The sequence below is a fragment of the Cobetia sp. 3AK genome (assembly GCF_029846335.1).
Lineage (GTDB): Bacteria > Pseudomonadota > Gammaproteobacteria > Pseudomonadales > Halomonadaceae > Cobetia > Cobetia marina.
On the sequence record NZ_JARWKR010000004.1, the window covers coordinates 114887 to 172557 of the forward strand.

Consider the following 57671-nt stretch of genomic DNA (forward strand, 5'->3'; position numbering starts at 1 on the left):
CCGGTCTGTTCAACAGTACCAGTGAGCTGGGCGGGGTCATCAATCTGGTGCGCAAGCGCCCGACCGATACCTTCCAGGGCTCCATCAGCGGCAGTGTCGGTACGCTGGAAGACCGAAGCGTCAGTGTCGATCTCTCCGGGCCCATCGATGAGCAGGGCCGCATCCGTGGACGCCTGGTGACCCGCTCCACCGAGCAGGCGCAGTGGGTGGATGACAATGACAACACGCTGAATGATTTCTATGGCGCGCTGGATATCGATCTCGACGAGAATACCGAGCTGTCGCTGGGGGTGATCCACAACACCAAGGACATCAGCGTCAATCAGGGTCAGCCGGTCGATGGTGACAACAACTTCACCTATGGCCGCCGTTCGGCATTCTACGGCGCGGACTGGAACAGCTTCGAGAGCGATGCCACCGATGTGATCGCCGAGCTGACCCACCGCTTCAGCTCACGCGGCTATGGCCGACTGGCGGCGCGCTACAGTGATCGCAATGCCGATTACGAATACGCCTACAGTGGCTCGGCACTGAGCGATACCGGCGACTTGAGCAGTGTCGCGGGCTATGCCGGTGTCACCGATGAGACCTCGGTGAGCGTGGATGCCAGCTACACCCAGGGCTTCGATGCCTTCGGCAACCAGAGCGAATTCGTGGTCGGGGTCGATTACAAGACATCGGACTCGGATACCACCGCGGCGCGCACCGGCAACTTGACCGGCTCCAGCGCCAGCATCAGCGAGCTGAACTCCCTGGCCTATGTCGACATTCTCGGCAACGCCCGGGATGGCGTGAGCGGTTACAGCCTGTCGCGCACCGAGACCACCCTGGAGGAGCAGGGCCTGTACGGCAAGGTGACACTGCGTCCCGTGGCACCGCTGGCGGTGATACTGGGTGCGCGCGTCAGCCAGTTCTCGGCCGAGACCGAAGACAAGCTCAACGGCGGCAGCAGTGACATGCAGGACACCGCCGTCACGCCCTATGGCGGACTCGTCTATGACCTGGACGCCGACCACTCCCTCTATGCCAGCTACTCCAGAGTCTTCGAGCCACAGACCCGCGAAGGCGAGGATGGGGACCTGATCGACCCGCGCGAAGGCGAGCAATACGAGATCGGGATCAAGGGCAGCTATCTGGATGGCGCACTGAATGCGCGTATCAGTGGCTTCCAGCTGACCGACAGCCACCGTGCTGCCTCCTCGACCGACGGTAGCGTCAGTTATTCGGTGGATTCCGGCAAGATGCGTATCACCGGTGCGGAGCTTGAGCTGGCCGGCAACATCACGCCGCAGTGGGATGTCATCTTCGGCTACACCTACATGGATTCCGAGGTGCTGGAGGCCGGCAGCTCCGATGCACTGCTGATGCTGATGCCCAACAACATGGTCAATCTGTGGACCCAGTATCGCTTCGAGGGCAACCTGCTGGATGGCGTGTCCGTCGGTGCCGGGATGACGGCACTGAGCGATTTCGACAGCACCCAGGGCACCATCCAGGCACCGGGCTATGCCGTGTTCGATGCCATGCTCGGCTATCAGTTCACGCCCAAACTCAGTGGCCAGCTCAACGTCTACAACCTGTTCGATCGTGAATATTACGTGCGCGCCGGTTCCGCCAGTGTCTTCAATTTCGTAGGGCGCCCGGCCAGTGCCGTCGCCACCATGAAGTATGAGTTCTGAGCATGAGGATCGGATTGCGAGCGCGCATGAGGCTATTCGCACGACTGCAGGCATGGGGACTCATCATGCTGACATCCGGCGCTGTCAGCTTGCCGGCCATGGCCATGGCCATGACCATGACTCAGGCCGCTGACAATGCAGTGTTGCCTGGCATGACGACCTCCTTCACTCAGCACTCATCCACCACGGGACATGACTACCTGATCCAGGTCGCGCTGCCGCAGGTCGCACTGCCAAAAGAGGGCTATCCCGTGCTGCTGGTACTGGATGGCAATCGCCATCTGGATCTGTTCACGGCAGCGCGCGACATATTGGGACGCCGTGGCTATGACAAGGCGCCGTCTGATCTCGCCATCGTCGCGGTCGGTTATGCGGGCGAGACGGACGGGCAGGCAAAGGCGGTGCGTGACATCGTCACGAAGCTACGCTTAAAAGACTTCACGCCACCGCTCACCACCGGCACGGCGCCAGAGGGTACCGGCGGTGGCGAGGATTTCCTCGACTATCTGACCCAGGCTCTGCCGCCTGAACTGGCCTCACGCTATCCGCTCGATCTCGCGCGGCCTGCGCTGGTCGGCCACTCACTCGGCGGCCTGTTCGCGCTCCATGCCCAGCAGAAGGCGCCCGAGGCCTTCGGGGCGATCTTCGCGATCAGTCCGTCGCTGTGGTGGCGGCAGGAGAATGACCCGGCCAACTGGCCGCTGCGTCTTGCCTGCTCCGAGATGGCGGGCCCGGTGTACATCGCCGCTGGCGGACGCGAGCAATCGCCGCAGCCCAGGCGGCAGGACCCTGAGCGTGACAGGCTGCGTGTCCAGCGCGCGATGATCGACAACGCCCATGAGCATGCACGTCAGCTGCGCGAGCACTGTCCACAGGCAGCCGTCCAGTGGCGACTGTTCGAGGGCGAAGACCACGGCAGCGTGATGTGGCCCGCCGCGCGGGCAGTGATGGAACGATTGGTGAGACCGCGTTGATCCGACCGGCCGCCACGGTGTGGCCTGGGCAGTAAAGTGGAAAGTCGCATGGGCAGTAAACGACACGACGGCGGCATCAGCGTGGGACATGTATTGTCCTGACTGATGCCGCCGTCGTCTTGTTTAAGCGTTGCTTGTTCAGAGCGGTTTGTGTCATTGCCTCTCGTGTCAGCGCGATGCTTACATCACCGCACGTACCGCGAGGAACAGCACGGTCGGGGCGAGCAGGATGCCCAGGCCAGTGTAGAAGGTGGCGGTCATGGCACCGTAGGGCACCAGACGGGCATCGGTGGCGGCAAGGCCCGCCGCCACACCGCTGGTGGTGCCGATCAGGCCACCGAAGATCATCGCGGAGCGCGGATTGTCGAGCCCGATCAGACGCGCCGTCATCGGCGTGGCCACCATGGTCAGGATCGATTTCACCAGCCCGGCGGCGATCGACAGCGCGACCACTTCGGAGCTTGCGCCCAGCGTGGCACCGGTGACCGGGCCGACGATGTAGGTGACCGCGCCCGCACCGATGGTGGTGATATCGACAGGATCGGTATAGCCGAAGGCGATGGCGACGCCACCACCGGCGACGAAGGAGATCAGCACGCCGACGAACAGCGCGATGACACCCCGAAAGCCGGTCTGACGGATTTCCTTGAGATTGACCCCGTAGGCGGTGGCGATGATCGCGAGATCACGCAGCATGCCGCCCCCCATCAGGCCGAGTCCCGAGAACAGCGTGACATCCGAGAGCCCCTTGCTGCCGCCGGTGGTCGCGCCACCCACGTAGGCCAGCACCAGGCCGAGGATGATGGCGATGGCGGAGCCGTGCAGCTTGCCGCGTGTCAGGTTGTTGCTGATCCAGTAGGCGACATACATCGCCAGTCCGATCACGGCGAAGGCAGCGACCAGATGATACTTGTCGAACAGGTGGACGAGTGACTCGATCATGGGTCAGCCCTCAGTGTTTGTGAGCAGGAGTGGGGGAGGCATGGCGACTGCGATCCAGCACCGGGGCGCCTGTCGTCACTGAGGTTCTGGGGCGGTTCTCGTCGGGCAGGGGAGCCTCTTCCAGTGCGGTTTCCGGCCGCTTGCCGGTCAGCAGAGGAACGAGTGCAAGCCCCAGCACCACCGCCAGCACGCCCGCGACCAGCGCGACCATGCCGCCGCTGAAGGCCGCGACCACGTTCTGGCTGGCGGCCATCGCGACCACGATGGGGATGTACATCGCGTTCCAGAAATTGATGCCGCTGGAGGTGCTGTCGGCCATCTTGCCGCGGTCCTTCAGCACACCGGTGATGAAGATGAGCAGCAGCATGGCGATGCCGACACCGCCGAGATTGGAATCGATATTGAGCATTTCTCCGAGCAGATCACCGATCACGAGACCGGCCATCATGCACCCTGCCAGCAGGGCAACTCCGTAGATCACCATGGCGTATTACCTTTTTGTTGTTGTCTGTCGCGTTTTTTTGGCGTTGCTTGTGTTGTGGCGTTTCAGGTACCGCGAGAATTCAAGCGTGTTGCAGGCGTGAATCCTTGTCGGCAGATGGGCGAACAGCGAGTGTCCATCCCCTGCCGACATGTCAGGGTCTTGCGGGTCAATATCACTCGTCAGTTCAAGGGTGAGAGGGGCTACCGGCAGCGACGATTGGCGTGATCGGCTGCCGGCAGGTTCATGTTGCTTGATACCTCAAGCCGGTTGTCTCGATGAGCGTCTTGATGAATGACGAGATAGAGGCTCCGGTGGCTGTCGCTCAGCCGTGTGAGCGGGCCGGCTCAGGGGCGAACAGCTGTGCATATTCCTCGCGCAGCTGTTTCTTCTGCACCTTGCCCATCACGTTGCGCGGCAGGCCATCGATGAAGAACACGCGCTTGGGCTGCTTGTAGCGGGCGAGCTTGTCGCTGAGGGCGGCAAGCACCGCCGCTTCATCGAGACTGTCCTGGTGGCCGGCCTGCATGACCACCACCGCGCAGACACCTTCGCCGAAGTCCGGGTGGGGCACGCCGAACACCGCCGATTCGTTGACGCCGGGCATGTCATCGATCAGCAGCTCCACCTCCTTCGGGTAGATGTTGTAGCCGCCGGAGATGATCAGGTCCTTGTCACGGCCGCTGATGCACAGGTAGCCATCGGCATCGATATGACCGAGATCCCCGGTAATGAAGAAGCCATCCTCGCGGAACTCGCTGGCGGTCTTCTCCGGCATCTTCCAGTAGCCCTTGAAGACGTTGGCACCGCGCACCTCGATCAGCCCTGTCTCGCCACGCGGCAAGGTGGCACCTGTCTCGCGGTCGGTGATGCGGACTTCGCTGCCGGGCAGCGCCATGCCCACCGTGCCGGGACGCCGCTCGCCGTCGTAGGGGTTGGAGGTGTTCATGTTGGTCTCGGTCATGCCGTAGCGTTCGAGAATCGCGTGGCCGGTGCGTGCGCTGAATTCGCTGTGGGTCTCGCTGAGCAGCGGCGCGGAGCCGGAGACGAACAGCCGCATGCCGGCGGTCGTCTCGCGATTGAGGCGCTCGGATTCCAGCAGGCGGGTGTAGAAGGTCGGCACGCCCATCAGCACGCTGGAGCGTGGCATCAGATCCAGAATCTGCTCGGCATCGAACCTTGGCAGGAAGGTCATCGAGGCGCCCACCGTCAGCACGATATTGCAGGCCACGAACAGGCCGTGGGTGTGGAAGATGGGCAGGGCGTGGATCAGATGGTCATCACGGGTGAAGCGCCAGGTCTCGGCCAGCGCCTGACAGTTGGAGGCCAGATTGGCGTGGGTCAGCATCGCGCCCTTGCTGCGCCCGGTGGTGCCGGAGGTATAGAGGATGGCGGCGAGATCATCGGCGGCGCGTGGCTCGACTTCACTGCTTGCGCTGCACTGGCGGGCCTGCTCCATCAGGGTGCCGTCCTGCTCGGTGCCCAGACTCTCGACACGCGGCACATCACATTCCTTGCCCAGTGCGCGTGCCGTCTCCAGCACCTTGGGCTGGCAGACGTACAGGTGCGGCCCGGCGTCGCCCAGGAAGTAGCGGATCTCCTCGCCGGTGTAGGCGGTATTCAGCGGCAGATAGACCGCGCCGACCTGCAGGCAGGCCAGATACAGGATGACGGTCTCGCAGCTCTTGTCGATCTGCACCGCGACGCGGTCGCCCGGTGCCACGCCCAGCTCGCGTAGTGCGGTGGCCATCTGGCCGGCGGCGCTGCGTGCCTCGGCGAAGGTGTAGCCGTGGCCTTCGACGGTGTCGAGGAAGGTGGCATCCGGGCGCTCATCGAAGTTGCGCGCGAATTGCAGATAGAGGTTGTCGTGGTTGGCGTGAGGCATCGTTGGCTCCAATGGCGTTGTTCTTGTAATGAGGCGTTGTCTTGTCATGAGTCTTGTCTTGTCATGAGTCTTGTCTTGTCATGAGGCGTTGACGCAAGGCGACGTTCTGATCCGGCGTGCACCGGCAGGTGGCGTGCCTGCCGAGTGGCTCATTCTTCGAGTAGCTTATTCCTCGAGTGGCTTATTCCTCGAGTGATGGCGTTGGCTTGCTGTCGCTGGCATCCGTGGTCGATCTGGTCTCGGGGGGCTGCTCGGACGCTTTTGATGACAGAAGCTCGCTTTCCTTCCTGGCCTCGCGCTTCGGCGCCTTGGCCAGCTCCTTGTTGGCTTTCGATTCCTTCTTGACCTCACTGCTGCATACCACGCTGTCGTTGCGGCTGAAGGCCTCGTGGTTCTGCTCGATGCGGTGCGGCTCATAGAGGTAGTTGACCATCAGGCCGTGGGCCTGCTGGCGGCCATTGGGTGAGGTGTCACCCGGCCAGTTGAGGCGATGCAGGCTGGCACCGTTGCCGAGGTGGAAGCGAGCGACCGGGTCCATCGGCTGGCCGCTGCGGTGCTTGACGTTGACCAGGTAGTGGGCGGCGAGGGCACGCAGTTCCGGCGCCATCTTCTGCTGGGCCTCCTCGTCATTCATCCAGTCGTCGTGCTGCAGGTGATGGGCCAGCAGATCGGAGACTTCCAGGCCTTCCTCATCACGCGCGCGTGTCAGCCACTGACTGAAGCCGGGCACCGGCGAGAGGGTGACGAAGCGGCTGAGGTTGGGCAGTTCGCGTTGCAGCTCTTGCACCACCTGCTTGATCAAGAAGTTGCCGAACGAGATGCCTTTCAGGCCCTTCTGGCAATTGCTGATGCTGTAGAAGACGGCGGTGTCCGCCTCGCGTTCGGTGGTCTGGCCGCTGTTGGCGAGCAGATGCTGGATGTTGTTGGGCACGCCCTTGCACAGCGCCACCTCGACGAAGATCAGCGGCTCATCGCCGATGGCCGGGTGGAAGAAGGCGTAGCAGCGGCGGTCCTCGGGGTCGAGACGGCCGCGCAGGTCGCTCCAGTCCTGGATGGCGTGCACCGCCTCGTAGCGGATGATCTTCTCCAGCACCGCGGCGGGGGTGTTCCAGTCGATGGCCTCCAGCATCAGGAAGCCGCGATTGAACCAGGAGGCGAACAGATGCGCGAAGTCGGCATCCAGCGGTTTCAATTCCGGATGCTGCTTGATGAGCTTGAGCAGGTCGGCACGCATGCGCACGATTTCATAGGTGCCGCCGGGGCACAGGTTCAGGCGGCGCAGCAACGATTGGCGCCTGGGTTCACTGGCGGCGAACAGCGCACTGAGATTGGCGTTGTCCGGGGCGTCGCGATAGGCCGCGTAGGCAGCGTGAATGGCCGCTTCGTCGGCGGCGTAGTGCTCGGCCAGCAGCTGAAAGAAGGCGAGGCGCTGCTCGTGATCCAGCTGCTGATAATCCTCCAGCGCCCGCTGGGCCATCATGATGCGCGAGGCTTCACCGCTGCTCTCGGTGAGGTTGTGACAGCTCTCGGTCAGGCGGGCGAGGGCGGTGTCTTCATTGCCGGCGCCGGGCGAGAGGCCAACCTGCTGGCGGGCACGCTGGCCGACATGGGTCAGCAGATCCTGCAGAAAACTCAGATTGATGTTCATGGCGGCTCCTCAAGGCGCGGGACGAAGCGACGTGTTCACTGCTCAAGCTCTCAGTATGGCGTCTGAGGCTTAAATATTTGCGTCGTCTTGTTGTATACAACAGATAGGCGCATCGTGTGGTAGCGTCAAGGAATCCCATGCATGACTAGACTAAAGTCAGTTTCCTGCACGGCCACTTCCCTGTTCAATGAAGGCAGGAGAGCGAGGGCAGAATGCTGCGAGAACGGCGTGGTGCTGGGCGGGGTTGCGGTGAATCAATGACGGCTCATCAAGCATCATCGCAATGACGAGGCCATCGCGCTCGAGCTTGCAGGCTCTCGAGCTCTCAGGCTCTTCAGTGTTCCAGCGCTCAGGCTCACAGGGATTCAAGGGCCGCTTTCGAGAGAAGCGCCGTCAGGCCACAGTACAAGGACGACGATGATGATCAAGATGTCTCATGCGCAACGCCTGCGAGACCTGCTGGAAGATGCCATCGTCGAAGGGCGCTTCCCGCCGGGTACCAAGCTCGACCCCGAAGCGCTGGGCCGCGAGTATCAGTGTTCCCGCACCCCGATCCGCGAGGCGCTGCAGCAGTTGGCTGCCTCCGGCATGGTGAAGGTGGTGCCCAAGCGTGGCACCTTCGTGACGCAGCTGGGCGTCTCGGAGCTGGTGGAACGCTTTGAAGTCATGGCGGAACTGGAAGCCATGTGCGGCCGACTCGCCGCGCGGCGCATCACCACGCAGGAGCTTTCGGAACTCAAGGACGCCCACGCCGCCTGCCGAGAACGCCTGGAAGCCGACGACGCCAATGGCTACTACTACGAGAACGGCCTCTTTCATCACTGTCTCTATCGCGCCAGCCACAACGCCTTCCTCACCGAAGAAGCCACGCGTCTGCACGCTATCCTCAAGCCCTATCGCCGCCTGCAACTCCACGTCCGCCACCGCATGCACAGCTCCTATGCTGAACACGAAGCCATCGTCGCCGCCATCGAAGCCGGCGACGCCGCTGCTGCCGAGCAGGTACTGAAGGATCACGTGCATATCCAGGGGGAGAGGTTTACCGATCTAGTGGCGAATATTGAGCGGTTGCATGAACCTAACTAACCCCTGTTTACAATAATTCGAAATGATTAAGTATTATACAAAATTACAAATTGTTTTTAATGAATTAACTCTAAATCACGGCTGTTTTATTTTTGGGTGCATTGTGAATTTTCTATATTGTATGCTTATTTAATGCATCTGGTAAAGGTCACACTAATGATTTTGTAACATCTTGTCTCTGAACTGGAGTGTAAATACTACATCCTTTTATCAACTGATTAATCAATAGCGACTCTATTATTATTTGGTAATTATGTGTAGGGTCAAAGTATATCGTAATAGAGGATTATTGGCTTAAATCTATAGCTAGTATTATTACACAGATAAACCAGCACTCTTTTGTTTTTTGTTAAATGCTGGTTTACGCATGTGTTTCTTTTACTTTACTATTCTTTTGTTACATAACCCCCAAGACGCCACTAGTCTACCAATATCTAACCATTCTTTATCCTCATCAGGCTTTGTCATCTCGAGCATTTTATGAGGAGTATTTTTTTTCATATAATCTAATGCTTTTTTTGCTATGCCTGCTGGTAGCGGCTCACATATCCAAGTTTTTTTTATAGCTTTTGGCAGTCTTCCCCAGTAAATGCTATTGTAATCTTCATCATACTTAAGAGCTTGTTCAGTATATAAACCATTTTTATGGTCAAAGTAAGTCCTAAAGCCTGATCTTGTGAGTACATAAAACTTATCTGGTATATTTAAATGATGTTTAAAGGCAATCTCGTTAATAATGGATATCGGTATGATGTTTTCTATTTCACGACTTTCTAACACTTTTATAAGGTATTTTGTGTTGTCACTGTTAAAATGATCACTAAACCTATCTGCTGTACCTCCAAGTTTATCGTCAGGATGGTTTTTGTCGTTATCGAGGATACATAAAGTTAATTTTTCTTTTGATATAAGGCGGGTGAATAAGTCGAATGTAGTAGTTCCGCCACCATTTTGGTGGTCGAGATTTATATTATATATATTGCTGGATTTTATATGTACTAATATTGATTTTGCACTAATTTCATAAAGTTCAGCATCGTCAATATTCTCTACGAGGAGAGGTAACGGCTGCCATAAATATGATTCTAGCATCAATTGATAGCTTAGCTTAAGATGGTTCTCTGCGAATACACATACATCTTCATCATCAAAGGTTATGTGGATGTAATATTTAAGTTCTTCGCTTAAGTTTCTAGCCTCTCTTGAATATTGTTGCAGTTGAAATAGGGCGCGTTGCTGGTATGAATTAAAGCAATCTAGTTCAATCAACCTTTTTATTAAAGGCAAAGGCATCCAAACTAAATGGCTACCTTCAGCATAAGCTGTTATAGCGTTGCTAAGAACTCTTATTGTATTGACGCTGCAGTTATTAGTTTTGTCATTAGGATTTAGCTCTCCTGGATCATCAAACTTAATTAGCATTGTCTTCTCCTTAAGCAGATAAGAAGCCGGCAGGCCAGTTTGTGAGATAACCCTCAGAATCAAATCCAGATGACTCAGTAATAGTCGTACCTTGTAAGTCCTTGCTAAACAAGGTTATTGTTATGTTGTCGCTAGATATTTTTCCTTCACTTATTGAGTCACCTAAGCCATCAATTATATGATTGCTATGTGTTTCGAATATAAATCTGATGCTTTTATCACCTAGCATAGAGGATAAGTTAGCTATAGCTCGCGCGAATTTGTATTGTAACATCGGATGAAGGTGTAGCTCTGGTTGCTCAATCACAATTAAACTATTTTTGTTACTGTTCCGACGAACCTTTCTTGATGTGCTATTTTGATTCTCTCTTTCGAGCCATACTGAAACTACTATAGGCAATATTTGTGAATATCCAAATCCCATATCACTAATGTTGAAGTAGTCTTGGCTATCCTCCTCTTTGATTTTTATGGCATAGTGAGAGCCTGATTCTGATATATCAAGAGAAAATCCAAAATTATCCTTCGTCCATTTAGTTAGCTTGTTTTTCTGGTTTTTGCTAAGTGAGCTTAAAATCATAGGTAAATTTGAACCAAGATGATCAATTTCATCAATCTGGAGGTCTTGGTAGCGATAATACCTTTCTGCAGCTGCTCTTATAGGCCCCATGTACCTTACGCCTGAGAAAAAATCTGCGAGTACATTATTTGACATTTTAACTATATGTTGTACATGGCAGGCTATATTATGTAGGTGTACTGTTTCAGTAAATTCTTCTTCCTTGCCTTTAATGTTTTTAATGAACTGTTTATTGCTGGAGAATTCTTTTTTAAAAAACTCGTAACACGACTTTCTGCTCATAAGAGACATGCGATTTATGATATCCATAACTGAATCGCTTTGCTTATTCTTATGATGAAATTGCATTATATACTTGCATAGTGAAGCTTTCACCTCTTCAGGCATATAAGTGTTCGAAAACCTTGAAGCTAAGTCGTTAGTGTTATGATAGAGGTTAGGTAAAATGCTCCCTGGGTATAAGCCATACTCACACGAGAATTCTTCAACTAAGTTGAGATTAGCGTTACTAGCTATTAAACGAGTTATTTTGTCACCTTGTAGATTTATATTTAACTTTGAGTTCTCTATTGAAATAAATACTGAGCTTGCGGAAGATTTGTTCTGTTCATTTTTAACGCCGATACTAATCATTGCATCGGAATGAAATTTGCTCTGCTTAAATACTATCAGTCCACTGCTAGTGGTGAATTCTCGATAACTTTCGTGCTGATTATGGATTTCTATATTGAAATCGAAGTAAATTTCTTCTGCTTTGTTGTTTATGTTTACAGCTGACTTAAAGTCACCAAAGTCTACATAATTCCCATACCACAATATTGGGCCCTTGGTTTTTTCTTCTATTGATTGTCTAAGTAATGGAAAAAGTCGGGCGAATGTACTTTTTCCTGAACTGTTTTTACCGACATAAACATTAATGTCGTTAATTGGTATGAATTTTGAGTTATTGCCAAAACTACGTAAGTTACGTATTCTTATTGAATTAATCGTGCTCATTAAAATTTCTCTGTATACGGTGTAAAATGTGAGATGGGTTTGAAAATCGATCTCGTTATAAATTATAGTTTGTTATTATTGTTGTATGTAATATCAAGTCATTTTGCTATGGTATTAATTAGGCGTTTACTGAGGCCTGATATAGGTTACGAGCATTAGGTGTTTTGGCTGGCTATTATTAATTAGTGGCTGTCATTTGTCTAGATGTTTTCACTATATGGCCAATAAAGACTCTATCCCACTGCTTAGAATGCCTCACTCAACCCTTATACAGCTGATTGAATCCTTTGACGCTGAACCCCTTCAAGAACTGATCACCAATCTTCAGGACCGGCACGCTGCGAAAGCCGGTCTTGGCGAATTCCTTCTGTCCCGTGGGGGATCGGACATCCACCAGGCGGAAGCCGATCTTCTGCTGCTCGAGATACTGCTTGGCTGTCTGGCAGTGCGGGCAGTTCGCCATGCTGAAGAGTGACACCCGTTTCATTGCTGTTGCTCCCGTGTTGATCGATCCCGCGCGTTGTAGGCACCTGGCCTGAGACGCTGGCGGGCAATGATACCAGCCGTCGCTTTCTCTCTACACCAGCGCTTCGTGCGCCAGCACCTGCTTGCACCAGTACTTCCTGCACCAGTACTTCCCACACCGGGCGTTGTGAAGATCAGTCCTTGCGCGGGATATGGCTCATCGCATGTTCCGCCAGGGCGGTGATGGTCAGGCTGGGATTGACGCCCAGGTTGGCGGCGAGCATCGAGCTGTCACAGATCAGCATGTTGCGGTAATGGAAGACGCGATTCTGGCCATCGCAGACGCCGTCCTCGGGGGAGGCCGCCATGGCCGCGCCGCCCATGCAGTGCGCTGTGGTGGGGATGTTGAAGAGTATCTCGGGGATGCTGCTGCCGGGGATGGCGCCGATGGCCTTGGCGCCACGCGTGACGAAGTCATTCGCCTCGGGGATGAAGGTGGGAATGCGCTTGCCCTCGGTGACCAGCGCCTTGCGAAATGGCCAGTACCACAGGCGTTTGAGTGTCATGTCGAGGTGGCCCTCCGCCGTCTGCATGCACAGGAAGATGATGGTCTCCTTCGCGAAGCCCCACGGCAGCTGGAATCTCAGCGCGCGCAGTGGATTGGCGAGGAAGAGCTTCGCCATCGCGCTCAGCCAGGAAAAAGGGCGTGTCCAGCTGGGCTTGCCCCTGGCCATCGCGGTGAACAGCAGCCCCATGAAATCGGAGCCCGCCGGATAGCGCGTGGCTTCGATATGGGTGTGCTCATCGATATGGATGCCGGAGCCGATAGCGATGCCCCGGGACATGTCATCGGGACTGTCCGGCATGCGACAGCTGATCAAGGACTCCGCATTGGTGCGCACCCGCTTGCCCAGCGCATCCGAGAGGTTCGGCAATGAGCCCTTGTCCTTGAGGCGGAACAGCAACTCCTGGGTACCGAGCGACGAGCCAGCGAAGACGATGGACTGACAGGTGACACGGCGCTTGCCCAGGCCAAGATAGAGCCCGGCGAAGGTGGAGGGCACCGTCGTCACCGCATAGCCATCGGCCCCGTCCGTCTTGCCATTGAGCGGCACGACATCGATCACCTTGGTCTCGGCTTGCACCTTGGCGCCGTGCTTCTCGGCCAGATACAGGTAGTTCCTGTCGAGTGTGTTCTTGGCGCCATGACGGCAACCCATCATGCAGCCGCCACAGCCGATGCAGCTTTTTCGTTCAGGCCCTTCACCAGCAAAGTAGGGGTCTGGATGGGGGCTGCCGGCGGCGGGCGTGCCGCTTTCGCCCTCGGGGCCGAAGAAGATGCCGACCTCGGTGGGGTACCAGGTGTCCTCACAGCCGGCGACCGCCGCCATGCGTTTCAGGGCGTCATCCGCCGGTGCGATGATCCGATTGGTCGTCACGCCGAGCATCTTCTGCGCCGTGGCGTAATGCTCTGGCATCACCGCATGCCAGTCATTGAGCCCCGCCCACTGGCCGTTGTCCCAGATCTTGGCAGGCGGCACCAGCAGTGTCTGCGCATAGGTGATGGAGCCGCCGCCCACCGCGTTGCCATGCAGCACGATGACGTGACGGAAGAAGCTCATGGTGAAGAAGCCGCGCAGTCCCAGCATCGGCCGCCACAGCCAGCGGCTCAGACGCCAGTTGGAGCGGGGCATGTTGTCCGGCGTCCAGCGCTTGCCCTGTTCCATGACAGCCACGCGATAGCCTTTCTCGGTCAGGCGATGCGCGCACACCGAGCCGCCAAAGCCCGAGCCCACGATCAGGTAGTCGTAGTCGTGGTCGTGGTCGTGGTCGTGCTCTTGTGGAGCAGTGGCACTGGCGTGGCGATCAGCGGTAGTCATCGATAGTCATCGGTAGTCATTGATAGTGCTTGAGCTGTTGCGCGATCAGGTCAACGAAACCCTGGCGGTCGATATCGAACAGCACCCTGGCGTTGTGTGGCTTGCCGGTGAGCTGGTAACGGTCGACCACCGTCATGCCCTGGGTATGCTCGCCCTGTGTCTCGACCCCGACCCAGCACTCGACAGCGGTGAACAGCTCAGGCTTCAGCAGCCAGGCGATGGTGCAGGGGTCATGCAATGGCGCACCGCTGAAGCCCCACTTGGGGTCACGGTGGTAGATCATGAAGAAGTCGAGCAGCTCGGCGACACACTGGGCGACGGGATTGTCGATGGCGCGAATACGCTCGATGTCCTCATCCATGATCTGCGCCTGATGGGTGACATCCAGCCCGCACATCACGATGGGCAGGCCGGACTTGAACACCATGTCGGCGGCTTCGGGGTCGACGAAGATGTTGAACTCGGCGGCGGGGGTCCAGTTGCCGACACCTGCCGCACCCCCCATCAGCACGATGCTGTCGATCTTGTGGTGTAGCTCCGGATGGGCTGAGAGAAACAGCGCGATATTGGTCAGCGGGCCGGAGGGCACCAGCGTGACCTTCTGCTCACAGGCATGGACCTTCTCGGCCATCAGCTCGATGGCGCTCTGGGTGACGGGAGCGAAGGCGGGGTCCGGCAGTTTGGGGCCATCCAGGCCACTTTCGCCATGCACGTTGTCGGCGATGATCAGCTCACGCGCCAGCGGTTTCGGCGCGCCACCGGCGACCGGAATGTCATGCCGCCGCAGCAGGGTGAGCACGCGCAGCGCATTGTTGAGGGTCTTGTCAGGCGTCTGATTGCCGGCGCTGGTGGTGACGGCCAGTACGTCGAGCGCGTCTGAACTCAGGGCCAGAATCAGCGAGATGGCATCGTCGTGGCCGGGATCACAATCGAGAATGATGGGGCGCGGCATGCAGCAGTCCTTGTCGTGAGTCGTATTGTTGTCGTGACTTGCCTCAATCAGCCTTTCCTTTATGCCTGAACGCAAAACGACACGCCATCCTTGCGAAGGGCGTGTCGTCTGTCCGTTCATGGCATTCGCGCTTGGTGCCAGCGCTTGGCATCAGTGCGTGGCAGATCAATCCTTCTGCTGGGCACGCGCCTCATTGAGCATCTGCACCAGCACTTCCACCGGCTGCGCGCCGGGCACGTAGTACTGACCGACGATGGTGCTGGGCACCGACTGGATACCGGCATTGCGCAGCGCTTCCTGCTGGGCCGCGACTTCCTGCTCGCCCGCGTCGGATTCGAGGAAGGTCAGCGCCTGTTCGATGCTCAGATTCTCATCGTGGTGGCTTGCGATCTCGGCCAGCACCTGACGGTCTCCCACGTCCTTGCCATCGTGGAAGTAGGCGGTGAACAGTGCTTCCAGCAACGGGCGCTCCGCCAGACCCTCGGACTGCTGGCGCCAGACGATGCGCTGGGCATCGGTGGAGTTGGGCGTGCGCTCCATCAGGGCGTGGCGGAAGGTGACGCCGCTCTGCGCGCCTGACTGGGCCACCTGGGCATCCAGTTCCGCGCCACGCTCGACACTGCCGAACTTCTGCGCGCGGTAGTCGGCGCGCGCCATGCCTTCACGTGGCACCCACGGATTGAGCTGGAAGGGCAGGTAGCTGACGCGCACGTCATCCTTGAAGTCGAGTTGCGCGATGGCGTCATCAAGATGACGCTTGCCGATCCAGCACCAGGGGCAGACCACGTCGTAGGCGACCTGGATATCGAGCTGTGACATGGGGATTCTCCTGCTGATCTCTCACGCGCTCTTCAATGGGAGCCTAGGGCCATCTTGAGAGCACGTTGGAATGATTTTGAGCAATCGCTCATCAGTGTCCTGCCATCCTAGAGATTTTGGGCCTGGGACGCTACCGAAAACGCCCTGGCCGATCATGTGTCATGACCGGACAGGGCGTTCGTGTTCAGCGCTAATAATTCAGTACTTGGAGTTCAGCGCTTGGAGTTCAGTGCTGCGTATTCACTGCTTCGTATTCACTGCTTCGTATTCACTGCACTGGACTCAGCAACTCAATCAACCCAGCGCCTTGCGTAGATCCGCCAGCGCGCGGATATCATCCGGGCCGGTGCGGCAGCAGCCACCGATGGCCGTGGCACCTGCGGCCAGCCAGCGCGGTGTCCAGCCGGCGAGGTCATGATCGTGTTCAGAGCCGTCGCCATCAGAATCTACCAAGACGGCGCAGGCGGCAGACCAGGTCTTGGTGACAGGGTCATAGACCTCGCCGGAGTTCGGGTAGATGACGATGTCCTTGTCCGTCTCGCCGCGAATCTCGCGCACCAGCGATTCGATGTGCTCAAGCGCGGTGCAGTTGACGCCGATGGCGACCACCTGCTCGCAGTCGGCGATGGCGCGCACGGCCTCTCGGATCGGCGTGCCGTCGCTCAATTCGCTGGCGTTGCGCGCGCTGAAGGCGATCCAGGCACGCGCCGTGGGGAAGTCATCGCGCAGCAGGTCACACACGGCCTGGGCTTCCTCGGCACACGGCAGCGTCTCGACGGCGAGCACGTCCGGTTTGGCATCGAGCAGCGTGGCGAGGCGGGCACGGTGGAAGTCGCGCAGGCCGGCGCGGTCCAGCGCGTAGCCGCCACGGTATTCGCTGCCATCGGCGAGATATGCGCCATAGGGGCCGACGGAGGCCGCGACCAGCGGCGGGCAGTCCAGGCGCTCCGGGTGCGCGGCCAGGTACTCGCTGCGGGCCTGGGCGGCCAGGGTGACAGAGCGCTGGATCAGCGCGCTGGCCTGGGTCTCGCTCAGGCTGCGCGCCATCAGGCCCTCGAGCGTGGCCTGATAGCTGGCGGTGGTGGCGACATCGGCACCGGCCTCGAAGTAGGCGCGGTGCACATCGACGATCGCCTGCGGCTCATCGGCCAGCACCCTGGCCGACCACAGCGAGTCGTTGAGATCGAATCCGGCACGCTCAAGCTCGGTGGCCAGGGCGCCATCGACGATCAGGAAGGGCTGCTGGGCGGTGATGGCGCTCAGCGGATTGCGGATGGCATCAGCGGGCATCGAGGGCCTCCTGCGGGGTCGGAGTCGGGGAATTGGCGTCGTCGGTAGACGAGCGATGGGTCAGAAAGTGGACCAGATAGCACAGCGCCACGAAGGGCACGCCGAAGTAGAGCGCGATGCGCTGGTTGGGGTCAAAGGCGATGCCGATGCAGGCCAGCGCGCAGAACAGGAAGGCGGCAATCGGCACGACGGGATACAGCGGCGCGCGGTAGGTCAGCTCGCTGGCGCTGTGGCCGGCCTTCAGCCACTGGCGGCGGAAGCTGAACTGACTGGCGGCGATCGCCATCCACACCAGCACCACGGCAAGCCCGGAAATCGACACCAGCGCCAGATACAGGGTGTCCTCGGCATAGACGCTCGAGAGCAGCGACAGCAGACCGCCGAGCATGGTGATCAGCAGCGCGGGCACCGGAATGCCGCGTTGATTGACGCGACTGAACACGCGGGGCAGCGTCTTCTGGTCCGCCAGGGTCCACAGCATGCGCGAGGCGGCGTAGAGACCGGAATTGGCCGCCGACAGCAGCGCGGTGATGATCACGAAGTTCATGATGTCCGCCGCGTAGGGGATGCCGGTGAGCTGGAAGACCGCCACGAAGGGGCTTTCCTTGAGACCGGCGCTGTCCTGCGGCAGCAGGGCGGCGATGACGATGATGGTGCCGATGAAGAAGATGATCAGCCGCCACAGGGTGGCGCGGATCGCCAGGGGCACGTTCTTATCGGGGTTCTCGCTTTCGCCGGCGGCGATGCCGATCAGCTCGGTGCCGGAGAAGGCGAAGCTGACGGCCAGCAGTGTCATCAGGATCGGCATCACGCCGTGATCGAACACCCCCTCCTGCAGGATGCGCGTGACGCCCGGCGCCTCGGTGTTGCCCGAGAGTGACGTGAAGCCGAACATGGCGGCGGCGCCCACGGCGATGAACACGATCACCGCGGCGACCTTGATCAACGACAGCCAGAATTCGGATTCGGCGAAGAAGCGTGCCGAGACGATGTTCATGCCGAACACGATCAGCGAGAAGAGCCCGCACCAGATCCAGGGTTCGACATCGGGGAACCAGCGCCCCATGAACACGGCAGAGGCGGTGAATTCCGAGCCCAGTGCCACGGCCCAGGTCAGCCAGTAGAGCCAGGCGACGGTGTAGCCGGTGGCCGGGCCAAGATAGCGGGTGGCGTGGGCGCTGAAGGCGCCGGGTTCCGGGTGGTGCACGGCCAGCTCGCCGAGACACATCATCACCAGATAGACCACCAGTCCGCCGATCAGATAGGCGAGCACCGCCCCCGCCGGACCGGCCTGTTGAATGGTATAGCCGGAGCTGAGAAACAGGCCGGTGCCGATGACACCGCCGAGGGACAACATCACCAGATGGCGCTGCTGCATGCTGCGTTTGAAGTCGTGGGCGTTGCTGTCAGTCATGGTAGGGGTCACTCGAGGTGCTGCCGATGAGAAAGGTCTCTCTCTGGCAGCCGTCGTTCACGATGGCGTGTGGCATGGCGAGAATCGGTCGGGAATACGCAGAAATGCAGCGAATATCATAATTTAATCAATTACTTGCTACAAAAGGCTGCTTGGGTTGATTGGCTATATGGTTAGATGGGTAATGAGCTTGCGATTCATTTCTCGGCCCAGGGTTTCCCTCCAGCGCAGCGAGTGGCATTGGAAACGACAACGGCCACCCGAAGGTGGCCGTTGGTTGGCTTGCCTGTCTCATGACAGGCCGTGGATCAGGCGAGGCTTTCCAGCGCCTTCTCGACGATGTCGAGACCTTCTTCCAGCACTTCCGGCTCGACCGTCAACGGCACCAGCACGCGAATGGAGTTGGAGTAGAAACCACAGGACAGCAGGATCAGCCCCAGCTCCTTGGCCTTGGCACATACGGCCGCCGTCGCGGCAGGGTCCGGCTTGCCATCGGCGTCCACCAGCTCGAAGGCCGCCATGGAGCCCTGGTTGCGTGAGTGTGCGACATGCGCGAAGCGTTCTTCCCACTGGGCGAAACGCGCGGCCAGTTGCTCGCCCATCTGGGTGCTGCGCTCCAGGATGTTCTCTTCGCGGATGACGTCGATGACGGCCAGGGCCGCGGCGCAGGACAGCGGGTTGCCGCTGTAGGTGCCGCCCAGCGACCCCGGGCCGGAGGAATCCATCACCTCGGCGGTACCGACGACGGCTGACAGCGGCATGCCGTTGGCCAGACTCTTGGCCATGGTCATGATGTCGGCTTCGACGCCGCTGTGCTCCATCGCGAACAGCTTGCCGGTACGCGCGAAGCCGGACTGCACTTCATCGGCGATCAGCAGGATGCCGTGCTCGTCACACAGTTCACGCAGCGCGGTGAGGAAGCTCGGCGAGGCGATGTAGAAGCCGCCTTCGCCCTGCACCGGCTCGATGACGATGGCGGCGGTGCGGTGCGGTGCGATGTCAGTCTTGAACAGGGTGCGGATGGCGTTCAGGGACTGCTCTTCGCTGATGCCGTGAATCGGGTTCGGGTAGGGCGCACGGAAGATGTCACCCGGCATCGGGCCGAAGTCGTTCTTGTACGGCAGCACCTTGCCGGTCATCGCCAGGGTCATCATGGTGCGGCCGTGGAAGGCGCCGTCGAAGGTGATGACACCGCTGCGGCCGGTGGCGGCACGTGCGATCTTGATGGCGTTCTCGACCGCTTCCGCGCCGGAGTTGACCAGCAGGGTCTTGCGTTCCGGGCCACGCACCGGCGTCAGCTCGGCCAGCTTCTGGCTCAGTTGCACGTACGGGGCGTAGGAGATGACGCCCGCGGCAGTGTGCATGACCTTGTCGAGCTGTGCCTTGACGGCGGCGACGACCTTCGGGTGACGGTGACCCAGGTTGAGCACGCCGATGCCGCCGGCGAAGTCGATCCAGCGGTTGCCGTCCGCATCCCAGATCTCGGCGTTCAGCGCGGTGTCGGCGAACTGCGGCGTGGCGGTGACGGCACCCTTGGCGACGAACTTGTGCTTGAGGACGTCGAGTTGTTCGTTGCTCAGCTGAGAGTGGCTCATGTCAGGTTCCTTTTCTTGTTGCCGGTGGCATGGCGCGAGCCATGCCACCGTTGTCTAGTAAACGTGGTGGGATAACGTCGTGAGACGTCCTCTCGAGGCATCGTCGCGAGGCGTCGTCGCGAGGCGTCCTCACAAAATCAGAGACCGCCGATGCAGACGTACTTCAGCTCGGTGAACTCTTCCAGACCGTGGTGAGACCCTTCACGACCCAGACCGGACTCCTTGATGCCGCCGAAGGGCGCCAGCTCGGTGGAGATCATGCCCTCATTGACCCCGACCATGCCGTATTCCAGCGCTTCCAGCGTGTGCCAGATGCGACGGTAGTCGGTGGCGTAGAAGTAGGCGGCCAGGCCGAAGGGCGTGTCATTGGCCATCGCGATGGCGTCTTCATCCTTGTGGAAGCGGAACACCGGTGCCAGCGGCCCGAAGGTCTCCTCATCCGCCACCACCATCTCGGTGGTGACATCGGCCAGCACGGTGGGCTCGAAGAAGCTGTGGCCCAGAGCGTGCGGCTTGCCACCGGTGACCAGGCGCGCGCCCTTGCCGATGGCGTCATCGATGTGGCTCTGCACCTTGGTGACGGCAGCGCCGTTGATCAGCGGACCGATGGTGTTGCCATCGACCAGCCCATCGCCGACCTGCATGGCGGCGACCCGCGCCGCGAGCTTCTCGACGAAGGCATCGTAGACGCCGTCCTGGACGAGGAAGCGGTTGGTGCATACGCAGGTCTGGCCCGCATTGCGGAACTTGGAGGCGATGGCACCGTCGACGGCGGCATCGACATCGGCATCATCGAAGACGATGAACGGCGCGTTGCCGCCCAGCTCCATCGCGGTCTTCTTGACGGTGGAGGCACACTGCGCCATCAGCGTCTTGCCCACCGGGGTGGAGCCGGTGAAGGAGACCTTGCGGATGCGCGGGTCGGTGGTCAGCACCTCGCCGATGGCGATCGGCTTCATGGCGGTGACGACACTGATCAGACCTGCCGGCAGGCCGGCTTCCAGTGCGAGATCCGCCAGTGCCAGCGCGGTCAGCGGGGTGGCTTCGGCCGGCTTGATGACCACGGCACAGCCTGCGGCGATCGCCGGCGCGCACTTGCGGGTGATCATCGCCAGCGGGAAGTTCCACGGCGTGATGGCTGCCACCACACCGATGGGCTCGCGCAGTACCATCAGGCGCTTGTCGGCACCGTGGGACGGCAGGGTCTCACCGGCCATGCGCTTGGCTTCTTCGGCGAAGAATTCGATGAAGGAGGCGCCATAGGTCACCTCGCCACGCGATTCCGCCAGCGGCTTGCCCTGTTCCAGGGTCATCAGCTGGGCGAGGTCTTCCCGGTGCTCAAGCACCAGGTCGAGCCAGCGGCGCAAGAGGGCGGAGCGCTCCTTCACCGGCACCTTCTTCCAGGCGTTGCCGGCGATCTCGGCGGCGGCGACGGCGTCACGGGTATCCTCGGCGCTGACTTCCGCGACACGGGCCAGTTGCTCGCCAGTCGCCGGATTGGTCACGTTGAAGGTGGTACCGGTCTCGCGGCGCTCGCTGCCGATCAAGGCAGGGACGAAGACGTCGCGGCTGTTCTCCGAGTTGACGTAGCGCTTCAGGAAGTCGCTGGTCGGGAGTGCAATACGGGACATGTGGAGCTCCTCTGGCGGTCTGGCGTGCAGTGCATTCATTGAGTGGACAGCGCTGGCGAATCGCGCGGACTGTCCTGATATCGGCTCGCGGTAGTCGAGTCCGATGGGGCCGGGCAGGCGGACGGACCTGCCCGGCGGTCACATGACGAGGCCTTTGCTCAGTGAGCGGTGAAGGCCGGTGCCATGATGCGGTCGCTGTATTCACGGCCGAATTGCTTGAGGGCGATGGCGTACATCACCAGGCCCAGTGCCATCCAGGCGCCGAAGATCATCCACTCGGTGCCGGTCAGTGCGGAAGGGCTGCCCGGCAGGTACAGACAGGCCATGGCGAAGGACAGCAGGATGGCCAGCACACCGCACAGCTTGCCGTGACGCACGCGGAACGGACGCGGCATGTCCGGCTCACGGATGCGCAGGATCAGGAACGAGATCGCGACGAACAGATAGGCGATGACGATACCCAGCCCGCCGGCATCGACGATCCACACCAGTGCCGGACGACCGAAGAAGGGCGCGATGCAGGACAGCAGGCCGATCAGCAGTACGGCGTTGGTCGGTGTCTTGTGTTTCGGGTGCAGCTTGCCGAGGGCGGCCGGCAGCATGCCGGCATGCGCCAGGGCGTAGATGGCGCGTGAGCCACCGATGTAGAAGGCGTTCCAGCTGGTGATGATGCCGGCGATACCCGCCAGGATCATCAGCTTGCTGGCCCAGGGCGTGTTGAACAGTGCCTGCATGGCATCCGGCACGCTCAGTGAACTTGCCAGCAGGGAGTCGTGATCCAGTGCCAGGCTGGTGGCCAGGATGATCAGCGCATACCACACCACTGCCAGTACCACGGACATCATCAGCACCTTGCCGATGGCGTTGTAGGGCAGATTGATCTCCTCGGCGGCCTGGGGGATGACATCGAAGCCCACGAACAGGAAGGGCACCAGCACCAGTACCGCGATGATTCCAGCCGTCACGCCACCCTCAGACTGGGTGAACAGCGGTGTCATGTTGGCGACGTCCCCCTCGAACAGGGCGCCGGTCACGAACAGGACACCGGCGATCAGGATCACGCCGGTCACGACCTTCTGCAGCAGCGCTGCCGTGGTGATGCCGACATAGTTGATCGCCATCATCGCCAGAGACCCGCCGACACCGACGGCGACCCAGGTGGCCTTGACGTCCCAGCCGGCGATGGTCCACATGTGACCGATGGCATAACCGGGTGCGAGGTTCTCGATGACGGTCGGCAGGGCCACCGCCTCGAAAGACACCACGCTCAGGTAGCCGAGAATGATGGTCCAGGTGCACAGGAAGGACGAGAAATGTCCCATGGCACGGTAGCTGTAGACGTGTTCGCCACCCACCTTGGGCATGGCGGCGGCCAGTTCGGCATAGGTCAGGCCGATCAGCACGACGGCGATGCCGCCGATGATGAAGGCGATGATGGCACCGATGCTGCCGGCATTCTGGATCATGCCGCCGGTCAGGACGATCCAGCCCCAGCCGACCATGGCACCGAAGGCGAGGGCCAGAACGTCGCCGCGGGCGAGGACTCTGACAAGTTGTTCTGCAGGGGGAGTTGTTTGGGTCATGGGGGATGCGTCCGAGTCGATCTTGGAATTTGTTATATGGCGGTGCCGGACCTGCTGATGTCTTTCGTGTGCGTCTGCTGTCCTCTGCCGAACGTTCTGGCGGGTAAGCAGGTGCAAGGTCAGTCCTGTCGCTGGCTGAGGCTTGTGGGAAAAATTCGCTCCTGTCGACATCGCAGGAGCGATCCAGCCATCGTGGGCTGTGAGCATCAGTCAGTAGGCAGCGCCTGAGGGACACGCTATCAGCGGCCACTGTTCAGGCGAATAGACCAATTGAGCGTTTGACTGGACCAATCTTGGTGGACTGCGGATAATCAGGGATGAATGGGCGCTGTACCCCGCCAGCCAGGCTGGTTGCTCACGTGATCTATGCAGCGTATGGACGTTACGTGCTACATGAACGATATCGGGAGACCTGCATGGAACTGGCCACGCTTGAGCCATTGATCGAGTGCTATCGCCGCCAGTCGCAGGCCCTGGGCAAGCAGGTGCGGCTGGAGCAGGCATTGCTCGAGATGATTCGTGAGCAATGGCCGGTGGGGGTACGGCTGCCTGCGCATCGCAAGCTGTGCGAGGCGCTGGGCGTGGCACGCAACACCCTGTCATTGGCCATCAAGTCGCTGATCGAGGAAGGCTATCTGCACACCGGGCAGGGGCAGGGCACCTGGACGCGCCGCCCGCATGCCGCGAGACCCGGCAGCGCCTCGCCCGAGGCACCTGCGCCACTGCCGCTCTCCACTCGCGCACGCCGGGTGCTGGGCGGGCAAGGGGCGAGTCTGATCCAGAGTGGCGCCTTCGTGCCGGGCATTCCGGATATCGCGCGCTTTCCGATGCGCAAGTGGCGTCAGCTGTATGCCAGCGTCACGGTGCCCCACAACGCGTTGCTGCTGTCGTATTCCAGCGGTGGCTATGGCCCGCTCAAGCGGGAGATTCGGGATTTTCTGCGCCGCTGGCGCAACATCGATTGCGATACCCAGCAGATCATCATCACCGAGGGCACCCACCACGGCATCGAGCTGTGCGCGCTGGCGCTGGCGGACGCCGGCCAGCAGGTGGTGATGGAGTCGCCCTGCTACTGGGGGGCACGCAATGTCTTTCTGGCCGCCGGGCTCGAGACCCAGCTGATTCCCTGGCGGCCCCGGGATGACACCGCCGATGCCCCGGGCCACGAGATCGCCCTGCTGGCGCGTCGTCCGGTGCAGATCGCCTATTTCACCGGCTCGCATCACTATCCCTTGAGTGTTCCTACCTCACGGCGTGACAAGCTGGCGCTCTGCGAGGCCTGTCAGCCCACCTATATCCTCGAGGATGACTACGAGTTCAGTGGCGATGACCATGATCAGCTGCTGTTTGATCCGGACGCCGACAATCGCCTGCTGGTCGGCTCGTTCTCCAAGCTGATGTTTCCTGGCCTGCGGCTGGGCTATCTGGTGGTGCCGCGCGCGCTGGCCGGGCCGATGAATCGGCTGCGCAGCGAGGTGTTTCGCGAGGGGCGCATGCTGGATCAGGCGGTACTGGCGCAGTTCATCGCCGATGGGGATCTCGATGCCTGGTATCAGCGCATCCAGCGCGATTATCTCGGCCGACAGCAGGTGGTGCATGACCAGCTGTGTCAGGTGAAGGGCGTGATCAGCGTCTCGCCGCCCTCGCGCGGCATCAGCCTGTGCGTGCAGTTCGCCCCCGAGATCGATGACAAGCGTGTCGCGCAACTGATGGTCAAGGAGCATCTGATCGTGCGGCCACTGAGCATGGTCTGCAGCAGCGAGGACTCGCGGCGCGGGCTGGTGTTGGGGGTCGGCATGCTGGCAGGCGAGAGTCTGGTCAGTGAGGTGGCCCGGCTCAGACGCACGCTGGAGAGCATATTGACCATGCGCGACATCCGGTAGGGCGGCACTGAGCAGCGCCAGAACTGAAAACGCCTCCGCCCGGCAGGGCGAAGGCGTGGTATCGACACTGAACGCGAGTGCTACTTTGCCTGCTGCATGCGCTCGGTCAGCTTGCGGAATTCCTCACGCATGGCGCTGTTCTCGAAGCTGGTGGCGACCGGTACCTGCAGGCCGGCGAGGGTGTCGAAGGTATTGACGCCCTGGCGGATCAGGTCGGCGACATGCGCGCTGAGCTTGACGGTGCGATAGGTATTGGTCGCCACCGCAAGTTCGCGTTGGCTCTTGGTGAGCGATGTCTTGACGCGGTCGCGCTGCTCGCTCACCAGCGAGCGATACAGGTTGATCGTCTTGAGCGTCAGCGCATTGGCGCGGATGTTGCTCTCCAGACTCTCACGTGAGCCGCCTTGCTTGATCAGCGTACGCGCATCCCGCGTGGTGGCTTCGGCTTCGTCGGCGAACCCTTGCAGCTGCGGCAATACCTCGTCATCCACGCGGGCGATGAAGTCCTGCTGCATGGTGACGATCATGCGGTGGAGCATGACGACCATGCCGTAGTAGCGACGCGCGTAGTCCAGATTCTCGCCACTGTCGCGGGTCAGCTCGGCGAGCTGCTGGGCCACCGACTTGATGCTGGCGAACACGACACTCATGGTCAGCACGTCGTCGCCGACCACCGAGGACAGCCACACCTGGACCTGGTCCGGCGTCAGGGTGATGCCGATCTCATCGAGCCGCGCGGCCAGCTTGCCTTCCAGCGTGGTCAGCTCGCCTTGATAGGCGGTGATGTTCTTCTCATGTGCGGCGATCAGCAGGTCATAATCGCCGCGTGTGCTGGCGGTGAATTCGCGCAGGGTATCGGTAGGCGTGAAGCGCGTCAGCGTCGAGACCTCGGTGTCGGGCGCCAGGATACGCTTCTCTTTCAACTCGGAAATCTCACGGCGCGATTCGCGAATCTTGTCCTCGACCTGTCGATAGGTGCTGCGCAGGGTCGAGAGTTGTGGCACGTCGAGGGCCTGCATGGCTTCCTCGATCATCTCGTCCATATCACTGCGCGCGGAGGCCTGATCGCGGCTGATCCAGGCCTCTTCCGGCAAGGTGTCCATCTCATCGAAATAGCCGACCGCCTTCTTCAAGGTGGCGAAGGTTTCCGGCTGGTCGAAGTGCATATCGTCGGCTGCCAGGGCGAGACCCGGCGTCAAGGTGGGCGCGAGGGTCGCCAATGACAGACTGAGCGCTGCCAGGAGGCGGGTGACGGGGCGGCGAGACACTTGCGAACTACCTTGGGGCATCGGAGACACTCGGGTCGGCGTGGAGCATGGCAGCGCAGAGTAGCAAAATCGCTGACAGGCGTCTCCGAGTTCGCGTCGCGCCAGGCGTGCTCAGTGTGGCTCATAGGCCTCGGGCTTGCCGGTGGCGGGGTCGATGCGGTCCAGCGACGGGCCACGATAGTGGTCCATGATCAGCGCCACCGCTGCCTCGCCGTACTGCGCGAACCAGAAGTCGCCCATGCCCTTGAGGCGCTGGATATTGGTGACGCTGATGTCGTCCATCGCATCGTCAGGCGCCTTGGGCAATCCGGGTTGCGGGCGCATCTCGGCGTTGACGCGGATGTAGCTGCCCGGCGGCGAGATGGTGATGGCCTGATAGCCGACGACCTTCTCGTCGGAGAGCACGTCGATCAGACTGCCTTCCAGCATCCACTGCACCGCGCCCCAATGCTGGGAATCCGGGCCGTTGATCTTGCGCGTGCGGGTCCCGGTACCGATCGACAGCACGCGCCGGGTGTCATGCGGCCACAGTCGACAGGCCTCGGCGATGGCGCACATGGTCGGGTTGTTGGCGATCACGCCACCATCGATCAGCCAGGTCTGCTCATTGTCCGTCCCGAGTTTCATGTCGCGGGTCGGGAAGTAGGTGGGCGCGGCGCTCGAGGCATCCGCCGCCTGCCAGGCCAGCAGCTTGTGATGCTCGCGCTTGCTGGACTTCAGCACATGCGGGCGGCGTCTCTCGATCCCGTAGGTGACGACGAGGACCTGCTTGCCGTCAGGGACATCCCGGAGCTTGGCCTGGCCGAGATGCTTCTTGAGCATCGCGCTCTTGCCCTTGGCCTCGTACCTGGGCGCATTGATGCCATCGAGTTCGAACCAGCCGCGGTTGTCGACGAAGATCTTCCTGGCATTGGTTGCGCTGTAGAGCCCGTTGATGTCCTCGAGGCTCATGTCGGTGGTAGCCAGCGCCAGCGCGATCAGGCTGCCGGTAGAGGTGCCTGCGTAGAAATCGACGCAGTCGCGCAGTGTGGTCTGGTGGTCGCGCTTGAGTGTCGCATCGACATGCATCAGAAACCGGGCGGTGGCCGCCCCACGTATGCCGCCACCATCCAGCGAGAGAATCAGCTTGGACATGCAGGCCTCCTGCAGCGCGAGTGACGTTCCTTTCCTGCCCATGGAATTCCCTGGGCTGCTACCAGAATAGAGAGGCCAACGCTTTACAGCCGTGTGAAATGCCTGATACGGACCGACAGGAGGGCCTGATACTGGCCGGGAGAAGAGGTGATTCGAACGCGGCACAAGCGCTGAGACGCGGTACGCATTCCTTGAGCAGACCCCTATGGGAATGTGAAAAAGGCCACCCGGATCGGGTGGCCTTTGGTGTTGCTGCCTGGTGATCGTCTCGTCGCTGGCCGGACAGTGATCACCAGTCGCTGGCGCAGTGAAGCGTTCGAGGACGCATCGTGATCAGGTGTTGAGCACGACGCCACCATTGAGGTGGATCGTCTGTCCCGACATGTAGCTTGAATCGTCGCTGGCCAGATAGACGTAGGCCGGACCCATCTCGCTGGGTTGCCCGGGGCGCTCCATCGGTACCTGCTTGCCGAATTCGGCGACCTTGTCATCCTCGAAGCTGGCGGGGATCAACGGTGTCCAGACCGGGCCGGGGGCTACGGCATTGACGCGGATGCCGCGGTCCATCAGCGTGCCGGACAACGAGCGTACCAGCCCCTGGATGGCCCCCTTGGTGGCGCTGTAATCGATCAGGCTGTCATTGCCCTTGAAGGCGTTGACCGAGGAGGTGGCGATGATGGAGTCGCCCTTGGAAAGATGCGGGACGGCGGCCTTGATCAGATAGAAGTGACTGAAGAGATTGGTCTTGAAGGTACGTTCGAGCTGCTCGTCATCTATCTCGGTCACGTCATTCCAGTCGTACTGCTCGGCGGCGTTGTTGACCAGGATGTTGAGCTTGCCGAATTCCTCCAGCGTGCCTTCTATCACCTTGCGGCAGAAGGCCGGGTCACCGATGTCACCGGCGATGCGGCTGGCCTTCTGACCTTCGGCCTCGATCAGTCGGATGGTTTCCTCGGCGTCCTTTTCCTCGCTGCCGACGTGGGTGATCATGCAGTCGGCCCCTTCGCGCGCGAAGTGGACGGCGGCGGCGCGCCCGATGCCGCTGTCGCCTCCGGTGATGACGGCGACCTTGCCCTTGAGCTTTCCGCTGCCCTGATAGCCTTCCCGGATATATTCGGGGCGAGGCTGCATGCGATGTTCATCACCCGGTTGATGATCCTGATGCTGCGGGGGTTGTAGTTGACTCATGCTGTCACTCCTTGTCCGTGAATCATGATGACGACGCAATCGCCTTCAGACGCGAACGCCTACCTGAATGACATGTGGATCTTCGTGCGGATTCAAACCCCTACATTCAAAAAACTTGATGTTCATGTGGGGCGGGGTCATGCCACCAATGAAAACGCCCGTTGCTCAGGGGAAAGCAACGGGCGGGGGTGTCATCTTCGGCTCAGGCCAGGTGTCAGCGGTTCAGGAAACGACGCCCTGTGGCTTGTCGTGAACGGTCGCCGGGGTGGGGGCCCCCTGGGGCGAGACGGAGGCCACGGCGGGGGCAAGCGCCTGCTCTCGTTGCAGGGGTGAGGCCTGGACATTGAGCTCTGGCAGGTTCTCGGGGTCATGCCCCGGACCGGCTTCCAGCGTGGGCAGGGCCTCTCGGATGATGCAGGCACACAGGCGGCGGTGTGCCTGCAGCATCAGGCCCTCACGCTCCAGGTATTGCATCAGTCGCGTGGCTGACACCAGCGCGACGATGGGATGCAGACCGCGAAAGCGTTCCTCTACCTTTTCGGCACTGATGGTCGCCAGTTGCTCTGGGTTGGTGTGTGGCATCGGTGGTTCCCCTAGATGGCACTCGGTGTCCCGAGTGCGGATGATGCGTGTCATTCGCTGGTCATGGCGGCGTATGCCGCCACGTGAGAGTGTCTTTCTGTCAGGCGTCGCTGTTATAGGTGTCGTTGTTTGCGTGCGCGAATCGTCGTGCGAAATCACCATCTCGCCTGTCCCGCAGACCGCCTTTCCCCATAGTGTGTCGCCTCAAGGCGGGGTCAGGCAATGACCCGAGAGACGTGCTTGGCGGGCACGATCTCCCGAGCAGGTCGTGGTCTGGCTGGCGCTCAAGCCAGAGAGCATCGCTGCCGCGTGTCTGGCACCTTCGCGCCAGCGTTTTGCATTATGCAACTTCCATTGATTAACGATTGTGGATTTTCGTAACCACCTAGCCAGTATTAGAGATACCACGAGAATGTGCCAGTTCTGTTGCAGGGGCTCTGTTGTCTCTCAACCGTTGCCACTGCTGTTGTCCTTTCTGGCAGCTATCCCTGTGGAGTGACTGGCTCATTATCGCCATGACGCGCATGGCTGGTAGGATAACGCTCCTCTGGATCATGCAGATGCCTGCCAGCGGGATATTGCGTCAATGCGCGTCGCCCCGGCTGGAGTTGCCTGCAGGTATCGATTGTCGCGTGATCTCTTCTAGCCTGGATATGCCATGAAACGTTTTGTGCTGCTCGATACCGCCCCGATCCCCGGTACCACGGATTCGCTCTGTCTGTTCGAGTATGGCGAGGACTTCGTCATCAAGATCGAGAGCGGCAAGGGGGGGCAGCTGATGAATACCCGCATGCATGGCTCGGAAGACGCGCTGGCAGAGATTCCTGCTGGCCTGCTGAAGAGTCGCGGAACGCCGTCGGCGCCGCAGCGTGTTCTGATCGGCGGTCTGGGCATGGGCTTCACGCTGGCCTCGGCGCTTGCGCACTTCAAGGCAGATGCCGAGGTGGTGGTCGCCGAGCTGGTGCCGGGCGTGATCACCTGGAATGACGGCCCGCTGGGGGCCAAGGCGGGGTATCCGATCCGCAATCCGCGCACGACCGTCGAGAATCGCGATGTGGCCGAGGTGCTGCGCGAAGCACCTGGCGGTTTCGATGCCATCATGCTGGATGTGGACAATGGCCCGGAGGGGCTGACCGCTGACGACAATGATTGGCTCTACAGCGCGGAAGGGCTGGCGGTATGCGCCAGGGCACTGCGACCTGCCGGCATTCTGGCAGTGTGGTCGGCCACGGCCGATGCGCGCTTCTCGCAGCGTCTGTCGCGGGCCGGTTTCAAGGCCGAGGCACGTCAGGTGTATGCCCATGGCACGTCCGGAGCCAGGCATACGATCTGGATCGCCCGCTATGTCGGACGTTCCGCGACCTCCGAGACCGGGCCAGGGGCGGGCAAGGGAGAGAAGAAGGGCAAGCGTGCTGGTGGCTCATTCAAGGGGGCCGGGGCGAAAGGCAGCCGCCGCCGGTAATGTCGTGCGGCCGGGCGTCAGCCTCTTTCGCCAACTTCTCGACCGCCATCAACGACAACGGGCTGGCCACGTCATGTGGCCAGCCCGTGTCATGTCCTGCCTGGCTATTGTCGAGCGTCAGGCGTCAGGCATCAGGCGACGTATCAGGCCGCTTCGCGCGCCTTCATGTCCTTCAGGTACTCATCGGCGAGTCGCTGCTTGGTGGCGTCGTCGAAGACGCGACCGGCCAGCTGGAAGACTTCCTGCTCTTCCTCGTCCAAGTGGTGAGTCACCAGATGCTCAAGCTGCTTGGCGGCGGCCAGCCAGCCCGGCGAGCTGTAGTCCGTCGTCTCGAGTTTCTCGACCAGCTCATCGATTTCATGGTGCTCGGCCACGCTGTGACGCGCCTTTTCCTGCGTCATGTCGTGTTCCATCATCGGGATGTAGAGCGCGCGCTCCTCAGCTCCCGCATGGTTGGTGAGCGATTCCTTGAGGCGCTTGAACAGGTCATCGCGCGATTCGCTGTCACCTTCGGTCTTGAGCAGCATGTCCAGCAGGCGGCGTTGTTCGTCGTGGGTCTCGCGCAGGGCTTCAAAGATGGTCATGTTCGGGCTCCTCATCAGCGTCAGCTTGTCGAGTGGCTGGGCGAGACGCGTGGCCTGTCTCTCTTCTTGCCGGACTCTCAGCTTCTCCCTTCAAGCTTTTGGAGTTCCAGCATTCCAGAAGACGGCTCACGTCTGTCAGGGTCTCGCCGTGTCAGCGCATTTTCTCGAGCTCATTGTGTCAGGTATGTACAACTCTGGTGGCGGATCGAAAGAACTTCAAGGGCGCAACGCCGGCTGCCCTTGAAAATCCCCCGCGCGAGAGCAAGAGATGAGGTATCGCTCATATCTCGCCTGCTACTTTCTCTTTCTTGATCGAGCACGCACCGCGCAGGAGTTCTGACATGTCACACGACGCGCCCACGTCCCGGCCCGCTTCTTCCAGCACCTTCGGCCACAAGGGGTCCCATGCGCCTGACCTTTCCCGCGAGCTTTCCGGCAGCCAGCTTGATCGTCCGCCGGGCGGCGGCTGGCCATCGCTCAAGGCAGTGGAGACGTTCCTCTGGCAGGAGCGCCTGCCGATCGCCGGGCATGTCAGCCTGATGAAGATGAACCAGCCGGATGGCTTCATCTGTCCGAGCTGCGCCTGGCCGAATGGTGACAAGCCCAAGGGGGCCAATTTCTGCGAGAACGGTGCCAAGGCGCTGGCGTGGGAGGCGACGCGTGAACGCGTCAGCGATGAACTCTTCGCTCAGAACACCGTGAGCCAGCTTCGCGAGTGGACGGATCATCATCTGGAGAAGGAAGGGCGCCTGACGCACCCGCTGCGTTACAACGCGGCTGAGGATCGCTACGAGGTCACCAGCTGGGAGGCGGCCTACGCCGAGATCGGTGAGCGTCTCAAACAGTATGAGGACCCGAACCAGGTCGAGTTCTATACCTCGGGGCGCACCTCCAACGAGGCGGCCTTCCTGTTCTCGCTGTTCGGGCGCATGTACGGCACCAACAACTTCCCCGACTGCTCGAACATGTGTCACGAGACCACCTCCCGGGCACTGCCGGAGTCCATCGGCATCGGCAAGGCGACGGTGAATCTCGAGGACTTCAAGCAGGCCGATGCCATCTTCATCTTCGGTCAGAACAGCGGCACCAACAGTCCTCGCATGCTGGGCGATCTCCACGAGGCGCGTGGCCGTGGTGCCGAGGTGGTGAGCTTCAATCCTCTGCGCGAGCGGGCGCTGGTGAGCTTTGCCGACCCGCAATCGCCCAGGGACATGCTGAGCGGCAAGGGCGTCGAGATCAGCACCCAGTACCATCAACTGCGCATCGGCGGTGACCTCGCTGCCGTGCAGGCGATGTGCAAGTACGTGATCGAGGCCGACGATGCGCTGCGTGAGCGCAATCCTCATGCGGTGGGGCTGCTGGATCATGACTTCATCGCCCAGCACACCCACGGCTTCGAGGCCTTCGCCGATCACTGCCGCAAGCTCGACTGGCAGGATCTGGTCGAGATGTCCGGCCTGTCGCGGGAGTCACTGGAGCAGGCGGCGCAGACCTATCTTGAGGCCGAGCGCGTGATCTGTTGCTGGGGCATGGGCATCACTCAGCATGCGCGCGGCGGCGATACCATCCAGCAGATCGTCAATCTGCTGTTGTTGCGCGGCAATATCGGCAAGCCGGGCGCCGGGCCTTGCCCGGTGCGCGGCCACTCCAACGTGCAGGGGGATCGCACCGTCGGTATCGAGAACCTCCCCAACGGCGCGATGCTGGATGCCTTCGATCGCGTCTTCGACATCCAGTGCCCACGGGACAACGGCCATGATGTCGCCGAATGCTGCGAGGCGATTCTGCGCGGTGAGACGCGGGCCTTCATCGGCATGGGCGGCAACTTCTTCCGCGCGATTCCGGACCAGAAGCGCATCGTGGAGAAGGTGCACGAGCTGGACATGACGGTGCATATCGCCACCAAGCTCAATCGCAGCCATCTGCACCCCGGCAAGCACGGCTGGGTATTGCCGACGCTGGGTCATAGCGAGCGGGATCTGCAGGCCGGCGCCGATGGCAAGGGCGCGGAGCAGACCACCAGTGTCGAGGACGGCATGTGCAATGTCTCGCCCTCACGCGGCGTGATGGCGCCGGCGGATGCCAGCCTGCATTCCGAGATCGCCATCACCTGTCAGCTGGCCAAGGCCACACTGCCGGCGCATCCCACGCTTGACTGGGACTGGTTGCAGGCGGATTACGCGCGCATTCGCGACCGTATCGAACAGGTCTTCCCGCAGATCTTCCCGGATTACAATGCCCGCCTGGCGCAGGGTGGCTTCCACATCCGCATCGCCCCGCGTGAGCGCATCTGGCACACCGACTCCGGGCGCGCCAACTTCCTGTTCCCCGAGGGACTTGGCACCGATGAGCAGGGCCTCGACAAGGTCACCCACGAGACGCTGGACATGGACAGTACCTTCCTGCTCAGCACCATGCGGGGCCATGATCAGTTCAACACCACCGTCTATTCCAATGATGACCGCTATCGGGACGTCTACGGGACGCGCATGGTGGTGATGATCAGCCCGCAGGATCTGGAAACGCTCGGCCTGTCCGAGGGCCAGCGCGTGCGTATGGAAACCGTGAGTGAGGATGGTGTCGAGCGCAGCATGGCCGGTTTCAAGCTCAAGGCCTACGATATCCCGAGCGGCTGTCTGGCAGCGTATTACCCGGAAACCAATGACCTGATTCCGCTGGATCACCGTGATGCGCGCAGCAATACGCCGGCCTCGAAATCGGTGCCTGTCAGATTGCGTCTGATGGACAGCGAAGAGGTCAATGCCAGTGAAGGAGTGCTGGCAAGCGCTTGAGGCCCCTCTGACCGGGAATGTCTGAAAAAAATTTGCATCCTGCACTCGGCGTCAGGTTATGACGTGAGGGAAGGACGATGCGATCAACGCCACGCGCTGCACTGAAAGAGTGCGCCGCGTGGCGTTTTTGTGGATCACTGCCATATTGAGGGCATCTTACGGGGATCTTGCGCCATCACCGGCCAAGTGACGCAAGCGATACGTCAGAGAGGGCATTGCTGCGCCAATGGCTGCCTCACACCCCCTCCAGCGCGGGATCCTGACGCCAAGGACAAGTTATGGTGCCGGGCAGTCCGCGGACAGGTACGCGGGCATCTCAAGGACTGGCGCGTTTCTTGCGTGGTGGTAGGGTGGCGACCGCCAGTCCCGCTCATCCGCACTTCGCCAGCGGTTGGCAGGCTCTCATCGACCGACGCGCTGCCCGTCGAGCGCAGCGTTCCATGAGAGCGACCTGCCAAGTGGCGAGAGAGCATGGCACCTTACTCCGGCTGACACGGCCTCACACGAAGAGACTCGGCGCGATGCACGAGTCCGAGGGATACCCCGCATGGCAGATGACCGCTCATCAACTTCACAGACCTCACCGCTGGCTTCGGCCGCAGGCAATGACTATCCCTTGAGCGAAGTCCCCGCTTCGGCACGACGTGGGCTGCTCTCCACTTCAATGGTGCTGCTCGGCTTCACCTTCTTCACCGCCACCATGTGGGCCGGTGGGTCACTGGGCTCGGCCTTCGAACTCAATGAGCTGATGTGGATCATCGTGATCGGCAATCTGCTGCTGGGGAGCTATGCGGCGGCGCTGGCCTACATCGCCTGCAAGAGCGGCCTCAACTCGGTGTTGATGGGGCGACTGTGCTTTGGCGAGAGGGGCAGCCGTCTGTCGGACTTCGTGCTCGGCTTCACCCAGATCGGCTGGTACGCCTGGGGCACCGCGACCATCGCCATCGTGCTGGTCAAGACACTCGGCTTGCCGGAATGGCTGACCACGCCGCTGATGGTCATCTTCGGTTTCGCCTTCTGCCTGACGGCGATGATCGGCTATCGCGGCTTGGACATGCTCTCGCGGGTTGCCGTGCCGGCCATGCTGCTGTTCATCCTGTTCAGTCTCTATACCGGCATGGTCGATGTCGGTGGCATGGCGGGACTCGCGGCACTGACGCCCACGGATTCCATGAGCTGGACAGCCGCCATCACGGCGGTGATCGGTACCTTCATCAGTGGCGGCACCCAGGCGACCAACTGGAGTCGCTTTGCACGCTCGCCGAAGATCGCCGTGATCGCCACCCTGGCGGCCTTCTTCGTCGGTAATGGCCTGATGGTACTCACCGGTGCGCTCGGCGCGATGATCTATCAGCAGGCCGATATCGTCGATGTGATGATTGCCCAGGGGCTGGTCAGCCTCGCGGTGTTGATGCTGTTTCTCAATATCTGGACCACCCAGGACAACACCATCTACAACTTCGCCATCGCCGGCTGCAACCTGCTGCGCACACCGCATCGTCAGCGTGTCACCCTGGGCGGCGCGGCCATCGGCACGGTGCTGGCGGTACTCGGCATGTATGAGTGGCTGATCCCGTTCCTGATTCTGCTCGGCACCTTCATTCCGCCGATCGGCGGCGTGATCATGGCCAACTTTTGGCTCGGCCATAAAGGGCAGTATCCGCGTCTCGCCGAGATGCCCAAGGTCGATTACCACTGGCCGGGCCTCGCCGCCTACGCCATCGCCTGCCTGTGCGCCTGGAGCTCACCGTTCATGCCGCCCGTCGTGGGTGTCGTGGTCGCCTTCGTCGTCTACGGCGGGCTGATCAAGCTTGCCAAGGTCGAACTGGCCGACAAGACGGCGGCATGAGTGACTGATCGCCTGATGTGAAGGGCAGAGGAATACGAAACGCCCAACGAGTTCTGGACTCGTTGGGCGTTTTTCATGGGGGAGAGAAACGTCAGGGGAGAGTCACTTGATGCACAACGGGGTTGTGCATAGAATGAGGGGAAAAGGTGCTGCCATGGCGGTGGAATTCAGGGATGTGTGGCTCGAGAGCTTCTACGAGCAAGATGTTGGTCACCGCAAGATACCTGCGGCGCTCTCAAATTCGCTTTATCGCAAGTTGCAGATTCTCGATGCCGCAAGCCAGGAGTCTGATTTGAGGATTCCGCCAGGCAATCGTTTCGAGCATCTGCAGGGCAATCTCGCAGGTTATTGCTCGATTCGCGTCAACAAGCAGTATCGACTCATCTTTCGATGGGAGGCAGGGATTGCCCATCAAACATATCTAGACCCGCATGCTGACAAGGGCTAGAGGAGGTAGCAGCGATGAGAAACACCCAGCGGCGCCCACTGACGGTAGGCGAGATGTTGACGGCAGAGTTTCTGGAGCCGATGGAGATCGACATCCGCACACTGGCCGAGGCGATGGGAGTGCACAGAAATACCCTGAGCCGTATCGTTCATGACAAGGGGACCTTGACGGCCCCGATGGCCATCAAGCTGGCGGCTGCGCTAGGCAATACGCCGGAGTTCTGGCTCAACATCCAGCATGCTGTGGAGCTCTGGGATGTGCGTCATCGTGCCTACGCGCAGGATGCCAAGGGCGTACGTCGCATAACGCCGCAAGTTGATGCCGTCGAGCTTACCTCGCATTGACGTCGCGCTCTTCACGGCGAGTGATCGAGACGGCGTAATCCCGTGAGTACATGCCCAGTAACACAGAAAGCCCCAGCCTGAGGATCAGGCTGGGGCTTTCTGTTGTTCAGGCTCCAGGCATTCTTCAGATCGTTTTCGGCCTCACTTGAATCACCAGGCAGACGGCAATCAGTACCATGCCGAGCCAGCCGAGCGGGGCGATATGCTCGCCGACGATGGTGACGGCGAGCAGGGCAGCGACCAGCGGCTCGAACAGCGTGAGCAGGGTGGCCTTGCTGGCGGTGATGGTCTTGAGGCCATAGCCGAAGGCGAGATAGCCGAGGAACATCGGTACCAGTGCCATGTAGAGTGCCACGCCTGCGTTGCCGGCAGTGGCGAACAGGCGCGGGTCTGCCACCAGCATGCTGAGGCCCAGGCCTGCGATCAACGCGATGCCGGCGACGCCGAACAGGCTGCCCATGGCCGCGCGAGCGTGGATACCACCTTCCATCATGTGCCGTGCGATCAGCGAGTAGGCGGCGTAGGTCACCCCGGCGATGATGCCCAGCGCGATACCTGCCAGGCGCGCCAGTTCATCAGTGAAGGCAAGGCGACCGTCAGCACTCTGCCCCGTGGCGAGGGGTGTCGTCATGCCCTGATGGCCCGTTTCGCCCAATGCCATCATCACCACCCCGACGATGCCCAGCGCGAGGCTGAGATACCAGCTTGGCGTGAGTCGATGGTGGCCGAACAGGCGCTCCAGTATCGCGGCCGCCAGGGGTGCCGTGGCGATGGTGATCACCGTGCCGATGGCAACGCCGGCCAGGTGCATCGAGGAGTAGAAGGCCAGCGGGTAGATGACGACACATACGGCGCCGAGCAATACCCAGCGCTTCTGCGCCAACACAAGCCCCAGGCAATCAGTGATGTTCGGGCGTGCTACCCATGCCTGCAACACCCCACCGATCCCCATGGCGAAGGCGCCGGTGGCCAGTGGGCTGACGTCCTGATTGAAGTGGGCCGCCGTGCCGGTGGTGCCCCACAGCAGTGCCGCAAACAGCACCGCCAGGCTGCCCAGCGCTCCCGACTTCGAGGGTTGGGTGGTCAGAGGAGAGATCGTTGTCATCCAGGCATTCCTTTGGCGTGAGAGGTGCGCTCTTTCTCGTCGGCTCGCCATGCATGCCGCGAGCACGCAGAGTGTGCTGAAACCACTTTCTGTCATGATCACGACAACGCGGCGAGTCACTGCGGTCTGCGCCCCGTCGTCAGCTCAGTGCAACCGGCTCAGTGAGGCCAGTTCAGTGAGGTCAGTTCAGTGAGATCCGTTCAACGTGGTGTCCTGTCGCCGGACTCCACTGCCGCATGGGACCAGCCGTGCTGGCTCTCTGTGGGGTAGTCGAGCATTGCGACGCTTTCGCAGACGGACTCCTGCCCGCTATCGCTGCCAGTCCAGAGCCCCGTCGCCAGGTCAGTCTCCAGATCAGACGCCCGCTCTGCCTCAAGGTCAGGGCGTCGTGATGCGTGGGAGGACCTTGCCCATGCGGTGGGCGCTGGCTGCGGACTGGCCGTCGGTGTCCTGGGGGCGCGGGAGCGAAGCTGCAGCATCAGGCAGGTCATGATCAACAGCATGCCAACCGCCCCCATCATGGTGAACTGCTCGCCGACCACCACGACCGCCAGAACGCCTGCCACCAGCGGCTCGAACATGGTCAGCATGGTGACGCGACTGATGGGCACGCTGGCCAGCCCACGCCCGAAGACCAGACTGGCCAGCAGCATGGGAATCAGCGCCATGTAGATGGCGACACTGGCATTCACCGGCGTGGCGAACAGGCGCGGGTCGTGGATGAGGCTGGCGGCACCAAGGCCGAGCAGCAGCAGCACACCTGCGGTGCCGAACAGGCAGCCCATCGCCGCACGCCCGTGGGTGCCTTGCAACATCATGCGTCTGGCGAGCAGCGAATAGGTGGCGTAGCTTGCGCCGGCCACGATCCCCAGGGCGATGCCGATGAGCTTGCGCTCATCCATGAGCATCGCCGCCTCGCCATGCGCTTCCAGCAGTGGCGTGGCTTCAGGCAACGCGGTCTCGCCGATGGCCATCAGCGCGACGCCGATCATTCCCAGCGTCAGTGCGACATACCAGCTGGCAGTGACCTTCTTGCGGTCCAGCAGATATTCCAGTGCGGCGGCCGCCAAGGGGGCCGTGGCGATGGTGATGACGGTGCCCATCGCGACACCGGTGTATTCCATGGCCGAGTAGAAGGCCAGGGGATAGCAGATGATGAACAGAGCGCCCCAGGCCACCAGGTGTTTCTGTGCGAGCAGCTTGTGTGCCTCGGCGCGAAGATGGCGGCGTGACAGGATGGCCTGGAGTACGCCGCCCACCCCCATGGCGAAGGCGCCAGTGGCCAGCGGGCTCACACCCTGATTGAAGTGGGCGGCCGTGCCGGTGGTTCCCCACAGGCAGGCAGCCAGCAGTACGCACAGGTTGCCGGTCTGACGTTGGAGCAGCGGGGAGAGCGAAGCGTTCGCGATGCGGTGTTGCATGGTTGATGGCTCGCAATGAAAGGTGATTCGGTGACCACGAGATTACGCTTCATTGCGAATCGATATTGTGCTGAAACTACGCTTCGTTCTGCTGGAGACAGCCAAGTGAGCCAGCAGGCGTCTGAAACGCCGTGACAAGGGCGGGAGAGGTGCTGAAGAAGGTCAGGGGAAGACGCTCAGCTGGAGATGGTCAGGCTGGAGTACTGGCGAGTCATCTCGCGCGGCGTCATGCCGAAATGGTGAGAGAAGCGCCGCGTGAAGGCCGACAGGTTCTGATAGCCCACTGCCTCGGCGACCTGCTGGACACTGAGGTCGGAATGGATCAACTGCGCACGGGCGCGCTCCATGCGCCGGGCTGTCAGGTACTGTTTGACGCTGACGCCCAGGTTGTCACGAAAGATCTTGTGGAACTGGGTAGGACTCAGATGCGCCAGGGCCGCCAATGATGCTACGTCATGCGGCTGATCCAGCTGCTCGTTCATGACATCCAGCACTCTGAGCAGACGCCGATCGACACGCTTGTCGCAGGTCTGCCGCTCCAGCAGGCCCAGAAACAGCTCGATGGCCAGACGGTCGATCCGCGCATCGACCTTGCCCTGCAGCTGGGCTTCGAGAAACAGCAGATAGTTCATCAGCAGGGTGCTGATGGAGAACACCACGCGCCGAGTGGCGGCGAGATTGTCGGGCAGGTAATCCAGGTCCGCGACGATGAAGCGTGCCGCGTCATGGGCCTGGAACTGATGGGTCTCGCCCGAGCGGATGATCACGCATTCGCCGGTGACCACGGTACCGGTGTAGCCGCCGACCTGGATGTCGAGATGGCCCCGGATCGGCAGCACCAGCTGCGGATACTGGTGATCATGCACATCGGCGCGTGGCGTGTAGGAACGTAACGAGAGTGCCGTCATGGTGTCGTGGTCATTCGTCGATCATCCCTCAGGGTGGCAGGCCCGGGGCTCGCGGGAGTCTGGGCTCAGCACGCTCAGCGGCTCAGTTCGATATTGCGTGTCTGACCACGCCCGACCTGCACCTGGCTCAGGATGAGCGGGCTGCGGGTGCCATCGGGCAGTTTGATGACGCCGGCGACATAGAAGGTGCCGGCGGGCAGGCCGGTGGCATTGAAGTAGCCATTGCTGTCGGTGCGCACGATATGGGTATAGGCCTGGGCACGCGGGTCGGCGCGCTCTGCCGTCTTGCCGGCCAGTGCCAGTTCCGCGGCTTCCGCGGAGTAGGTGGTGACCGGCGCGATCGAGATGCCTGCCCGGTTGGCATGGATCGTCTGACCCTGCCAGTCATAGGACATGCGGCCCTTGATGACCGAGGTTCCCGTCTTGTCGAGCTTGGCGTACTCCGCCTCCGGGAAGGCCACTGTCCGCTTGACGCGCTGATCGCCGTCCTCGGAGGCAGTGGTGCTGCCGAAGTCCGGAAGGGAAATGCTGTCGGCGATACGGGACGCGCTCTCGCACCCTGCCAGCAGAGTGGTGGTGAGAATCAACGCGAGAGGGGTACGCAGGGTGCGAAGCATGATGGCCATCCTTGGAATGACGAAGGGATCAAGCCCACATCCTACTGTGCCGCGAGATGACTGAAAACGTCAGCCGCCGCGAAAGACGTAAGCCACGCTCCCGGGGCGAGGGGTGGGGCCTGCCGCGTTCGCTCGGGTTGCATCGAGCGCGATGGCAGGGTTGCGCAAGTGCGAACGCATGATTCATTAGTCTTTCGTCTATGAGGGGGTGCCAATTGTTACCATTCACCCAATGTTAATGTTTCCCGCTTGACCTGCTGCTGGCCTGCCAGCGTGCTCGAGTGTGCGTATCTGTTCCCATGATTGCCCGGAGAGCCCCATGACGACTTCGCCTGAGACCGATGCCTTGCCTGATTCGACTCATGACACCGCACGCGTCGATGCTTCCCGGCGTCGCCTGCTCAAGCGTGGTCTGCTCGGGGTCGGTGCCGCGACACTGACCAGCCTGCCATTGTCGGCGCTGGCGCAAACGGTCACCAGCAGTGCCCGGGAGACGGATGAGGATGGCGCCTTTGCCGCCTTCATGTCCCTCTCGGCATGGCTCTTGAGTGACAGAGTCCTCAATGAGCGCCTCGGGCAGCGGTTCTTCGAGGCACTGGCGCGCACGCCCGTCGATGGCGTGCCGGGCCTTGGCACGCTGGTGGACCTGAGAGATCGTCTCCTGGTCCTGGGGGAGCAGCGTGAATATCTGCGCGAGGATGACGTGAGCGAAGCCGAGATGGCGCTGGTGCGACGCGTGCTGCAGGCCTGGATGCTGGGGACGGTGGGGCAATCTGCCACCGACCCGCAGGCCGAGGTGATCGCCTTTGAACATGCCGGCATGTATGCAGGCCCCCGCGATGTCCAGGTCGTGCGGACCTATTGCCCGAATCGTCCCGGTTTCTGGGCCGAGCGTCCTGCCTGAATCCACTCGTTCATCTGCCAGCATCGCCATGAGAGCGGGCGGCAACGAATGCCCTGACGACATCGCAGTCCCGCTGCGGTGACGCAAAGCACCTTGAGGAGAACCCCGCATGGCTGAGGAAGCTCGTACGTATGACGCTGACGTGATCGTGGTGGGCTCCGGCGTTGCCGGTGCCCTGATCGCGCATCGTCTGGCCGAAGCCGGCAAGGCGGTCATCATGCTGGAAGCCGGCCCGCGACTGGAGCGCTGGCAGATCGTGGAGCGCTTTCGCAATCAGGCCGACAAGATGGACTTCATGGGGCCGTATCCCGCCAGCAAGGCGGCACCGCATCCCATGCTGCATGGCGACAATGCCGACTATCTCGTCCAGAAGGGTGAGCAGCCCTATGACGCGCAGTATATCCGTGCCGTCGGCGGTACCACCTGGCATTGGGCGGCCTCGGCCTGGCGCTTCCTGCCCAGCGATTTCCGTCTCAAGAGCGAATATGGAGTAGGTCTCGACTGGCCGATCGCCTATGAGGACCTGGAAGACTACTACTTCCGGGCCGAGGTGGCGCTGGGTGTCTGGGGGCCGAATGATGTCGATCTCGGCAGCCCGCGCAGCGCCGAGTATCCGATGGCGCCTCTGCCGCTGTCGTGGAACGAACGGCGGGTCAGCGAGCGCATCAACCCCCACGGTTTTGACATGGTCACCGAGCCGGTGGCGCGCAACAGCCGCCCCTACGATGACCGCCCGACCTGCTGCGGCAACAACAACTGCATGCCGATCTGCCCGATCGGGGCGATGTACTCCGGCATCATTCACGTCGAGAAGGCGGAGCGCGCCGGTGCCCGACTGATCGACAATGCCATCGTCCATCATCTGGAAAGCGATGCCAGCGGCAAGATCCGCGAGGTGCGCTATCTCGACCCGCAAGGCAAGCAGCATCGACTGAGCGCACCCAAGGTGGTGCTGGCGGCCAATGGCATCGAGACGCCCAAGCTGATGCAGATGTCGGTGAATGCACATACCCCCGACGGTGTGGGCAATCAGAACGACATGGTCGGCCGGCATCTGATGGATCACCCGGGTACCGGTGTGAGCTTTCTGGCCGATGAGGCACTGTGGGCCGGCCGTGGCCCCCAGGAGATGACGTCCATCATCACCTGGCGTGACGGGGATTTTCGCCGTGAATTCGCCTCCAAGAAGCTGCACCTTTCCAACATCGCCCGGACTCAGCAGATGACCACCGAGGTGCTGGCGGAGACACCCCTGAGGCTGGGCGCGGACCTGCAGGCGCAGATCGACAATCGTGCCAGTCGTTATGTGCAGTTCGACAGCTTCCATGAGCTGCTGCCCGAGCCAGCCAATCGCATCACGCCGTCAAAAAAACGTGACGCACTTGGTCTGCCGCGCCCGGAATTCCGTTATGCTATCGATGATTACGTCAAGCGCAGCGCCGTGCATACGCGGGAGCAATATGCACGCATCGCCAAGCTGATGGGAGGCACGGACATCGCGTTCCGTGATGAGTTCTCCAACAACCAGCATATCTGCGGTACGACCCTGATGGGAGATGACCCGACGCAATCCGTGGTGGACCGCGATTGCCGAGTGCATGGCCACGACAATCTGTTCGTCGCCAGCTCCGGCAGCATGCCGACAGTCGGCTCGGTCAACTGCACTCTGACGATTGCCGCCTTGTCTCTTCGTATTGCCGATCTGCTCGAACAGGAAATATAAGCATGGTCCCGCACGCCCGTACTGCTGGCATTCGTGATGCCATTGATGAGAATGCCCGAGGTGCCCGCCTCACGGCCCGTCCCGCGCGTCTGGCCCGTGCAATTCGTCTTGCTGCCATTGCCGGTTCCAGTGCGCTGTTGCTCAGCGCCTGTGGCAGTGGTGAAGATGAGCACGCCAGGCAGGTGGAGGCCGACAAGGCCGCCACCAATGATCCGGCGTTGATCGAGAAGGGCCTGTACATGGCACGCGCCAGTGATTGCGCTGCCTGTCATAGTACGCAAGATGGTGAAGAGTACGCCGGCGGTCTCGGTTTCGAGACGCCGGTCGGCAAGATCTTCGCCACCAACATCACCCCGGACACCGAACACGGTATCGGCAACTACACCCTCGAGGAGTACACCCGTGTACTGCGCGAAGGCGAGGCGGCCGATGGCCACAATCTCTATCCGGCGATGCCGTTCCCGTCCTATGCACGTCTGACCGATGACGACATCAAGTCACTCTATGCCTGGAACATGCATGACGTGACGCCGAGCGCTACGCCGAACCGTGAGAGCGAGATTCCGTTCCCGCTCAACATGCGTTGGCCGATGGCGCTGTGGGAAGAGATCTTCTCGCCGCTGGAGCCCTGGCAGGATGACCCCGAGAAGAGCGCCGACTGGAACCGTGGCGCCTATCTCGTCCAGGGGCCGGGACACTGTGGCAGCTGCCACACCGAGCGTGGCATCGCCTTCCAGGAGAAGGCGCTGACAGGCGATGAGGACGGCTATCTCGGTGGTGCGATGATCGAAGGCTGGCGCGCCTTCAACCTGACGCCGGACATGCAGGATGGTCTGGGCAGCTGGAGTGAGCAGGATATCCAGACCTACCTCGCCACCGGCAATCTCAAGGGCAAGGCGCAGGCCGGCGGCCCGATGGCGGATGTCGTCACGCACTCCATGCGTCACATGAGCGAAGATGATCTGCGTGCCATTGCCGTCTATCTGAAGTCCATCCCGGCCGTGAATGGCAAGGGTGAGCAGGGCGAGGCGATCAATGATGGCGATCGCCAGGCGGAAGCCGAGCAGGCCAGCGAGCCTCAGGTCGCCACGCGGTTCAATCAGGGGGCACCGGCTGACGATGTCCTGTTGCTGCGCGGTCAGCCACTCGACAAGCGCCCGGATGACGAAGCGCTGATCGGCCAGCTGACGGATGCCACCCCGGGTGTGCGCCTGTATCTGGGCCACTGTGCCATGTGTCACGGGGCGGATGGCGCCGGCACCCAGGATGGTTACTACCCGTCGCTGTTCCACAACAGCGTGACCGGCAGTGTCTATCCGGACAACCTGGCGCAGGCGATTCTCAATGGCGTGCAGCGCGAGAACAATGGTCACAGCGTCTTCATGCCGGCCTTTGATGACAACCTGACCGACGGCGAGCTGATCAACCTGATGGACTACCTGGAGAATCGCTTCGGGGAAGGTCACCAGAGTGCCTCTCTCGCGGCACCTGATGCGCGTCGCCAGCAGTTGGCGGACAAGCTGGAAGAATGGCGCAAGCACTGAGGCGCCCTTGATCGCCCCCTCTTGCGTGAATGTGAACATGAATGTGAATGTGAACGTGAGAAGGGGGCAGGAATTGCCTGGCCAGTCGTCGAGGCATGCGTGAAGACCGCCACGACGACTGGCCGATAGGCTCACCCGGCGCCAGAGACAACCAGTGCTGGCGCTATGGTGAGGATGGGGTAAAATTGCGCCAGGCAGGACACCGACATCACATTCATCCCGCTCGGTTGCGCTCAAATGCAGCACAAACTGAAGAACTGCGGTAGAATGTGCGCCCAGACTTTAGCTCTTTATCAATTATTCGAGGCAACATAGCAGTATGACCGACGCTACTCTTGACGATCAGCTTGCATCCCTGTTTCAGGAGCAGGACACCAAGCAGGACCAGAACGCCCGCATCAAGGAGCTGGAGCGTCAGCTGCGTGAAGCCAGCAAGGAAGCCGACAAGCTCCGCAATGCCCGTGACAAGGCAAAGAAGGAAGTCGAGGACCTGCGTGCTCGCAACGAGCGTCTGAGCGAGAAGGCAGCAGCCTCTGACAAGCACCGCAAGCAGGTCGAACACGAGTTCAACCAGAAGCTGGTGCAGTACAAGGCGCGTCTGGCCCGTGAACAGGCCATCGCCCAGTCCCGCATGATGCCGATGGCAGCCGCTGAAGAGCAGGCGGAGTCCGAGGACACCGCAGACGCGGCTTCCCTGGAAGACCTGGGTCTGAACGCTGCAGCTATCCGCGCGCTGACCGAAGCCGGCTACGATGACGTCGCCAAGGTCCGCAAGGCCCACGCTGACGGCGTGATCGCTGAGGTCAAGGGTATCGGTCCCAAGGCTCAGTCCCAGATCGCGGAAGCGCTGGACGCCTGATCGTCGCTGATGAATGAAAAAACCCGCCAATTGGCGGGTTTTTTCGTGTCTGGCTGACGCGCCTGGCGTCTGACGGTCCGAGGCGGCCTGAGGGGCAAGACGGCCTGGGATCAGGACGGCTCACGACTGTCTCTCACGACCGTCACTCACGGCTGGAGTTCGGGCCAGGTGACGTTGGCCTGCTGCTCGCCCAGCCAGTCATTGAGCGCCTGACGCATGTCACTGACGGCAAGCGCATTGCCATTCAGCGCATGTACCACCTGGGGCAGGCTTGGCGCTTCACCGGCCTGGGCCGGCCACTCCTGCTTGAGCATGAAGGCCGCCTTCGTCGGGTCTTCCTGATGCAGGGTGCGTTGTGCCGCGGCGTGGGCCTGGCCCAGCTGTTGAAGCTCGGCATCGAGAGCGTCATCGGCGATGTCGGCGCGGCTGACCAGCAGCATGCGCGGGAGATCCAGCATGTTGGCGCGCGGCAGCCAGTCCTTGGAGAGCGGGTGCAGGGCCACCAGGCGGGAGGCGTCATCGCCACCCAGGAAGGCGGCATGCATCTTGCGACTGTTGATCAGCGCCTTGGGCGCATCGCCGGCGTACTCATCACCTTCCAGCGCTTCCAGCGAGCGCGGGCTCACCAGCTGCATGCTGGAACCGACCTTGACCTCGATCCACTGCTTGAGCGCCAGATGCGAGCGCGCATCACTGTCGCTGATCACCACCCGCACTGCACGCGTGGTGTCATTCAGGAAGCGAATCAGCATTTCCTGCGGCTCGAACAGCTTGGTATAGCGGATCAGCTCATCGCGTGCGACCAGGCTGACATCATCCAGGTCCGCGCCATCCAGTACCCGCAGCGGCACGCCGCTCTCGGCCAGTGCCTTGAGATTCCAGGGCGTAAGATAGGCGGCGTCCAGCGTGCCATCACGCAGCCCCTTCATCACCTCATCCGCACTGGCGAATTGCGTCAGGGTCAGCGGCTCGCGCAATGAGTCCTCGAGGGCACCTTCGGCTTCCAGCACGACGGCAGGGCTGGCGCTGACACCGGCGTCGGCAGGCATGCCGATCTCCAGGGCACTGGCCTTTTGCGCCAGCATCAAGCTGCCACCGGCGAGGCACCAGGCCGCCAGTGTGCGTCGCAGGGGCAGGCGTTGGGCACGCGAGGTGAGGGGGAAAGAGTCAAGCAGGGACATCTGGCACTCCGGCAACGGTAACAGAGAGGCGGTAACTCACCGCCATGACAGCGCTCACGCGTGGGCGCTCATGGTAGCCGTTCGCGGGCATGGTGTCAGGCGCGGCGCGGCGTCATGCCTCACCTTGAGCATGTGGAAGCCTTGCACACGAAAAAGCCCCGCCACTTCTCGAGTGACGGGGCTTTTTCGTGTGCAGCGGTTGTCCCGAACGCCCTGGAGATCAGTCCGTGACGCTCGGGTGGCCTGCTTCAGGAGCGTGAACGCGCGGCCTGCTCATCAAGCGCTTGGGCATCGCTGTCCGCGACCACGCCATCGCGGCGGGCGAAGTGGTCGACCCACAGCGCGATCACGCCGTCGCCGGTGACATTGGTGGCGGTGCCGAAGCTGTCCTGTGCCAGATACAGCGCGATCATCAGGCCAAGTTCCGCCTCGCCGAAGCCGAGCATGCTGCCGAGCACGCCCAGTGCGGCCATCACGGCGCCGCCCGGCGCACCGGGCGCGGCGATCATGGTCAGGCCCAGCATGATCAGGAAGGGGACGACTTCGCCGAGACTGGCGATGGCTAGGTCATGGCTCATCATCATCACGGCGGTAGCGCAGGTCACGATGGTGATGGTGGAGCCTGACAGATGGATGGTGGCACACAGCGGCACGCTGAAATCCGCCACTTCATCGCTGACCCCGTTGGCCTTGGTCTGACGCAGGCTGACCGGGATGGTCGCGGCGGAGGACATGGTGCCCAGCGCCGTCAGATAGGCGGGCAGCATGTTGCGCAGGAGTCCCAGCGGCGAGCGACGCTGGACGAGCCCGGTGATCAGATAGGCCGTGCTCAACCAGATCCAGTGCATCACGATGGCCAGCACCAGCACCTTCCAGAAGGTATCCAGAGTCGACAGCGCCTTGCCCTCATAGGCCATCTCGGCAAAGGTACCGGCGATGAACAGCGGCAGCAGCGGGATGATGACGCTGTTGAGGAACACGTCGACCACTTCACGTGATTCAAATACTGCGCTTTTCAGGGTCGGAAGCTCCCGACGACTGATGACGACACCGAAGACGAAGGCCAGTACCAGCGCCGTCATCACCGGCAACGCGGCCGGAATCTCGAGATCGAGGAAGGGGGCCAGTGCGTCGCGGCCTTCGGCCACGGGCGCCATGCCGGACAGCATGCCCGGCAGCAGATTGCTGGCGACCAGGAAGGCGAAGATGCCAGCGAGAATGGTGGAGCCATAGGCCATGCCGACGGTGCGTCCGAGCATGGCGCCTGAATTCTTCGGCAGAGAGGCGATGCCACTCATCACGTAGAACAGGATGATCAGCGGGATGGTGAAGTTGATCAGCTGGCCGATGATGACCTTGGCGGTCAGCGCCGCGCGGACCACGATATCCGGGGCCATCAGACCGATCAGAAGACCGGCGATGATGCCGAGGACAAGTTTGACGATGAGCTTCATGTGGATCTCGAGAGTTTGACGGGTTCTTGCCCTGAGTACAGGCCGTGAATCGCGTACCATCTCGCTGGTCGGCGGACTGCAGGTCGTCGCAGTCAGGCCACGCACCGAAATGGCGCGCAGAGTGTACCTGAATCGACTACCTGAATCATGGCGTCATTTGCCGCAGTCCGTGAGTGATGGCGGCATTCGCTGTCGTCGGGGCCCACGGTCCCCTTGAGAGGGACGTTCAGGCCTTGTGGGAGGGCGCCGCTGGCCGGCGCTGTCTGAGCAGGTGATGCACGAGCGCCAGCGCCCCGAGCGTCAGCCCGAACACTGCCATGCCCTGCCAGCCGAAGAGGCTCATCATCTTGACCCCGACGGCCGAGCCCAGGCCGGCACCGGTGTAATAGCACAGCATGTAGACGGCATTCATGCGGCTCTGTGCCTCGGGGTCGATGGAGAAGACGCGTACCTGATTGGGAATCTGGGCGGCGAAGACCCCGAGATCCAGCAGGATGATGCCGATGATCAGCCCCGTCAGGCTGTCTCCCCAGAGGCCGAGTACCGCGAAGGCGGCCACCACCATCGTGAGCGCGAGGCTGATCAAGGGGCCTGCGCCGACACGATTGACCAGACGTCCCGACGCCTTGGCTCCGATGATCCCCGCCAGTCCGATGATGCCGAACAGTCCGGCTTGCTGAACGCTGTAATCAAAGGGCGTGTCGGTGACATGAAGTGCCAGTGTCGCCCACATGGCGTTGAAGGCCGCGAACCACAGTGCGCCGGTGAGCGCGGATTCGCGCAGCAGCGCATGGCGTTTCAGCAGCGTGAACATCGAGGCGATGAGCCTGGGATAGGCCATCTGCACCGCAGGGGCACGACTCGGCAGCTGACGATACAGTGACACACCGATGACGATGGCGAGGATGGCGGCGACCAGAAAGACGCTGCGCCAGCCCCAGTACTCGGCGATGCTGCCGCTCAGGGTGCGCGAGAGCAGGATGCCGATGGTCAGCCCCGTCATCAGCGTGCCGATCACCTTGCCGCGCCTCTGCGGAGTGGAGAGTGACGCGGCAAGCGGGATCAGCTGCTGGGTGATGTTGGCGCCCAGACCGACCACGAAACTCGCCACCAGCAATGGCCAGAGACTCGGGGCAAGAAAGACGCCCAGCGAGGCCACGGCCAGGGTGATGGACAGATTGCGGATCAACAGGCGTCTGTCCATGGTGTCGCCCAGCGGCGAGATCAGCAGGATCGCCACGGCATAACCGAACTGCGTGGCCGAGGGAATCATGCCGATGGTGCCCTGACTGACGCCGAGTGAGGCTGCCATGTCGGCCAGCAGCGGCTGGTTGTAATACAGGTTGGCTGCCGTGGCGGCCACGGCAATCGTCATCAGCAACAGCAGGCCGCGACTGATGGGGGAGGACTCGGGGGTCTCCGTGGTCGTCTCGTCTTGATGGCTCACCGAAAGGCTCCTCTTGCGCATTGTGCTGATGTGCGGATCTGACGCGCTGATCTGGCGTCGATCAAGGTGGCCTACGGTATGTCGCCATCACCTATAAGAGAAATGTTGATAATGGATATCTTTGATGCCGAGCTGTTATCAGCGCGAGCCTGATGAGGCCCGGTCTACCCTCGAGACGCTCTCGCGCACGACCAGCGTGGGGGCCAGCTGGGTCTGTCCCGGGAAGGGGGAACCCTCCAAGCGGGCGATGAGCTGTTCCACTGCCGTGGTGCCGAGGTCATAGATCGGCTGGCGGATGGTGGTGAGTGCCGGGTTGAGGTAGGCGCTGATCTCGATGTCGTCGTAGCCGATGATCGACAGCTCGCGTGGGACCTCGAGGCCGAGATCCTGCGCGGCGCGCAGACAGCCCAGCGCCAGCAGGTCATTGAAGGCGAAGATGGCGTCCGGACGATCCCCGGGGTCCGCCAGCAGCAGGTGAGCGGCGCGATGGCCATCTTCCAGCATCAGGTCGGTGGCAACCTGCCAGTCCTCCGGTACGCCCAGGCCGGCGGCCTTAAGCGCCCCGAGTGCTCCGCACAGGCGCTCCCGCGAGCGGGCGTGGTCGCGTGGGCCGGTCAACAGCGCGATGCGCTCGAGTCCGCGGGATATCAAATGCTCGATGGCAAGCCTGCCCCCCAGGCGCGAGTCATCGTTGACCACCGTCATGTCCCAGCCCGGCTGGGGTTCGGCGTCCATCATCACCGTCGGCAGCGGCAGGGCGCTGAGAGCCTGCAGAAAGCCCTCGCCGTTCTCGGCGGTCATCACCACCAGCCCATCGATGCGGCGATCGCGCAGTGTCTCGAGATAGCTGAGCTGCTTGGCATCGATATCATCGCTGTTGCACAGGATCAGGCTGTAGCCTGCCTGATAGCAGCGGTCCTCGACTCCACGGATCACCTCGGCGAAGAACGGGTTGTGCGCGCTGGTGACGATCATCCCCAGCGTGCGGCTGCGATTGGATTTCAGCGCACGTGCCACGCTGTCCGGCCGATAGCCGAGTGCCGCGATGGCCTCGCGCACCCGCGCTTCGGTGTCCCTGGCGACGGGCCGAGTGGCATTCACCACATGTGAGACGGTGGTGACGGAAACGCCTGCCCGTGCCGCCACATCCTTGAGTCGAATCACGCTGCCTGTCCCCTGTCCCTGGTGGAATGATGCGTCTTGTTCTGACGCCTGTCGTCACGTCTGTCGATGTGAATGTCGTCGCGTGTCGGTGGCGCCGGCGGTGAGCGGTGACGAAGACGCCGGCACGAGGCCGGCGTCTTGGTGTCACGTCTCGCGGGCTCGCGCTTACTCGGTGATCAGCTTGAGCGGCACTTCGGTGGTCTTGTCGACATCCTCGCCCTTGAGCAGCTTGTCGGCGACTTCCACGCCGAGACTGCCGATCAGTGAGGGTTGCTGCGCGATGGTCGCGTCCATCTTGCCGGCCTGAACCGCCTTGATGCCTTCATCGGTGCCGTCGAAACCGACCAGAAGGATGTCCTTGCCGGCCGCCTGCAGCGCGCGCTGTGCGCCGAGGGCCATTTCATCGTTCTGCGCGAAGACGGCATTCACCTCAGGATGCGCCTGGAGCAGATTCTCCATCACGTTGAGGCCCTGGGTGCGATTGAAGTTGGCCGGCTGGCTGGCGATCAGGCTGATGTCCGAGTGACCCTCGATGGCCTTGAGGAAGCCTTCCCCACGGTCACGTGTCGCGGAGGCACCGGCCACGCCCTCAAGCTGGACGACCTTGCCTTCTCCGCCGAGTTTCTCGGCGATGAAGCTGCCGGCCAGTTCGCCACCCGCGACGTTGTCGGAGGCCACGTGGGCGGCGATCCGGCCGCCGTTGGCGCTACGATCCAGCGTCACCACCGGCACGTTGCGCGCATTGGCGGTACGCACGCTGGAGACGACGGCGTCGGAGTCGGTCGGGTTGACCAGCAGCAGGTCCACGCCACGTGACAGGGCGTCTTCCACGTTGGACAGCTCACGTGCGGCGTCGTTGCTGGAATCCAGCACGATCAGCTCATGGCCGAGCTCCGCCGCCTTGTCCTTGGCGCCCTGCTGCAGGCTGACGAAGAACGGGTTGTTGAGTGTGGACACGACCAGCGCGATCTTGTCCGCCATGGCGGATTGCACCGGCATCATGCTCAGACCGGCGGCGGTGATGGCGGTGGTCAGCGAGGAAACGAGCAGTTTTTTCATGGCGTGGTTCCTTTCATTGTTGTCGACGCCATCGTCTGGCGTCTTCGTTGTCGGCGACCCTGGCGATTCATGACCCCGTGGTTGGCGCACGGGATCGAGGGTCTTCGATGCTGCCGGGAATGAAATCGCAAGCGTCTTTCGCGCGCGTTCGAGACTATTTCTGGGCGCGGCTGTCGATCAGTACCGCGAGCAGGATGACGGCGCCCTTGGCGATCATCTGGAAGTAGCTTGAGACCCCCATGATGTTCAGCGCGTTGTTCAAGACCCCGATCACCAGTGCGCCGATCAAGGTGCCGAAGATGCGGCCTCGACCACCCATCAGGCTGGTGCCCCCGATGACGACGGCGGCGATGGCGTCGAGTTCGTATCCGGTGCCGGCATTCGGCTGTGCCGAACCCAGACGGGCGGCCAGGATGGCACCCGCCAGTGCCGCGAAGGCACCCGCGATGGCGTAGACGCTGATCTTGATGCGATTGACGTTGATGCCGGACAGGCGCGCCACCTTCTCGCCACCGCCGACCGCATAGACGTGACGGCCGAAGCGGGTGTGATGCAGCACGCCCCAGCACAGCACATAGACGAAGAACATCATGTAGATGGGAATCGGGACGCCCATCCAGTAGCCGCCGCCCAGGTTCCAGAAGCTGTCGGCGGCTTCACTGACGCCGATGGAGACCGGGCGACCATCGGTATAGACCAGTGTCGCGCCGCGCAGTACCGTCATCGCCACCAGGGTGACGATGAAGGCCTGGATGCGTCCGAAGGCGACGAACAGACCCGAGACTGCGCCCAGTGCGGCACCGGCGATGATGGTGCCGGGCACGCTCAGCCACGGTGACAGGCCGGCGGCGGTCATCGAGGCGGCGAAGGCGCCGGTCAGTGCCAGTACCGCACCCACTGACAGGTCGATACCGGCGGTGAGAATGACGAAGGTCACGCCCATGGCGATGATGGCGTTGATGCTGGTCTGGCGCAGCACGTTGAGCAGGTTGTCGGCAGACAGGAAGTTGTCGGACAGGCCGGCGCTGACGGCGATCAACAGTGCCAGCGCGATCAGTGCCTTGTTGTCGACCAGCAGGCGCATGATGTCGAGGCGACGGTCGCCGGCGGCGGAGGAAGTGGGAGTGGACATCAGTTCGGCATCTCGTGGCGGGAATCAGAAGACGTGTGTGGAGGGGTCGCTCGGGTGGCGCCAGTGCTGGCACTCAGCGGGCTATCGAGACCGGAGGCGGCTGTCATGATCGCTTCCTGGGTGGCGTTCTCGCGGCTGAATTCACCGGAAATCCGGCCATCGGCCACCACGAGAATGCGATCTGCCAGACCCAGCAGCTCGGGCATCTCGGAGGAGATCAGCAGGATGCACTTGCCCTGACGCTTGAGCTCGTTGATCAGCAGGTAGATCTCGCGCTTGGCACCGACATCGACACCGCGGGTCGGCTCATCGAGAATCACCAGCTCCGGTGCCGGCATCAGTGCCTTGGCCAGCGACACCTTCTGCTGATTGCCGCCGGACAGCGTATCGACCGCCTGGGCGGTATCGCTGATCTTGATCTGCATGCTCTTGACGAATTGCTCGACCGCGGCGGCTTCCTCGCTGTGACGAATGCGCCCCAGCGCACCGCAGAAGTTCGGCAGGGCACTGAGAGACATGTTGCTGGCCACCGAGTGCGCCAGAATAAGTCCTGACTGCTTGCGATCTTCCGGCACATAGACCAGGCCTGCCGCCAGTGCCGCGGCCGGCGAGGGGAACTGCCCGGACTGTCCGTTGAAGGTCACGCTTCCCGCCGCGATGCGGGTATCACCGCACAGCGCGCGCGCAAGCTCGGTGCGTCCTGCGCCCATCAGGCCGCCGAAGCCGAGCACCTCACCGCGCCGCGCCGAGAAGCTGATGCCATTGACGCCCGGCGCGTGAAGCTCCTTCACCTCCAGCATCACCTCGCCATCGGGACTGTCGGGCGTATAGGGATAGCGCTCGGCCAGTTCACGGCCGACCATCAGGCGAATCAAGCCATCCTCATCCAGTTCCGCCGTCGGCCCCTGATGGATCATCTGACCATCACGCAGCACGGCGACTTCATCGCACATGCTGAAAATCTCGTTGAGACGATGGGTGATCAGCACCAGTGAGCGTCCCTCACCGCGCAGCTCCGCGACCACCTCGGCCAGGATGTCCGTCTCGATGTCCGTCAGGGCATCGGTGGGCTCATCCATGATGATGATCTCGGCGTCAAGCGACAGGGCGCGCGCGATCTCCACCATCTGCTGCTGACCGATGCTCAGTTCACTGACGGCGGTGCGTGAATCCAGTGTCTGGCGCAGGCGATCCAGCAGTTGGCGGGCATCGGCATGCAGGCGCTTCCAGTCGACGGTGCCAAGCGCAGTGCGTGGTTCACGCCCGAGGAAGATGTTCTCGCCGGCGGACAGGCCCGGCACCAGATTGAGTTCCTGGTGAATGATGGCGATGCGACTGTCCATGGCCTGGCGTGGGGTGGTGAAGATGACTTCCTCATCGCGAAGCCACAGGGTGCCCGCGTCATAGCGATACACGCCGGAGAGAATCTTCATCAGCGTCGACTTGCCTGCGCCGTTCTCGCCAGCCAGCGCATGCACGCGGCCGGCGCGCAGCGTCAGGTCGACGCCCTTGAGCACGCTGACCCCGGAAAAGCCCTTGTCGATCCCGCGCAATGCCATCAGCACGCGCGGGGCAGCGTCCTCATTGACCTTGGGCGCTTGCGGGGTCGGATGCGTGACATCTTGCGTCTGCATGCCCATCAAAAGGGAACTCCGCAATGCAGGATCAGATTGGCGTAGGGCGTGCACTCACCGGTGCGCACGATCACGCTGGCCCTAGGGAGTTCGGCCTTGAAGGCCTCGTGCTCGATCACATGGCGCTCAAGCGGCTTGGCGTCACGCTGCTCCAGTGAGGCCAGGCGGGTCGAGAGCGCGTCGTGAAGCTCCGGGCTCTTGACCGCCAGCTCGCTGGCATGGGTCACGGCTTCGATGCACAGCTCTGCAAGCAGGGCGTCGAGCACCGGCAGCATGGCCGGCAGCCCGGGAATGACCGCCAGATCCACACAGGGGATATCGGCGGGAATCGGCAGGCCGGCATCGGCGATCACCAGGGTCTGGGTATGGCCGAGGCGAGCGATGTGCCCGCTGAGCGGCGCGTTGAGTAGGCCTTGTCGTTTCACGTCTCAGTCCTTGAATGAGGCAGGGGCGAGTCGATCCAGTCATTTACCTGACGGGTTCACCATGGGCGACAGTATGACGCGCAAACGTTTGCGGCGCGGTAGGCGAAACGTCGTAGCCCCTGTAGAGCGACTACTTTTTTGTAGTGGACGGCGCAGAAGGCGAGCGAGCGGGGGCGAGAATCGGTGATGAAGAAATGACGCCACGGGACTCAAGTGATTGCTGATGTGGCCGATAAATGCAGCAACCGGGACACAATTGCGTGTGGTATGCGTGCTTTTTCGCCCGATGGCGCAGCGAACGGCATGCCAGAATATCGCTAATGCTCAAGGGGAAGGCTTATGGCGACGATTTCATCGCTGGGGATAGGGTCGGGGCTTGACCTCAATGGCCTGCTGAGTGACCTGGAGAGCGCCGAGCGCCAGAAGCTCACGCCGATTGCCAACAAGCAGGCCAGCTACGAGGCGGAGCTGTCGGCCTGGGGGACGATCCAGAGTCGTCTGGAGTCGCTGGACACGGCGGCAGCGTCCCTGGCTGATCCCGATATCTATGCCGGCATGACGACCACCGCCAGTGGCAGTGGCGTCAGTGCCAGCGCCACCAATATCGCGGAGCCGGGCAGCTATTCGGTCTCGGTCTCCCAGCTGGCGCAGGCGCAGAGCCTGGCGACCGGGGGGCAGACCCATCGCGATGAGGCCATCGGGAGCGGGACGGCCACCACGCTGACGCTCTCGCTTGGAAGTCTCGGCAGTGACGATGGCTATGTGGCGGACGCCGAGCGCACCGCCGAGATCGTGATCGACTCCAGCAACAACAGTCTGGAAGGCATCCGGGATGCCATCAATGCGGCAGGGCTTGAGGTCAGCGCCTCCATCGTCAACGACGGCTCTGACTCGCCGTATCGTCTGGTGCTGACCTCCCGGGAGACCGGCAAGGACTCCGTCATCAGCCTGTCGACCAGCGGTGAAGAGCCGGCGCTGGAGGACCTGCTTGGCTTCGACCCCGCCGCGCCATCCGCGAGTCAGGTCGAGCAGGTGGTGGAGCCGCTGGATGCCAGCTTCAGTGTCAATGGCATCGCCATGCACAGCACCTCCAATGAGATCGACGATGCCGTGGATGGCCTCAGTCTCGTCTTGAGCGACGTGACCACGACACCGAGCACGGTGACGGTGGCCGAGAACCCGGACAAGGCGAGTTCGGCATTGCAGGCCTTCGTCACCGCTTACAACGAATTGCAGAAGACCATCGACAACTACACCGCCTTCAATGCCGATGAAGGCACGGCGGGCGAGTTGCTGGGCGATTCGACGCTGCGAACCATCGAGAGCCGGCTCACCTCGGCGCTGAATTTCACCAGTGAGGGGGACTTCTATGCGCTGTCCTCGCTGGGAGTCACTCGCACGGACGATGGCAAGCTTGAGTTCGACAGCGCCATGGTCGATGAGGCGGATGCCACGCAGCTGGCCGCCATGTCCGGCTTCTTCATCTCGGACAGCGAGGCGGGAAGCGTGGGCTTCGCAAGTCAGATGGCTGGCCTGCTGGATCAGGTGGTCGGCGATGACGGTACCCTCGAGAACACGACCGAAAGCATCGAAAGCTCGCTGGAAAGTCTCGAGAGTCAGTACGAGCAGACCGAGACCACCATTGACGCCACCATCGAGCGCTACCGGGAACAGTTCACGGCGCTGGACATTCTGGTCGCCAATCTGACCTCGACCAGCGATTACCTGACGGGACAGCTGGAAACTCTGGAAAACAGCTGGAACCTGACCGACTAGCCAGCCAGGTGATCAAACGCCGCCACCCTACATCTGACATCAGGCTGTTGAAGGCCTTGAATACGCTATGAACAAAGGAAGACAAACGTCATGAGTCGCTATCGTGGGGCCAATGCCTACGCCCGTGTCGGCGTGGAATCCGGAGTCCTGTCTGCCAGTCCCCACCAGCTGATCGTGATGCTGTTCGAGGGAGCTGATCGCACCTTGGCCGCGGCCCGTCTGCAGATGGAGGCAGGCGATATCGTGGCCAAGGGACAATCTCTGACCAAGGCCATCAACATCATCACCGATGGGCTGCGTGCCTGTCTGGATCACGAGCAGGGAGCGGACGTCGCCGCCAACCTGGATCGTATGTATGACTACATTGCCCGCTTGCTGCTCCAGGCCAATCTGTCCAACAGTGTGGAGAAGCTGGATGAAGCGCGCCGCCTGCTCAGCGAGCTGGGCGAGGCCTGGCGTCAG

Annotated in this window: 46 protein-coding genes and 1 pseudogene (2 of these 47 running past the window's edge); 15 read left to right on the forward strand and 32 right to left on the reverse strand. The window is 61.5% G+C overall.

Annotated elements, in window-relative coordinates:
- On the forward strand, nucleotides 1-1679 hold the 3' portion of the coding sequence (locus QD228_RS07115; protein WP_279874917.1) for a TonB-dependent siderophore receptor. Its footprint begins 493 nt before the window's first position; 1679 of the gene's 2172 nt are visible here — the last part of the coding sequence; the start codon falls outside the window, past its left edge; the stop codon is at nucleotides 1677-1679.
- Between the two features lie 65 nt (nucleotides 1680-1744).
- Nucleotides 1745-2653 carry an alpha/beta hydrolase-fold protein gene (locus QD228_RS07120; RefSeq protein ID WP_279874918.1) on the forward strand — a complete coding sequence of 303 codons (909 nt, stop codon included), beginning with the start codon at nucleotides 1745-1747 and terminating at the stop codon, nucleotides 2651-2653.
- A gap of 180 nt (nucleotides 2654-2833) precedes the next feature.
- On the opposite strand, the gene madM is transcribed toward QD228_RS07120, so the two are convergent.
- The 4 genes from madM to QD228_RS07140 form a co-directional block, all read right to left on the reverse strand.
- Nucleotides 2834-3595: a malonate transporter subunit MadM gene (gene madM / locus QD228_RS07125; RefSeq protein WP_084208591.1), complete on the reverse strand. Its 762-nt coding sequence runs from the start codon at nucleotides 3593-3595 to the stop codon at nucleotides 2834-2836.
- A gap of 10 nt (nucleotides 3596-3605) precedes the next feature.
- Nucleotides 3606-4079, reverse strand: a complete 474-nt coding sequence (gene madL / locus QD228_RS07130) for a malonate transporter subunit MadL (protein ID WP_077376063.1) — start codon at nucleotides 4077-4079, stop codon at nucleotides 3606-3608.
- Between the two features lie 322 nt (nucleotides 4080-4401).
- The gene (locus QD228_RS07135) at nucleotides 4402-5961 is read right to left on the reverse strand and encodes a malonyl-CoA synthase (protein WP_279874921.1); all 1560 of its coding nucleotides are present in this window, start codon (nucleotides 5959-5961) and stop codon (nucleotides 4402-4404) included.
- A gap of 181 nt (nucleotides 5962-6142) precedes the next feature.
- Complete coding sequence (locus QD228_RS07140; RefSeq protein WP_347882126.1) at nucleotides 6143-7609, reverse strand: malonyl-CoA decarboxylase; 1467 nt, start codon at nucleotides 7607-7609, stop codon at nucleotides 6143-6145.
- Between the two features lie 420 nt (nucleotides 7610-8029).
- Here QD228_RS07140 and QD228_RS07145 point away from each other — a divergent pair, with 420 nt between their 5' ends.
- A complete protein-coding gene (locus QD228_RS07145; protein ID WP_279874923.1) occupies nucleotides 8030-8695 on the forward strand; it encodes a GntR family transcriptional regulator in 666 nt (221 codons plus the stop codon).
- A 378-nt stretch (nucleotides 8696-9073) separates the two neighbouring features.
- On the opposite strand, the gene QD228_RS07150 is transcribed toward QD228_RS07145, so the two are convergent.
- The 11 genes from QD228_RS07150 to QD228_RS07200 form a co-directional block, all read right to left on the reverse strand.
- Nucleotides 9074-10117 carry a hypothetical protein gene (locus tag QD228_RS07150; RefSeq protein ID WP_279874924.1) on the reverse strand — a complete coding sequence of 348 codons (1044 nt, stop codon included), beginning with the start codon at nucleotides 10115-10117 and terminating at the stop codon, nucleotides 9074-9076.
- Nucleotides 10118-10127: 10 nt separating this feature from the next.
- Nucleotides 10128-11693: an AAA family ATPase gene (locus QD228_RS07155; RefSeq protein ID WP_279874925.1), complete on the reverse strand. Its 1566-nt coding sequence runs from the start codon at nucleotides 11691-11693 to the stop codon at nucleotides 10128-10130.
- Nucleotides 11694-11952: 259 nt separating this feature from the next.
- Nucleotides 11953-12180, reverse strand: a complete 228-nt coding sequence (locus QD228_RS07160; RefSeq protein ID WP_279874926.1) for a glutaredoxin family protein — start codon at nucleotides 12178-12180, stop codon at nucleotides 11953-11955.
- Nucleotides 12181-12352: 172 nt separating this feature from the next.
- Nucleotides 12353-14038, reverse strand: coding sequence for a GMC family oxidoreductase (locus tag QD228_RS07165; protein ID WP_279874927.1), 1686 nt, complete (start codon nucleotides 14036-14038; stop codon nucleotides 12353-12355).
- Nucleotides 14039-14054: 16 nt separating this feature from the next.
- Nucleotides 14055-14990 carry a pyrimidine-specific ribonucleoside hydrolase RihA gene (gene rihA / locus QD228_RS07170; RefSeq protein ID WP_279874928.1) on the reverse strand — a complete coding sequence of 312 codons (936 nt, stop codon included), beginning with the start codon at nucleotides 14988-14990 and terminating at the stop codon, nucleotides 14055-14057.
- Between the two features lie 165 nt (nucleotides 14991-15155).
- Nucleotides 15156-15809 carry a DsbA family oxidoreductase gene (locus tag QD228_RS07175; RefSeq protein WP_279874929.1) on the reverse strand — a complete coding sequence of 218 codons (654 nt, stop codon included), beginning with the start codon at nucleotides 15807-15809 and terminating at the stop codon, nucleotides 15156-15158.
- Between the two features lie 294 nt (nucleotides 15810-16103).
- Nucleotides 16104-17099, reverse strand: a complete 996-nt coding sequence (mmuM, locus tag QD228_RS07180) for a homocysteine S-methyltransferase (RefSeq protein ID WP_279874930.1) — start codon at nucleotides 17097-17099, stop codon at nucleotides 16104-16106.
- On the reverse strand, nucleotides 17089-18513 hold the full coding sequence (locus QD228_RS07185) for an amino acid permease (RefSeq protein ID WP_279874931.1): 1425 nt from the start codon (nucleotides 18511-18513) through the stop codon (nucleotides 17089-17091). The genes mmuM and QD228_RS07185 overlap by 11 nt, the downstream gene beginning before the upstream one ends.
- Nucleotides 18514-18821: 308 nt before the next feature.
- Complete coding sequence (gene gabT, locus QD228_RS07190; RefSeq protein WP_279875079.1) at nucleotides 18822-20093, reverse strand: 4-aminobutyrate--2-oxoglutarate transaminase; 1272 nt, start codon at nucleotides 20091-20093, stop codon at nucleotides 18822-18824.
- A gap of 152 nt (nucleotides 20094-20245) precedes the next feature.
- Nucleotides 20246-21739: an NAD-dependent succinate-semialdehyde dehydrogenase gene (locus tag QD228_RS07195; RefSeq protein ID WP_279874932.1), complete on the reverse strand. Its 1494-nt coding sequence runs from the start codon at nucleotides 21737-21739 to the stop codon at nucleotides 20246-20248.
- A 158-nt stretch (nucleotides 21740-21897) separates the two neighbouring features.
- Nucleotides 21898-23322, reverse strand: coding sequence for an APC family permease (locus QD228_RS07200; RefSeq protein ID WP_279874933.1), 1425 nt, complete (start codon nucleotides 23320-23322; stop codon nucleotides 21898-21900).
- 416 nt (nucleotides 23323-23738) lie between these two features.
- On the opposite strand from QD228_RS07200, the gene QD228_RS07205 reads away from it, so the two are divergent.
- Entirely contained in the window at nucleotides 23739-25205 is a 1467-nt protein-coding gene (locus QD228_RS07205) for a PLP-dependent aminotransferase family protein (RefSeq protein ID WP_279874934.1), read from the forward strand.
- Nucleotides 25206-25285: 80 nt separating this feature from the next.
- Here the strand turns inward: QD228_RS07205 and QD228_RS07210 are convergent, their stop codons facing one another.
- The 4 genes from QD228_RS07210 to QD228_RS07225 form a co-directional block, all read right to left on the reverse strand.
- On the reverse strand, nucleotides 25286-26473 hold the full coding sequence (locus QD228_RS07210) for a hypothetical protein (RefSeq protein ID WP_279874936.1): 1188 nt from the start codon (nucleotides 26471-26473) through the stop codon (nucleotides 25286-25288).
- Between the two features lie 111 nt (nucleotides 26474-26584).
- Nucleotides 26585-27607, reverse strand: a complete 1023-nt coding sequence (locus tag QD228_RS07215) for a patatin-like phospholipase family protein (protein WP_279874937.1) — start codon at nucleotides 27605-27607, stop codon at nucleotides 26585-26587.
- A gap of 333 nt (nucleotides 27608-27940) precedes the next feature.
- Nucleotides 27941-28795 carry an SDR family oxidoreductase gene (locus tag QD228_RS07220; protein WP_077376106.1) on the reverse strand — a complete coding sequence of 285 codons (855 nt, stop codon included), beginning with the start codon at nucleotides 28793-28795 and terminating at the stop codon, nucleotides 27941-27943.
- Between the two features lie 222 nt (nucleotides 28796-29017).
- A complete protein-coding gene (locus QD228_RS07225; RefSeq protein ID WP_077376109.1) occupies nucleotides 29018-29377 on the reverse strand; it encodes a hypothetical protein in 360 nt (119 codons plus the stop codon).
- A gap of 658 nt (nucleotides 29378-30035) precedes the next feature.
- On the opposite strand from QD228_RS07225, the pseudogene QD228_RS07230 reads away from it, so the two are divergent.
- Nucleotides 30036-30716: pseudogene (locus QD228_RS07230) on the forward strand (hypothetical protein); the annotation flags it as partial.
- Nucleotides 30717-30982: 266 nt separating this feature from the next.
- On the opposite strand, the gene QD228_RS07235 reads toward QD228_RS07230, so the two are convergent.
- Nucleotides 30983-31423, reverse strand: a complete 441-nt coding sequence (locus tag QD228_RS07235; protein ID WP_279874938.1) for a hemerythrin domain-containing protein — start codon at nucleotides 31421-31423, stop codon at nucleotides 30983-30985.
- 341 nt (nucleotides 31424-31764) lie between these two features.
- On the opposite strand from QD228_RS07235, the gene QD228_RS07240 reads away from it, so the two are divergent.
- The 4 genes from QD228_RS07240 (at nucleotide 31765) to QD228_RS07255 (ending at nucleotide 36856) form a co-directional block, all read left to right on the forward strand.
- Entirely contained in the window at nucleotides 31765-34215 is a 2451-nt protein-coding gene (locus QD228_RS07240; RefSeq protein WP_279874940.1) for an FdhF/YdeP family oxidoreductase, read from the forward strand.
- A 547-nt stretch (nucleotides 34216-34762) separates the two neighbouring features.
- Complete coding sequence (codB, locus tag QD228_RS07245; protein WP_279874941.1) at nucleotides 34763-36064, forward strand: cytosine permease; 1302 nt, start codon at nucleotides 34763-34765, stop codon at nucleotides 36062-36064.
- A 154-nt stretch (nucleotides 36065-36218) separates the two neighbouring features.
- On the forward strand, nucleotides 36219-36512 hold the full coding sequence (locus QD228_RS07250; protein WP_176493964.1) for a type II toxin-antitoxin system RelE/ParE family toxin: 294 nt from the start codon (nucleotides 36219-36221) through the stop codon (nucleotides 36510-36512).
- 14 nt (nucleotides 36513-36526) lie between these two features.
- A complete protein-coding gene (locus QD228_RS07255; RefSeq protein ID WP_279874943.1) occupies nucleotides 36527-36856 on the forward strand; it encodes a HigA family addiction module antitoxin in 330 nt (109 codons plus the stop codon).
- Between the two features lie 124 nt (nucleotides 36857-36980).
- Here QD228_RS07255 and QD228_RS07260 read toward each other — a convergent pair whose 3' ends face one another.
- The 4 genes from QD228_RS07260 to QD228_RS07275 all read right to left on the reverse strand — a co-directional run bounded on the left by QD228_RS07260 (nucleotide 36981) and on the right by QD228_RS07275 (nucleotide 40907).
- The gene (locus QD228_RS07260; RefSeq protein ID WP_279874944.1) at nucleotides 36981-37961 is read right to left on the reverse strand and encodes an EamA family transporter; all 981 of its coding nucleotides are present in this window, start codon (nucleotides 37959-37961) and stop codon (nucleotides 36981-36983) included.
- Between the two features lie 200 nt (nucleotides 37962-38161).
- Nucleotides 38162-39382: a DMT family transporter gene (locus QD228_RS07265; RefSeq protein ID WP_279874945.1), complete on the reverse strand. Its 1221-nt coding sequence runs from the start codon at nucleotides 39380-39382 to the stop codon at nucleotides 38162-38164.
- A gap of 176 nt (nucleotides 39383-39558) precedes the next feature.
- Nucleotides 39559-40290 carry an AraC family transcriptional regulator gene (locus QD228_RS07270; protein ID WP_077376130.1) on the reverse strand — a complete coding sequence of 244 codons (732 nt, stop codon included), beginning with the start codon at nucleotides 40288-40290 and terminating at the stop codon, nucleotides 39559-39561.
- A 74-nt stretch (nucleotides 40291-40364) separates the two neighbouring features.
- Complete coding sequence (locus QD228_RS07275) at nucleotides 40365-40907, reverse strand: carboxypeptidase regulatory-like domain-containing protein (RefSeq protein ID WP_271302535.1); 543 nt, start codon at nucleotides 40905-40907, stop codon at nucleotides 40365-40367.
- A gap of 319 nt (nucleotides 40908-41226) precedes the next feature.
- Between QD228_RS07275 and QD228_RS07280 the strand changes: the two genes are divergently transcribed.
- From QD228_RS07280 to QD228_RS07295, 4 genes are all read left to right on the forward strand, one after another.
- Nucleotides 41227-41811 carry a sugar dehydrogenase complex small subunit gene (locus QD228_RS07280; protein ID WP_279874946.1) on the forward strand — a complete coding sequence of 195 codons (585 nt, stop codon included), beginning with the start codon at nucleotides 41227-41229 and terminating at the stop codon, nucleotides 41809-41811.
- A 109-nt stretch (nucleotides 41812-41920) separates the two neighbouring features.
- Entirely contained in the window at nucleotides 41921-43534 is a 1614-nt protein-coding gene (locus tag QD228_RS07285) for a GMC family oxidoreductase (RefSeq protein ID WP_077376139.1), read from the forward strand.
- A gap of 2 nt (nucleotides 43535-43536) precedes the next feature.
- A complete protein-coding gene (locus tag QD228_RS07290; RefSeq protein ID WP_218015077.1) occupies nucleotides 43537-45078 on the forward strand; it encodes a cytochrome c in 1542 nt (513 codons plus the stop codon).
- A gap of 319 nt (nucleotides 45079-45397) precedes the next feature.
- Nucleotides 45398-45937: a hypothetical protein gene (locus QD228_RS07295; protein ID WP_077376142.1), complete on the forward strand. Its 540-nt coding sequence runs from the start codon at nucleotides 45398-45400 to the stop codon at nucleotides 45935-45937.
- Nucleotides 45938-46083: 146 nt separating this feature from the next.
- Here QD228_RS07295 and QD228_RS07300 read toward each other — a convergent pair whose 3' ends face one another.
- The 8 genes from QD228_RS07300 to rbsD all read right to left on the reverse strand — a co-directional run bounded on the left by QD228_RS07300 (nucleotide 46084) and on the right by rbsD (nucleotide 55433).
- Nucleotides 46084-47118 carry a hypothetical protein gene (locus QD228_RS07300; RefSeq protein ID WP_279874950.1) on the reverse strand — a complete coding sequence of 345 codons (1035 nt, stop codon included), beginning with the start codon at nucleotides 47116-47118 and terminating at the stop codon, nucleotides 46084-46086.
- A gap of 248 nt (nucleotides 47119-47366) precedes the next feature.
- A complete protein-coding gene (locus QD228_RS07305) occupies nucleotides 47367-48572 on the reverse strand; it encodes a dicarboxylate/amino acid:cation symporter (RefSeq protein WP_136937751.1) in 1206 nt (401 codons plus the stop codon).
- Nucleotides 48573-48798: 226 nt separating this feature from the next.
- Nucleotides 48799-50019, reverse strand: a complete 1221-nt coding sequence (locus QD228_RS07310) for an MFS transporter (protein WP_279874951.1) — start codon at nucleotides 50017-50019, stop codon at nucleotides 48799-48801.
- Nucleotides 50020-50157: 138 nt separating this feature from the next.
- Complete coding sequence (locus QD228_RS07315) at nucleotides 50158-51183, reverse strand: LacI family DNA-binding transcriptional regulator (RefSeq protein WP_279874953.1); 1026 nt, start codon at nucleotides 51181-51183, stop codon at nucleotides 50158-50160.
- Between the two features lie 165 nt (nucleotides 51184-51348).
- Nucleotides 51349-52242 (reverse strand): ribose ABC transporter substrate-binding protein RbsB, encoded by an 894-nt coding sequence (gene rbsB / locus QD228_RS07320; protein ID WP_279874954.1) that lies wholly within the window; start codon nucleotides 52240-52242, stop codon nucleotides 51349-51351.
- 154 nt (nucleotides 52243-52396) lie between these two features.
- Nucleotides 52397-53374 (reverse strand): ribose ABC transporter permease, encoded by a 978-nt coding sequence (gene rbsC, locus QD228_RS07325; protein ID WP_084208619.1) that lies wholly within the window; start codon nucleotides 53372-53374, stop codon nucleotides 52397-52399.
- Nucleotides 53374-55008 carry a sugar ABC transporter ATP-binding protein gene (locus QD228_RS07330; protein ID WP_279874956.1) on the reverse strand — a complete coding sequence of 545 codons (1635 nt, stop codon included), beginning with the start codon at nucleotides 55006-55008 and terminating at the stop codon, nucleotides 53374-53376. The genes rbsC and QD228_RS07330 overlap by 1 nt, the downstream gene beginning before the upstream one ends.
- A gap of 5 nt (nucleotides 55009-55013) precedes the next feature.
- The gene (rbsD, locus tag QD228_RS07335) at nucleotides 55014-55433 is read right to left on the reverse strand and encodes a D-ribose pyranase (protein ID WP_279874957.1); all 420 of its coding nucleotides are present in this window, start codon (nucleotides 55431-55433) and stop codon (nucleotides 55014-55016) included.
- A 339-nt stretch (nucleotides 55434-55772) separates the two neighbouring features.
- Between rbsD and fliD the strand changes: the two genes are divergently transcribed.
- On the forward strand, nucleotides 55773-57209 hold the full coding sequence (fliD, locus tag QD228_RS07340; protein ID WP_077376162.1) for a flagellar filament capping protein FliD: 1437 nt from the start codon (nucleotides 55773-55775) through the stop codon (nucleotides 57207-57209).
- Nucleotides 57210-57299: 90 nt separating this feature from the next.
- A protein-coding gene (fliS, locus tag QD228_RS07345) for a flagellar export chaperone FliS (protein ID WP_077376165.1) crosses the window boundary here: on the forward strand, nucleotides 57300-57671 show its 5' portion. Its footprint extends 30 nt past the window's final position; the window shows 372 of its 402 coding nt (coding positions 1-372); its start codon is at nucleotides 57300-57302; its stop codon lies beyond the right edge, outside the window.

Excerpts from the sequence above, each read along its gene's own strand:
- rihA (WP_279874928.1), bottom strand. The coding sequence starts at position 14,990 with ATGCCGCGCCCCATCATTCTCGATTGTGATCCCGGCCACGACGATGCC.
- QD228_RS07275 (WP_271302535.1), bottom strand. The coding sequence starts at position 40,907 with ATGCTTCGCACCCTGCGTACCCCTCTCGCGTTGATTCTCACCACCACT.
- QD228_RS07295 (WP_077376142.1), top strand. The coding sequence starts at position 45,398 with ATGACCGACGCTACTCTTGACGATCAGCTTGCATCCCTGTTTCAGGAG.
- QD228_RS07120 (WP_279874918.1), top strand. The coding sequence starts at position 1,745 with ATGCTGACATCCGGCGCTGTCAGCTTGCCGGCCATGGCCATGGCCATG.
- QD228_RS07200 (WP_279874933.1), bottom strand. The coding sequence starts at position 23,322 with ATGACCCAAACAACTCCCCCTGCAGAACAACTTGTCAGAGTCCTCGCC.
- madL (WP_077376063.1), bottom strand. The coding sequence starts at position 4,079 with ATGGTGATCTACGGAGTTGCCCTGCTGGCAGGGTGCATGATGGCCGGT.
- QD228_RS07330 (WP_279874956.1), bottom strand. The coding sequence starts at position 55,008 with ATGCAGACGCAAGATGTCACGCATCCGACCCCGCAAGCGCCCAAGGTC.
- QD228_RS07265 (WP_279874945.1), bottom strand. The coding sequence starts at position 39,382 with ATGCAACACCGCATCGCGAACGCTTCGCTCTCCCCGCTGCTCCAACGT.
- QD228_RS07235 (WP_279874938.1), bottom strand. The coding sequence starts at position 31,423 with ATGACCATCTTTGAAGCCCTGCGCGAGACCCACGACGAACAACGCCGC.
- QD228_RS07155 (WP_279874925.1), bottom strand. The coding sequence starts at position 11,693 with ATGAGCACGATTAATTCAATAAGAATACGTAACTTACGTAGTTTTGGC.
- QD228_RS07290 (WP_218015077.1), top strand. The coding sequence starts at position 43,537 with ATGGTCCCGCACGCCCGTACTGCTGGCATTCGTGATGCCATTGATGAG.
- QD228_RS07215 (WP_279874937.1), bottom strand. The coding sequence starts at position 27,607 with ATGTCCAAGCTGATTCTCTCGCTGGATGGTGGCGGCATACGTGGGGCG.
- QD228_RS07280 (WP_279874946.1), top strand. The coding sequence starts at position 41,227 with ATGACGACTTCGCCTGAGACCGATGCCTTGCCTGATTCGACTCATGAC.
- codB (WP_279874941.1), top strand. The coding sequence starts at position 34,763 with ATGGCAGATGACCGCTCATCAACTTCACAGACCTCACCGCTGGCTTCG.
- QD228_RS07225 (WP_077376109.1), bottom strand. The coding sequence starts at position 29,377 with ATGCCACACACCAACCCAGAGCAACTGGCGACCATCAGTGCCGAAAAG.
- QD228_RS07205 (WP_279874934.1), top strand. The coding sequence starts at position 23,739 with ATGGAACTGGCCACGCTTGAGCCATTGATCGAGTGCTATCGCCGCCAG.
- fliD (WP_077376162.1), top strand. The coding sequence starts at position 55,773 with ATGGCGACGATTTCATCGCTGGGGATAGGGTCGGGGCTTGACCTCAAT.
- QD228_RS07140 (WP_347882126.1), bottom strand. The coding sequence starts at position 7,609 with ATGAACATCAATCTGAGTTTTCTGCAGGATCTGCTGACCCATGTCGGC.
- madM (WP_084208591.1), bottom strand. The coding sequence starts at position 3,595 with ATGATCGAGTCACTCGTCCACCTGTTCGACAAGTATCATCTGGTCGCT.
- QD228_RS07160 (WP_279874926.1), bottom strand. The coding sequence starts at position 12,180 with ATGAAACGGGTGTCACTCTTCAGCATGGCGAACTGCCCGCACTGCCAG.
- QD228_RS07195 (WP_279874932.1), bottom strand. The coding sequence starts at position 21,739 with ATGTCCCGTATTGCACTCCCGACCAGCGACTTCCTGAAGCGCTACGTC.
- QD228_RS07165 (WP_279874927.1), bottom strand. The coding sequence starts at position 14,038 with ATGACTACCGCTGATCGCCACGCCAGTGCCACTGCTCCACAAGAGCAC.
- QD228_RS07175 (WP_279874929.1), bottom strand. The coding sequence starts at position 15,809 with ATGTCACAGCTCGATATCCAGGTCGCCTACGACGTGGTCTGCCCCTGG.
- mmuM (WP_279874930.1), bottom strand. The coding sequence starts at position 17,099 with ATGCCCGCTGATGCCATCCGCAATCCGCTGAGCGCCATCACCGCCCAG.
- QD228_RS07305 (WP_136937751.1), bottom strand. The coding sequence starts at position 48,572 with ATGAAGCTCATCGTCAAACTTGTCCTCGGCATCATCGCCGGTCTTCTG.
- QD228_RS07135 (WP_279874921.1), bottom strand. The coding sequence starts at position 5,961 with ATGCCTCACGCCAACCACGACAACCTCTATCTGCAATTCGCGCGCAAC.
- QD228_RS07250 (WP_176493964.1), top strand. The coding sequence starts at position 36,219 with ATGGCGGTGGAATTCAGGGATGTGTGGCTCGAGAGCTTCTACGAGCAA.
- QD228_RS07220 (WP_077376106.1), bottom strand. The coding sequence starts at position 28,795 with ATGAGTCAACTACAACCCCCGCAGCATCAGGATCATCAACCGGGTGAT.
- QD228_RS07240 (WP_279874940.1), top strand. The coding sequence starts at position 31,765 with ATGTCACACGACGCGCCCACGTCCCGGCCCGCTTCTTCCAGCACCTTC.
- QD228_RS07260 (WP_279874944.1), bottom strand. The coding sequence starts at position 37,961 with ATGACAACGATCTCTCCTCTGACCACCCAACCCTCGAAGTCGGGAGCG.
- QD228_RS07255 (WP_279874943.1), top strand. The coding sequence starts at position 36,527 with ATGAGAAACACCCAGCGGCGCCCACTGACGGTAGGCGAGATGTTGACG.
- QD228_RS07285 (WP_077376139.1), top strand. The coding sequence starts at position 41,921 with ATGGCTGAGGAAGCTCGTACGTATGACGCTGACGTGATCGTGGTGGGC.
- QD228_RS07150 (WP_279874924.1), bottom strand. The coding sequence starts at position 10,117 with ATGCTAATTAAGTTTGATGATCCAGGAGAGCTAAATCCTAATGACAAA.
- rbsB (WP_279874954.1), bottom strand. The coding sequence starts at position 52,242 with ATGAAAAAACTGCTCGTTTCCTCGCTGACCACCGCCATCACCGCCGCC.
- QD228_RS07185 (WP_279874931.1), bottom strand. The coding sequence starts at position 18,513 with ATGACTGACAGCAACGCCCACGACTTCAAACGCAGCATGCAGCAGCGC.
- QD228_RS07270 (WP_077376130.1), bottom strand. The coding sequence starts at position 40,290 with ATGACGGCACTCTCGTTACGTTCCTACACGCCACGCGCCGATGTGCAT.
- QD228_RS07300 (WP_279874950.1), bottom strand. The coding sequence starts at position 47,118 with ATGTCCCTGCTTGACTCTTTCCCCCTCACCTCGCGTGCCCAACGCCTG.
- rbsC (WP_084208619.1), bottom strand. The coding sequence starts at position 53,374 with ATGTCCACTCCCACTTCCTCCGCCGCCGGCGACCGTCGCCTCGACATC.
- QD228_RS07145 (WP_279874923.1), top strand. The coding sequence starts at position 8,030 with ATGATCAAGATGTCTCATGCGCAACGCCTGCGAGACCTGCTGGAAGAT.